Raw genomic sequence first — 57,671 nt, 5'->3', positions numbered from 1 at the left:
CATCGTGGCTGAGCATGGCTGTCTGGTGGGCCCGGCACAAAACCGGTCGCGGCCGATCTGGCTCCGTCATTCCCGAGGAGGCGGGAATCCACCCTAAAGTCTCCAACGCGCAAGGTGGATCCAAACCCCATGCTACGGCCCGGCCCACGGCTCGGGATCGACCTCATGCGGCACGCCGGCGGCTGCGCGCACATCGGCCGCGACCGCCAGGCTGCCCGTGGCCAGCACCGCCTCGCCGGGCCGGCACGCCGCACGCGCCTGCCGCAAAGCATCCTCGACGGTCGCCGGGATTGATGCCGGCTCGCTGAGCCCGTATCGCCGCACCATGCGCTCGGGCGTCCAGCCGCGCGGGTGTTCGGGCTGAACCAGGATCAACGGCGCGGCATACCCGCGCAGCGCCTCCAGCATCGACGGCACCCGCTTGTCCCGCAGTGCGCCGAAGATCACGGGACCGCGATCCACGGCGAAGACTTCTCGCAGTCCCGTCACGATGGCTTCGATGGCCTCAGGGGTGTGAGCGCCATCGACGATGGTCAGCGGGTCGCCGGCCACGACCTCCAGCCGTCCGGGCCACGCCGCGGCGCCGAATCCGGCGCGGATGGCGCCGCGATCGATCGACAGTCCGTGATCCGCCAACTCGCGGCAGATGTGCCACGCAACGGCGGCGTTCTGGCGCTGGTGTGGGCCGACGAGCCCCACCGGGAGCCTGCCGCCGCCGTCGGGTGCGCGAACCATCATCAGCGGTCTTGCGTCGTGCCAGGCTGCCCCCTCCCAATCCAGAGGTTCGACAACGGTTAGCGAAGCAGCTTGGGCCTCGCAAACTGCCTGGAACACTCCCAGCGCCTCGTCGGATTGAGACGCGGTGACCACCGGCACTTCCGGCTTGATGATTCCGGCCTTTTCCCGCGCGATGGCTTCGAGCGAGTCCCCCAGCACGCGGGTGTGCTCCAGCACGATCGTCGTCAGGCCCACGACGGCCGGGTCGATCACGCGCGTCGCGTCCAGCCGTCCCCCAAGCCCGACCTCGATTACGGCCAGCTCAACCTCCTGCTCAGCGAACCACAGCAGCGCGAGCACGGTGGCCAGCTCGAAGGTTGAGTACGGACCGTCGTGGGAATGGGCCGCCGTCAAGGACTCGACGTGGGGCGCGAGCCGTTGGCAGAAGTCGGCGAAGGCCTGCGGCTCGATGGCACGACCATCGATGGCGAAGCGTTCGCGGAATGAATGCAGGTGCGGCTGGGTGTAGGCGCCGGTGCGCAGGCCGGCGGCCTCGGCCGCGCTCGCAACCAGGGCGCAGACGCTGCCTTTTCCCTTGCTGCCGCCGACGTGGACGCAGGTCAGACCGCAGTGCGGATCGCCGAGGGCGCCCAGCAGCCGGCGCGTGCGTGCCGGTCCCGCCGCATAGGCCTCCCGGCCCGCGTGGCCCACTCCGCGCTCCAAGTCGGCGAAGCTGTAAATCCAGCGCAGCGCCTCGTCATAGGTCATGGAGGGAGGTTTTGCATGCGTGAAACGGAACGCAACGTTGCCGTTCGTGTGTGACAGGTGATCCTAGAAGACCTGCACCCAGGATTCGCATCGCCGAGACTTGTGCGCACGCTGTCCTGGCTCTGAGCGGGCTGCGCCACCCCGGCTCGGCTCGCCGCCAAGCGTCCCTCGTGCTAGCTTCGGGGGAAGGCTGCGAACGCCCCGCATTTGAGGAACGACGCACCATGAGCGCAGTGCAGACCGACGGCCGCATCTCGCTGCCGATGGATGGCCCGGCTGACGAACCAATCGGGCTGCCGATGGCTGTCCCGCCGCCGCCCTCGCCCGTGGCGGTGACCGATCGCGCGGCGCGCGCGTTCGGCGAGATCCTCTCGGAGCGTGGTCACACCCAAGGCGCGCTCAAGGTCGCGGTGACCGGCGGCGGCTGCGCGGGCTATGAATACGCCATGGCGCTGGCCCACGAGCCGGAGCCGACCGACATCACGGCCCAGTCGAACGGCGTCGAGGTCTACATCGACGGGCATACGGCGCACCTGATCGCCGGCGCCGAGATCGACTTCATCGACAGCATGATGGGTCGCGGATTCTTGGTGCGGAACCCCAACGCCCAGACGACCTGCGGCTGCGGCAGCTCCTTCAACACCGACGGAGCCGGAGTCACCGCGGGGGCCTGCGGCAAGTAGCGGCGGTCGGGCGCGCGCGTCGGCTGGCTCACCCTCGACATAGCCTGTCACGCGGCCTTTCCGTTTCCATGTAGGGGCGCCCCTTGTGGGCGCCCGCTCCGCCGGTGACCAGGGCAGCCACAAGGGCTGCCCCAACAGTGGCGGACGGTGACGCCGAGATTCCCAAGAGGTAGAGAGATCCGAATCGGCTACGGCGCCCTAGCGAGGAAACGCGCCACGCAGCCCGCCGTCCACCGGGATGACGGCCCCCGTTGTCTTGGCGGATCGATCCGACGCGAGAAAAGACACGGCCTCCGCGACGTCCGGACCCGTCACGCGCCGCCCCAGCAGGTTCCGCTGCGCGTAGAACGCTTCGAGGTCCTCGACGTCCACGCCGTGCGCGGCGGCCCTCCCCGCCCGCAGGTCGGCGTCCCATAGCCCGGAGCCTTCGAACACGGCGTCGGGATTGACCATGTTGACGCGGATGCCGTCCGGGCCGCCCTCCACGGCGAGCACGCGTCCAAGCTGAAGCTGGGCCGCCTTGGCGGCGCTGTAGGCGCCAAACCCGGCGCCCGGGTCGAGCGCGTTCTTGGTGCAAATCAACACGATGCTGCCGCCAAGTCCCTGGGCTCGCATCTGGCGCAGCGCGGCGCGGCAGACCAGGAAATGCCCGGTCGCGTTGACGTCCAGGCTGCGCTGCCAGGTGTCGAGCTCCAGGTCGTCCAGCGGCGCGGCGGCTGCGATCCCGGCATTGGAAATCACGATGTCCATGCCGCCCGCGTGGGTGGCTGCAGCGGCGAAGGCCTGTGCCGTCTCACGCTCGCTCGTGACGTCGAGCGGCAACGCGCGGGCTCGATCGCCTTCGGCGGTGATGGCCTCGGCGACGGCGTTCGCCGCTTCGAGGTCGACGTCGGTGACGAACACATACGCACCGTCCGCCGCCAGCGCCTGCGCGATGGCCCGCCCGATGCCGCTTCCGGCCCCGGTCACCAGCGCCATGCGACGGGCCAGCTCCCGCTCCGCCGGCGCGCGGGTGAGCTTGTACAGCTCGAGCGGCCAATACTCCATGTCGTAGAGATCGTTCGCCGGCAGGGCGTGATAGGTCCCGATGGCGCTGGCGGCCTCGATGACCTCCATGGTGTGGCGGTACATGTCGGCCACCATGCCGGCCTCGTCCCAGGAAGCGCCGGTGGTGAACATTCCGACGCCGGGCACGAGCACCACGCGCGGCGCGGAGTCGTGCTGGAATGCCTCGGCGCCGCCGTGCTCTCGCGCGTAGCGCTCGTAGGCCGCGCGGTAGCCAGTCACCGCGTCGCGCACGCCCTCGGAATCGGTGGCGCGCAGCACCAGCGGCAGCCGCTTGGTGCGCAGCACGTGGTCGGGCGTGACCGGGCCTTGCTGGGAAATCTGCTCGAGATCGGGCCGGTCGACGAAGGCGCGCACGCGGGGCGAGCCGTCGTAGCGCACGATGACTCGTCGTTTGGCTGAGAGCGCGCCGCGCAGCGCTGGCGCCAGCTTTGCCGCGGCGGCCTCGTCGCCGGGCGCGCTGCCGCGCGCCGGCAGGTGCGGCCGCACAGAGTCCTCGGCCAGGGCTACCAGCTCGATGTGGCGCTCGTAAGACTCGCGCGCCGACGCGCCGAACGTCACCAGCCCATGCATGTCAAGCACCAGGCCCTCGACGCCGGGATTCGCGTCGTAGACGTCGGCGGTGAGTTGCGCCAGCTTGAAACCGGGCAGGATGTAGGGCACCACCGCCACCCGGTCGCCGTAAACCTCGCGCACGAGGCGGTGGCCGTCCGGCTGGTTGGTGAGGGCCAGCACGGCGTCGGCGTGCGAGTGGTCGACCCACGCATCGGGCAGGAACGCATGGAGCAGCGTCTCGATCGACGGCCGGGGGGCAGCCGGATCGAGCGAGCTGCGCGCCAGGTAGGCCAGCATCTCGTCGTCCGACATCTCGCACCGCGGGCGCAATGCGTGAAGGTCGTCCAAGTGCAGGCGCGCGAAGTCGCCGGGCTCGATGGTGCGCAAATCGGACCCACTGCCCTTGATCGCCAGGGACCGGCAAGAGCGTCCCCGGTGGTCGTGGTCGTCGAGCTTCACGGACGTGTTGCCGCCGCCGTGCAGCACCAGCGCCGGTTCCGCGCCGATCAGCCGCGAGGTGTAGACCCTGAGACCAATCGGATCGAGGCCTCGCGCGTCGTCGTCGGACCAGCGGGATTGCATGTGAACGCGACCGGGGTTTCGATCAGGCGCGGGCAGTCTACTGCGAGGCGACTACGACGCGGCCGGCGCCTCCAGGGTCACCGTCTTGCCGGAGGCGGCGGCGACGGCGCAGAACTCGTCGTAAGCCTGCTGCAGCAACTCGTTGGGCGCCGCGCCGTCCGTGCTGCGCACGACGATGTCAACCGGCAACCCCTCTGGATTCGACATGCCGACGTAGGCCTTGAGATAGGCGGACGGAATCCGGCGCATGACCGACTGCATGAGCGGCGACGTTTCCGATTCGTGGGCGTCGATGAATACGCGCAACCGCGCCGACTGGCCGGCGAACAGGCGCTCGACGACGGGCTGGATGTGGGCGCTGAAGCAGCCCTGGACCTCGCGCGGCGGTCCCGGCATGCACCAGATGCTGGAGTCTTCGACCTGAACCATGAAGCAGGGCGCCCAACCCACCGGATTGAGATGCACGCGAGCGGCGGCCGGCACGGTGCCCATCTTCAGTCGCGGCGGACTTGAGGCCTCTTCCAAGCTGATGCCGCGTCGCCGGGCGTAGTCCTCCAGCACTTCACGGGGCGTGTGTACGCCGCAGCCGGCCAGCGCTGACACGGCCTCGACCGTCAGGTCGTCGGGCGTGGGACCCAGGCCGCCCGTGGTGATGATGACGCGAGCGCGGCGGTCGACCGCGGCCCGCAGCTCACCCGTGAGCGCGTCAAAGTCGTCGGCCAGCGCGGTGATGCGCCGCACGTCGCCCCCGGCCACGGCCACCTCGCCGGCGATCCAGTGCGAGTTGGTGTCCAGAATCAGCCCGGTCACGAGCTCTGTGCCGATGGCAAAAATCTCAACGTCGTCGTTGCGCACGTGCGGTGATCTGACAAACGGCCCGGTATTGTACGGTCGCGCCAGGGTTGAGCGGTCGGAGGCAGCGACCTTCACCCTCACCCTAACCCTCTCCCATCAAGGGAGAGGGAACCGGATCGGCCACGGGGCGAATGTGCATCGAGTGGTCAGCCGAGGAGGAGACTGTTGCGTAACCCTTGGTCATTCCGGCGGAGGCCGGAATCCAGTCCGGTCCAACCTGGACGCGTGCTGAATGCTCGGCGTCGAGCGGGCTTCAACCCCGCCCCTACCCAATTCTGCAAGGGTCGAAGGAGTGGACTCCGCGCAAAGCGGCTCAAGCTGAGTCACTGTTGGGATTCGCGTGTGGCTGCCGCTTTCGTTACCCGTCGCTGCCGGACCGCGCCCTGATGGCGTCCGACTGGTATGCCTTTCGCGGATTCGACCCCGAGATGGTCCGCGACGCGCGAGCTTGGTATGCCCAATTCCTGCCTTCCGAGGGACGAATCCTCGACATCGGCTGCGGGCGCGGCGAATTTCTGGACGTGGCGGCCGCCGCCGGATTGGAAACGCACGGCGTCGACCTGGACGGAGCCATGCTGGCGCACGCCGCGGCTCACCATGTCGTCGAGGCCGAAGCGCTCGACTTTCTCCAGGCGACGCCAGAGACGTTCGACGTGGTGAGCGCGCTGCATGTCATCGAGCACTTTCCGGTGGAGGAGGGCGCGGCGCTCGTGCGGCTTGGCGGAAGCCGCCTCGTCCCCGGTGGATCGTTGATCGTGGCTACGCCGAATCCCGGCAGCCTGCCGACGATTGCCCACGAGTTCTGGAAGGACCCGACGCACGTGCGGCCTTACGACGTGGAGCTGCTCGAGTTCCTGTGCCGGGACGCGGGACTCGAGGTGCAAGCGTCCGGGGTCAACCCGACGTCCGCGCGGGGCCTGCCGGTGACGCTCGGCGATCTTGACATAACGGAGGATTCTTCACCGGAACGCAAGGCGCAACCCGACGAAGACCGCGTGACGCGTTGGGTGGGCGGGCGCGTGGCGCGGTCGCGCTATGCGGCGGACCTCGAAGCGGCGCTGCATGCGGTGAGCGCCGAGCTGCGACACACGCGCGACGAGTTGACGCGGGTGGCCGCCATTCTGCGCCGGGCGCTCGAGGTGGCCTACGAGCCGTCCGAAATCTATGTCGTGGCTCGCCGGCCCGAGGAGTGAGCCGCTAGGGCTCCAGGTGCTGCCGGTCGGCGAACTCGGGACTGGCGGCAGTGCCTTCCATCGCCGGCAGGGCCTCACCGTTGCGGATCAGCTCGGCGGCGTAGGCCTGGATGAGGGGCACGTTGGGTTCGAGCACGTAGGCGCCGTTTTCGGCGATAACCGTGCGCGACAGCCCGCGATCGAATCCGACCGCGCCCTGAACCACGCGCGAGGAGTCGATCGACAACGCAAGCTTGAGCATGGAGGGCACCAGCTCAAACGGCACGTCGGTCTTGAAGGTGTCGCGCAGTCGCTCCAGGAAGTTGGGCCACTGAAGAATCGTGCGCGGCGTCAATAGCTGATCCCGCAGCGCGAGGAGAATCTGCTGTTGCCGCTGATCGCGGGCGATGGCTCCGTCCTGATGGCGCGATCGCGCGTAGCGCAGCGCCATGTCGCCGTCGAAGTGGTTGACGCCGGCGGGGATGTACAAGGGCTCGAAGCCGGTGTCGGTGGCGTTGGGATAGCTTTCGTCGTAGATCGTGGTGCTCACGTCGACCTCGACGCCGCCAAAGAAGTCGACCAGCCGCCGGAAGCCGTAGAAGTCAAACACCATCACATAGTCCACCTTGATCCCCATGATCTCTCCCACGCGCTGTCGGAGGACATCGGGACCCTCGGCCTGGTAGACGGAGTTGATGCGGTAGGGGTCCGTGCGGCAGTTGGCGATGCACAGATCGCGCGGAATGGAGATCAGGGCCGCGGAGTTGTTCGCAGGTTCGATGCGGGTCAGCACCATGGCGTCGGTGCGACCGCTGGCCTCTCCGGGCCGCTGGTCCAGTCCCAGCAGCAGCAGCGAGAACGGCCGATCGCCGGGCCAGGTCTGGATCAGGTCGAGCGGATTGGGCTGCTCAACCTGTTCGGCGGGCGAGGGCGGCTCGATGTCCACCTTGACCGCCTCGGTCGGCGCGGAAGTTGCCGCCGTGACTGCAGAGGTAGGATCGGGGGCCACTGTCGGTCGCGCCACGACGGTGGGGGTTGATTGAGGCGCGGCCGTGGCAGGCTCGGCACTGTTGCTGCGCCAAACGAACAGCCCGATGACGCCGATGACCACGAAGACCGCCAACGAGGCGCTGAGGCTGATGATCTCGGCGCGGTGGAGCCGCTTGGCGAGCCGCTCGGAACCGTGGGGCATGCGCAATTCAGGCATTATGTCGAATTGTGGCGCCCACTATACGACAGGAATTGGCCGCGGTGGGTGCGCACGACGTGAAATTCGCAAAGCATGGACTGTCTCGCGCGATAGATCGCCATAGACCGGCATGACGTTACGCGCGACTCGCCCGAATTGGTGACGACGGTGGCGGGTCCCTTGCAATTGGCTCTTATTGGGTGTGGCGCAATGGGCGGCCGCCTGGCCCGAGCGGTGGCGCGACGCACCGACTGCCGCCTGGTGTGGTGCGTCGATCGCAATCTCGAGGTCGCCCGGCGGATCGCCGCCGACATTGATGGCGCGCAGGCCGACGACGACATCGACGGGGTGCTTCACCGGACCCAGGTCCAGGCGGTGCTGATTGCTACGCGACCCGACTCGCACGCGCAACTGGTCGCGGCGGCGGCCCGCGCCCGGAATCACGTGTTCGTGGAGGCGCCGCTGGCGACCAAGCTGCCCGACGCGTTGCAAGCGCATGCGGCGGTGCGCGGGGCGGGCGTGGTGGCCGGCGTTGACTTCGCGTTGCGCGCGGCGCCGGGCGTCGAGGTGGTCCGGTCGGCGGTGCCGGGACCGCGGACGGTTGTGATGCACGCCACGGTCGACTCGTTGGCCGAACGCTGGGAAGGCGAGGCCCAGCACGGCGGCGTGCTCGGTACATTCGGCAGCCACGCGTTGGACATGGCTGCCCATCTGTCCGGCTCGCGTCCGCTGCGGGTCTATGGAACCGGTGGTCGCTACGTGCGCCGCTCGGGGCTGCCGGACACCCTGACGGCGACCATCAAGTTTGCCGGCGGCGGCGTGGGGCAGGTGGTGGTTGGCGAATTCGGGTGCTCCGAGCGCGGGGGAACCTATTCGGGCGCGATGGACGACGGGTCGCGCCGCGCCGAGCTTTGGAACGACTTGACGCAAGCTCGCGTGTTCGAAGGCGAGCGAGTAGTGGCTGAGACGCCGGAGCCGGTGGTTGGTAGAGACGGCTCCACCGCGATGCTGGACGCATTCCTTGACGCCGCGCGCGGCGTTGGGCGGCCCCTTGCCGACAGCGCCGACGGCGTGCGCGCCGTCCAGTTGGCCGACGGGCTCTACGAGGCCATGCGCCTGGGCCGCGCGGTGGAACTGGAGCGGGTAGCCTAACGGGCGGCTACCCCGACGGAGCGGCGATGCAACCGATTCCCAGCGTGCACGAGCTCTTCATGCACGTGTGGCGGCTCGAGCACGTCGGTTACACGGCGGTGCCCAACGCCGTCAGCCCCGAACGCCTGGGGCCGATTCGGGAACGCTTCGACGAGTTGATCGCCGATTACGAGAACGTTCCCAGCGCCGTGGTGGACGGCGCGTCGACTTCGGTCAAGGGCGTCGGGTCGATCGACCTGCACCGCTTCTTCGAGCTCGATCCGTTGTTCGAGGACTTCATGGACCTACCGGCCGTGCTGCCGATCGTGCAGGCGGCGCGGAACCACGACGTGGTCCTCTTGTCGAGTGGAATGGGCAACTATCGGGCGCCCAACTCTCCGGCCGCGACGCTGTGGCACCGCGACGGCGGGCCGTACATGCGGCTGACGATCTACTTGGACGACGTGACCGAGGAAGTCGGCCCGACGGCGGTGGTCCCCGGCAGCCACAATGACCCGAATCGCCCGCCCCCTTGGGCCAATCACGACAATCAGCCGCGGGCTCTCCCGGGCATGGTGCCGCTCACCGCGCCCGCGGGCACTTGCCTCATCAACGACACCAACATCTGGCACACGGCCATGCCCAACCGCTCGTCGCGCCCGCGCCGCCTGGTGTGGGTGGTCTACAAGTGGTCCACGCAGGTCTACGAGGTCCGCCCCGAGTGGTATCACTCGCCGGAGTTCATCGCCCGCCAGACCGATCCCGTGCGACGCGCGTTGCTGGGGTGCACGGACTGAGGATTCGGGGTAAGGGCAGGATTCAGACCTCCCCTTGAGGGGCCGCCGGCCCGGCTTTTGGAGTCCGTGTAGGGGCAGCCCTTGTGGCTGCCCTTCGGTGATCGCTGGCCAGCCTGCCGGTCGCGGTCGTCCCACGCGTGGGACGCGCCCGTGTCAGCCGCCACGCTCCCACGGCGTATCCATGCCCAGGTCGTCCGCCAACGCCTCCAACTCCCGCCGATGCTCCTCCCCAACCGGAATGCCCTCAACCGCATACCGCCGCGCGCGCTCGGCCTCTGGCGCTCCGGCAAATTGGGCCTTCGGAAACCCGGGCAGCGGCGCCAACTCCGCAATGCGCTCCGCCAGCACGTCCATCTGCTGCCGGAACTCCGCCGGGTCCAGGAACAGGTCAATGCGGAACATCATGAACGCGGCGGCCTGGTGCGCCGAGGAAAATCGTGGCGGCGCCGCGTCGCGCTCCTGCGGCACGCCGGCCAGAACGCCGCCCCACGCCTGCGCGATGTTGCCCAGGCCGATGCAGCGAAAGATCGTGCCGGGGATCCAGTCCTCGAGCTCCTCGCGGCGCGGCGACGAGCGCAGGTCGTACACGGGCGAGAAGTCCACGACCAGCGGGTCGGCGTCGCCCGCCGGAGCGCTGAAGCACATGGGCGACCCGACCGCCGAGCTGTAGACCGGCATGCCCGGCTCGATGTCAAGCCGCGCGCCGCCGGTGACCAGGCACAGCAGGTCGTGCGGCAGCGTCATGCGGGCGTAGATGCCGGCGGCGCCGATGTGCCCGTGATTGCGGGTGACGGCCACCGCGACGCCGACTTCGCGAGCCTTGGCGATGGCACGCTCGGTCGCCAGGTGAGCGGCGAAATACCCCAGCCCCCCGTCGCCGTCAACGACCAGGCTCACCGGCGTCTCGCGCGTGACGCGCGGCTCGGGCGCCGGATTGAGCCGACCCCTGCGAAGCTCGTCCGCGTAGTGGGCGAGCATCCGCGTCCCATGCGAGTGCACCCCGCGCAGGTCGTTGCCCGTCAGCAACTCGGCCAGTAGACCGGCCTGCGCGTCCGGCAGACCCACGGCCAGCGCCGCCTCGCACACGAAGACCCGCAACCGCTCCGCCGGCACCGAGACGTACCGCACCGGCGGCAGGTTCAGCTTGTAGACGGGCGGGATGGCGGTCATCGGTCGATTCGGCCGACTGGCCAGGGTCTGTGAGTGCCGTCCCTAATGGGTCTCTCGCAACGAGACCTACCGCACGTAGTGCGACGCCCAAAGCGACACGCCACTCTCACGCTCGACGATGACATCACCAGGTCACTCGATGCGCTATCGCTGATTGCATGCTGGCAGGCCGAGGGCGCGGCGATCTCCGAGCCGCCACTCGGGGATCCCCCGTGGAATGCATCCGGTCAACTGGTTGCCGGCCAAGTCGAGGGTCGCGTTGAGGCGACCAAGCGCCTCTGGAACCTCGCCCGTCAAGGCATTGCCGGAAAGCCCCAGCGTCCCCAGATTGGTGAGTTGGCCGAACTCCGCTGGGATCGTTCCCACCAACTGGTTGTTGTCGAGCCTGAGCAGATCCAGGTTCGCCAGCTGGCCTAACTCCGGCGGGATCGGTCCTGTCAACTGGTTGCTGGTGACGGTCAAACTCCTCAGGTTCGCTAGAAGGCCCAACTCCGGCGGAATCGGCCCCGTGATCTGGTTTTTGGTGAGATTCAAGTCGGTGAGGTTTGTCAGCTGGCCTAGTTCTGGTGGAATCGGCCCCGCCAGCTGGTTGCCATAGAGGATCAACTCGCTCAGGCTACCCAGTTGGCCCAACTCCGCTGGGATCGGCCCCGACAACTGGTTATAGAACAGGATCAACCTGGTCAGGTTGCCCAATTGGCCCAATGCTGGCGGAATGGGTCCCGCCAATTGGTTTCTGGCGAGGTCGAGCAGTGTCAAGTTCGCCAGCTGGCCCAGCTCCGACGGAATCGGTCCATTCAACTGGTTGGTGTTGAGGCTCAGGCCGGTGAGGTTGGCCAGTTGGCCCAGTTCCGGCGGGATCGTGCCAGTCAGTTTGCTCGTGTAGAGAAACAGCTCCTGCAGATTTGTCAGCCGGCCCAATTCGGGGGGAATCCCGCCGGTCAGCTCGCTGCGCGAAAGGCTTAATGTGCGTAGGTTGGTGAGCTCAGCAAGTTCCGCCGGGATTCGGCCTCTCAGACCTCCGGCGATCTTGAGGACCCGCAGCTGGGAGAGCTTGCCGAATTCCGGCGGAATTGGGGCTCCAGGCCGCGAGTAGTAGGAGTGATCGTAGGAGAGGTCCAGCACTCGCAACTGCGACATGTCACCCAGCGCACGGGGTAGCGTCGCCGTCGGCACCAGCCCGCCGAGACTAAGCCCCGTTACCCGCCGTGGCGTGCCTGCCACCGTCACGCCCAGCCACTGGGTTATCGGGATCCCTGGCACCCAGTTCACGAGCGCGCTGCCAAACAACGTGTCCCGCAGCTCCAGCAGCACCTCGCAATCGCGCACCAATCCTGAGTTTTCCGCAGGCGCGTCAATCATGAACCCCGTGGCGCATGCCGCCTGACTCGCCTGCACATCCTCATGTCCGGACTGCGCTGGGATCAGACCGCCGATCCCTGCCAATACCAGGACCCGTGCATCGCTGCCGTCGGGTGCCACAGTTTGCACGACTGGGCCGTTCTCGGTGTTAAGGATGGCGATCCGCGAGCCGTCCGGCGACCAGGCCGCCGCGTACCCGAGGAGGGGCGCCTCGTTCACTGGAGCGCCATCCAAGCTGACCACGCAGATCCCACCTCCGCACGAAAACAGGATCTTCGAGCCGTCGGGCGACCAGGCCACAGTCCCGATCCACGCGCGGGAGGGGTCCGGCTCGCCATAGCGGGGCTGCCAGCCCCTGATTGTCGTCACGCGCTGGGCGTCCGAACCGTCCGACGCGATTGTGTAGAGCGCGACCTCGGCGCCGTCAGGCTTCGCAAAGGCCAGGCGTTGCCCATTCGGGGACCACGATGGGTAGCTGTCCGTTTTCGTCAGCCGTCGCGGCGCCCCTCCGTCGACAGTAACCGTGTAGAGCCACACTGCGGATTCAGGGTCTTGTCGGACATACGCGAGACTCTTGCCGTCGGGCGACCACTGGAGAGGCTGAAACAGATTCACAAACCCGTCCCGCACCATCGCCACGTTCGAGCCATCAGGCGCCATGGTGTAGAGGCGAAGAAAACTGGTGGAGTGCGGGTTGGAGGCGGACGCATCGCGATTGTCGTTTGACAGATACGCGATGCGCGTGCCGTCCGGCGACCATGCCGGGTAGTTGTCGAAGCGCGCGTTATTTGTCAGCCGCTGCGGCTCCGAGCCGTCGATTCGGGCACGGACGAGTTCGTGGTCGAAATTGAGCAGCTCGGGATTAGGCTCGACCGACACGATGCGAATGATCGGATTGCCCTCGACATCGGTCTCGTGCCGGGTCGACGGTGTGTAGGTGAATTCTGGATCTGTGGGATAGGCGCAGGTGGAGTAGACAACCTGCGTCCCATCTGGGGACACATCGACTGCGGTCATCGGGCCCGTTACTTCAAGCTGCCTGAGAGCGGATCCATCCGGCGTCACCCAGACGACGTCACCACCGCGGTTGAAGACAATTGCTGACCCGTCTCCGCTCCACCGGACAAAGGCATCGCTTGCTCCTGGTAGTCCGCCGAAACAAGGCGTTCGAACTCCCAAGTGCCGGTCGATCTCTTCTCGAATGATCCGGGGGGTGGGAGTGGGTGACGGTGGCGGCGCAGTCTCCGCAGGCGACGGTGCGAATACCGGCGTACGATTCGCCGCCATCGTGCGCGGCGATGTCGCGGTGCTTGACGCGTCAGGCGCGTCTGGCCCGCAGCCGGCAAGGCCGAGCATAACCACCAGCGCGGCCAGGAGGGCGCAGGCGGCGCGCAGAGCCCTGAGTTGGCTTCTCACGGGTCCGCCTCCCGCATGCGCTGGCGTTGGCTGCCGAGTGCTCCAAGAGATACTACGCGCGGGTTGGTGGAATCGTTCCATGAGCGGCGCGGCGAATACCGCCAGCCGGCTGAGAAGGTTCAGCGGAATCTGGAATCCGGCCCCGGATCGAGCCCGGGGCCGGCTGTGCGCCGGAATGACGGTCACTGGGCGGTGCGTTTGGGTTGTTCACCCACGGCCGATCCCACGCTGCACGCAGCGCGGGCCACCGGCCGTACATCACGTAGGCGGCCGCGAGGCGATCTCCGCCTGACGTGCGGCCATCTCGGCTTGTCGTAAGTCGTCCGCGCTCTGGAGACGGTCCTGCCTATCCTGCACCACCAGCATCCGCACGTCAGATCCGTCGGGAGCCAGGGTTTGCACGAACGGGCCGTCCTCGTTGCTGAGGATTGCGATGCGCGAGCCGTCGGGCGACCAGGCCGCCATGCCCCCGGCCAGCACTGTCGGACGTATCTCTGCCCTGCTGGTCGGCGCAGGGAAGACATCGCCCTCGGCCGACGACGTCTCCTTGGACGGCGGCACCTCTCGCGCCGGAGCGTCGTTGAGGTCGACCACGCATATTCCACCGCACGAATAAAGAATCTTCGAGCCGTCTGGCGACCACGCCACAATTGGGACCCAGGTATGTGAGAGATTCGGAGTCTGATGCGAACTCCACCACGAGCCCCACCCGCCGATCGTCGTCACCCGTTGGAGGTCGGTCGCATCCGCCGCGATGGTGTAAAGCGCCAGTCCGGCGTCATCCAGCCTGGCAAACGCTAGGTGTTGGCCGTCCGGCGACCACGATGCACCGCTTGCGGCGTCCGACAGCCGAAGGAACTCCCGGCCGCTCTGCGTGGGTATGAGGTGTAGCGCCCACCGCCTGTTTCCCGATTGGCTGCGATCCTCCTGCTCGTTCGCGAACCCCGTGACGGCCAGCCAGCGCCCGTCCGGTGACCACGAGGGAGGTTGTGTGATCACGAAGTCGAAGCCGGTACCAAGCCTTTGCGGCTTGGTGCCGTCGGCCCGCATGATGTACAGGCGGGTTGTCCGGTGGCGTGAGGGCACTGGTCTGTCGACCGAGACCCACTCGCTGGAAACATAAGCAATGTGGGAGCCGTCGGGGGACCAGGTTGGGTAGCTCTCGAAAGCCGCGCTGGTGGTGAGCCTTTGACGCTGGGTGCCATCAATGTCCGCAACCACCAGTTCGTGCCGATAGTCCCAGCCGTCCGGCTGCGGTCCCGCCCCCGGCCGCGGGTACTCGCACGTGGCATACACCAGGCGAGTGCCATCCGGGGCGACCTGGAATGGCGTCTCTCGCCCCACCTTGAAGCCTGGGCTCAATTCCCCACACGCCGCGACGAGGCGCCGAAGGCGGCTTCCATCGGCCAGCACCGCGTACACTTCGGCGGCATCGGTGGCGAAGAAAACCTCCTCACCGTCCGGGCTCCATTGCAACGAACTCGCTGGCGGTATTTCTGACTTGTGAGAAGGCGGGTAACAGGGCGATGGCGCCATAGGATGAGCGTCAACGGGTACCTCCTTCACGACTTCGACAACTTTGGTCGGGCTTGGCGTCGCCGTGGGACGCTCGACGGTCGCCGTCTGAGTGGCATTTGGCGTCCCGGTTGGCGAATGAGGGGTCGCTGACTGGTCGATGATCACCTCTTCCGCAGGTGCTGCCGACCAAGCTTCGCAGCCGGCCATACTCAAGCACGCCCCTACAGCAAGAGCGGTTGCTGCGGCCCGAGTCGCACGGACTATCGCCAATCTGGATGCTGATCGAGGGGCTCTCACAGTTTCGCCTTGCCCGCGTTCACGGCGTCGGCTGCCGTGTACTCCATTGGATACTACGCGCGGTGTGGCGAAATCGTTCCCTGTGGTGGGCGGCTAAGAGCGCAGGCGGGTTGCGCGGGCTTAGCGGGGCCTGGATTCCGGCGTTCGCCGGAATGTCGGACGGTTATGGCGCTCCCTGTTGGCGGCCGCCGACCTTCGGTGGCCCGCGCTGCGTGCAGCGTGGGACGGGCCGAGGACGAATCTCCCAGGCGCCACGCCGCCTGGGCCACCGGCCACCGGAGCCCCTCACCCCAGCCCTTTCCCCATGAGAGGGAGCCGGACGGCGGGCGCTTGCGGGGGGGCTACATCACGTAGGCGGCGGCGCCTGCGCGGCGGCCAGCCGGGCGCGGACGACCGGGAGCACCACCAGGCTCAGGCCGAAGAAGATCGCCATCATGGCGAAGACCGCCCGGTAGCCGAACAGGTCCAGCGCGATGCCGGCGGACAGCGTCGCCAGGCCGTCGCCGCCGGCGGTGGCGACGTTTGAGAGGCCCATGTATAAGCCGGGCGCGCGCTGGTCGGGAATCAGGTCGATGGCCACGGCCCAGTCGGCGGCGGTAAAGAGGCCGACGCCGACGCCCAGCACCGCGGCGAAGATCACGACCTGCACGAACGACTGCGAGGTCATGAGCACGGCGGCGGCAATGAGTCCCAGCGCCGCGGCCGTCGCCACCAGCCGCAGCTTGCCGTAGCGGTCGGCCAGCCATCCGGCGGGAACGGTCGTGATGAGCGCCGTCAGCAGCACCGCCGCCAGGACGATGGTGGTCTTGAACTCGGCGTCGCTCTCGGCCAGGCCGCCGTCCACCTGGTCGCCCTTGAGGAATAGCTGGATGAAGTTGTCCATGGCCTGCAGGCCCATGAAGTAGAGCAGCCGCGAGAGCATCAGCCACGCGAAAGCGGAACGCTGGCTCAGCTCGCTCAGCCGCACGCGGACCTCGCGCAAGACGCCTTCGAACGGCGCCTGCTCAGGCGGCCGCTGCTCGCGGACGGCGAACCACGCGGCGATGGAGAACACGGCCAGCACGACCATGATGGTGAGGAGCGCGGGGGCGAAGAAGGGGTTGGGGTCCTGCCCCTCGGCGGCCATGCTGAGCCACGCGCCGGCGACGCCCGCGCCGACCAGCGTGCCCATCAGGTTGGCCAGCCCGAAGAACCCGGACGCGCGACCGCGCGAATCGGTCGGCACCTGGTCGGGGATCACGCCCTGGTAGGGACCGTGGGCGATATTGGCGGCGATCTGCAGCAGCACCATCGCCACGAACAGCAGCCCGTAGTTGGGCGCGTAGGCCACGAACAGCAGACAGGGCATGGCCGCGGCGATTCCCGCCGCCATGATCGGCCGCCGCCGACCCCAGCGCATCCGCACCCGGTCGCTGAAGGCCCCGGCCATGGGCTGGACCAGGATGGCCACGATGAGGCCCACCACCACGATGGCCCCGATGGCGGTGCCCTTGATCTCGTCGTCCACCAGCTCCGGCACCCGCGTCGGCAGCAGCTGGATGTTCATGCCGCCCCACAGGAACGACAGGCCGAACCAGAAGAGGCTGATGCGAACGAGGAAGAACGCGGAGCGGCGGGCAATCTCCGCGCCGCGGCTCATGGCGCTACCGCGGGGCCAAGCGACGGTGACGAGTCGTCACCAAAGCGGAATACAAACAATGTCCGCCCCGAACCATCCACCCACATCACCGCCAGATTAGACGAGTCGCCATCAGCCGTCACGTAGACCAGCGCGTCGCCGTCCGGCGTCCAGACCGGGGCTCGGTCGCCAAGGGTGTATCTGAACTCTGACAGCGGCAGCACGACGACGCCCGTGCCGTCGGCGTTGATGATGGCCACGTGCGGTTGGCGTTCGCGGATGGTGGCGTAGGCCACGCGCGTGCCGTCCGGCGACCAGCGCGGCTCTAGGTCGGCGCCGGCGGCGTCGGTGAGCCGCTGCTCGTCGCTCCCATCGAGCGCGATGGTGAAGAGGTCGAACTGGCCGAAGCGGTCGGCGCTGTACACGATGCGAGTGCCATCGGGCGAGAACGACGGCGAGTTCTCCGCGCGGCCGCTGCCGACGACCAGCGTCTCCTCGCCCGTCTCGACGTCGACGATCCACACGTCCGGGCTGCCGCGGCGCTGGGACTGGAAGGCGATGGTCGAACCGTCGGGCGACCAGGAGGGTCGGGAGTCGCCTGGCCCCTGCGTGAGCGGGCGGATGTTGCGGCCAAGGGAGTCCATCAGCCAGATGCGGAACTCGCCGTCGCGGTTGCTGGCGAAGGCGATAGTCGAGCCGTCCGGCGACCACGCGGGCTGCGCGTCGTCGGCGGGATTGATGGTCAGGCGCCGTTGGCCGGTGCCGTCCGTGGCGATGACGTAAATCTCGAGATTGCGGCCGATGTCGGCCTGGTAGGCGACCCAAAGCAGCGGAAACGGCGTATTCGGAGGGGGCGGCGTCGGGGTTGGGGTGGGCGTCGGCTCGGGTGTCGGCGTTGGCGTGGGGCTCGGTGTGGGCGTTGGCGTTGCAGTCGGCGTGGGAGACGGTGTCGGGCTGGGCGTGGCCGTGGGGGCGGGCGTTGGACTGGGTGTGGGGGTTGCGGTGGCCGTGGGTGTGGGAGGTGGCAGGTTCACCGGAGCCGTCGGCGTGGGACGGGGCCGACCGACCGGCAACTCGGCAGGGAGCGGCGCCGGCGTGGTGGCGACCACCGTGACGCGCTCGATCGGCACGCGAATCACACCCGACGAGCCGCCGTTGCAGGCGCTCAGCAGAATCAGCGCCGCACTCGCCAGGGCTGTGGCCAAGCTCCAGGTCAGGCCGCTGGCCATCCAAGGCGCGGCTCGTGGGAACTGGCAGCGCCGCATTCGCCGGAGTCGGTGCGCCGCCTCAGGGAAATACTGAACAATCCCCCACGCCGCGCCCCGATCCGTTCGTCCCCGTATCAAGTACGGGGCAGGCTCTGAGCTTGTCGAAGGAGCTGTAGAACGGATCGGGGCGCATACACACCTTCTGACCTGCATTCTGCAAAGGTCTCCTAGGCGTTCTGCCCACCTATGCCGCTGCGCCGCGATTGCCTCCACGCGAGCCCCTGCCCAGTCCCACGAGCTGTTTCGGCGTCAGAAACCACCGCACCACGGCGCACTGGCCCAGACCGATGGCGTAGGTCTGGAGCTTGCAGAGTCCGCCCGGCTTCAGGCCGAACGACCCGCCGGGCGCGCCGAATGCCAGAATCGAGATCAACTGGCTGAGCGTCGGTTCATGCCCGACCAGCATGACGCCCTTGTTGCGCTCATGGCCGCGCACGGCATCGACGATGCCGTTGAGATCGCCAGTGGCGAGCGCGTCGGAGTATTCAATATCGGCCGCGACGCCGAGGCCCTCGTGCACGATCTCGGCGGTCTGACGCGCGCGCAGCAGCGGGCTGGAGATGATCGTGTCGACGACCACGTTGGCCGCGGCCATGCCCCTGGCGGACCGTTCGGTACGCCGCATTCCCATCAGGCTGAGCGGTCGAAGATCGTCCCGGGGATAGGTCGGCCCAAATGGCTCAGCCTTGCCGTGGCGCAGGATGTAGAGATTCATGCGACCTCCGGGATGCGCGGGTTCGGCGCGGGGACGAGTTGGGGCTCTCAGGCCTCCGTGGCGGCGGTGAGGGTGATGGGGTCGCCTGCAACGGCCACGCCGCCGGTGCTGACGGTGGCCAGCATCCCCCGGCGTCCTCTGATCTCCTCCTGGAGCCCCGGACGCAGGATGTCCATCTTGTAGCACGGGTCGCAGGGGTGTGAGATCACCACCTCGACTTCCGCCCCGATGCGCAGCCGATCGCCCTCGTTCAACGATGCGAGATCGATACCGGTGGTGGCGACGTTCTCGCGGATATCGCCGGGTCCAAGCTCCAGCACGTCCAGGGTTTCGGTGTCCATGAGCAGCACTTGGTTGCGCGACTCTGGATTGGCGTGGCGGTCGCCTTCGATGCCCAGGTCGGCCACGAAGCTGAGGCTGCTGACACCCACGTTCTGCCCGGAGGTCGGCGAGAGGCGCAGCCATGCGACGTGCGGTGAGCTTGACATAAATTTCCTCTGCGATGGTCTGATTGCGCCCAGCGTACGCCATCCGCGAGCACCAAACGTCCGGTCGGACAGTGACGGGCGTTCACGCCTATAATCGGGCGCCCGGCCGAGGTGGCGGAATTGGTAGACGCGCTAGCTTGAGGGGCTAGTGGCCTCCGGGCTGTGCGGGTTCGAGTCCCGCCCTCGGCACCACTCGAAGTGGCGGACCGGATCCGGTCCCCGCGTCCCTGGGGGGCAAACCAGCCAGGCTAGGGGCGTTCGTGGCACACGTCGCGCCGTGAAATCCGGCTAATTCTAGCTAATTCGGATGGGTCGCGGTTTGTGGGTCCGCCTGTCGCCATCCAGCACGGGTACGAGCTCTCCGAGCACGCGCGCCGCGCCTCGATCCACGAACGACCGCGGTGACGGCACCATCGGCCGGCGGAGAACCCTGGCTGCTCTCGGGCGCCTCGTGCTCCAGTCGCCCGCCAGTGGCGCGCAGTTCGCGCAGCAAATTGGCAACCTCGGCATCGATGGCCGCCAGCACCTGCGGTCGCCAGCGTCGCGAAAGGTGGCTGCGACTCATACCCGTTGACGCGGCGATGCGGGCGATCGACTCGCCGGCCACCCAGCGCTGCAGGAACTCGCCTTTGCGGGGATCGAGGGCGCCGGCCACTCGGGCGCAGGCGAGGCGAAGCACCGCCTGGACCGCCCAGCCCTCGGGGAATGCCCGGTCGGCGAACTGGGTCTGGCCCAGCGCCTGGAGATCCCGGTACTTGGCGAGCGGCGACTGCGAGAGCTCCCAGGCCGAGTTGATCTTGCGGAGAGCCGCCTGCAGCGTCCGCAGACGCGACTCGCGGGAATGGCGGCCGCGGCGGGTGGCCAGCGGCCGGTCACTCTTCGGTTGACGCGAATTCCCGCGGGTCACGACGTTGCAATCGCGGGTCGGCAGTGATCGGGTCATGGTGGTCCATCATGGGGCTCGATTGCGCGGGCGGCTACCCAGGTTTCCGCCAAACCGGCGACGATCCCCTGGTTTGGTTGCCGTTGCCAGCCGGGCTCCCGCACTGGTCGGTGGACGGCAAGTCGGGACTTTGCGATCAGTCGATAGCGTAGACGTGCGTCACGTCCCGGGCGATTCGCCACTCGTAGGCGTTCCGATCCTTCCCCGGTCCGAAGACCGGGTGTAACTTGTTTCGTGGGGGTTGTCCGAGTCGTCGCCCAGCTTGCGCCGGCTGCGCAATGGTGGTGAGAGTCAGCACCCGCCGAGCCCATGCCGATTGGCCGAGTCGCGGCGGAATCTGAGGAGAATGGCTTGAAGCATAGCGGCCCCGGACCCGAACAGACTCTGAGCTTCGACCTAGACGACGGCACGGGCTTGCGTGTGGCCCGCGCCCGGTTCCAGTCCGAGACTAAGTTCTCTTGGTCGATCTTTGACGGCTACGACCGCATCCGCATCCTCACCTACTCGGCAGGGACAAGCGCCATCGTCCGACTCCTGGACGAGCACAGCTTTAGCGACTTCGAGTGCGTCTTCGGGTGCGAGAACATCCTGCACACCCTGAGGGACGTCTTGGCCTTCCAACAGGTCGCCATCGGCGACGCCCGGGCGGCCATCAGAAACCTGCCCAGTGAGCGCCACGCCTCGATCCTGAGGCGGGTCAGGAAGGGACAGGCCCGGTTCCGGGTGCTGCGCAAGCAGATAGCCCACGCCAAGCTGTACCTCTTGGACAACACGGAGTCCGGCAGCACTCGCGTCCTCATCGGATCGGCCAACCTGTCGGAGACCGCCTTCGGCGGGCGACAGTCCGAGACCCTGGTCTGTTTCGATGATGACGAAGCCGCCTGGGGCCACTATGTGGGCATGTACCAGTCCATCAGGGACCAGGCCTCCGACGAGATGCCCCTGCCACCGGAGCGGATTGAGCACGCTGAGATAAGCCTTACTGAAGTCCCCGTTCTGGCCCTTGACGACCATGCCACCCTGGTGATCGACTCAGGCGACGAGGAGGGACCGAACGGCAATGCCGTCCACATGAGCGTCCCCCACCAGATTGAGCGGATAGAGAGGATGAAGGCTGCCGTACCCCCGGTGGTGGCCAACCTCATCCCGGCGCCCCGCAACGGAAGGCAGCAGATACCACGCGATATCAGGCGCCGGATCGTCAAGGAGTACAGCCGCATCCGCGTCGTCCAGACGGAGGAGGAGGCCGACCACCGGGAGCTGTCGATCGACAGAGACGCGAAGACCGTCACATTCTTCCGCGAGCCGTTCTCACTGGAAGCTGACCTCGACTCCGCCAGGAACGACGCGAAGCTGTTGGTGGAATTCTTCGGCAACTACGAGGGCACCTTTGAGGGCGGCATGGGGGTGGAGAGGCTCCAGCGGGACTACTTCATCCTCTGGTCGTGGCTTTACTTCTCACCTTTCATGTGCGACATGCGGACCCTGGCCGGCCACGAGGGCGACATTTTCAGGTACCCGTCCGTTGCCATCGTTTACGGAAAGCCCTCCTGCGGGAAGTCCAGCCTCATAGAGACGCTGATGACCTCCATGTTCGGAAGGGCCTACAACGTGGACAAGCGGGAGTTCACCAAGCGCAGGCTCTGGGACATTCAGCACGCCTACCGGCGGTTCCCCGCCGTCTTCGACGATATCGGCAGGCCCGCCATTCGCAACCACGGCGAGGACGTAATCAAGGACGAGGTGCCACCGCTGGTCTCCGAGTACCCCTGCTTCGTCCTCTCCATGAATCAGGAGTTAAAGGCCTTCACCGACCAGATCGTTAAGCGCAGCCTGATGATCTACACCACCACCGCCCTCCCTTCCTACAAGGAGAGCCTGCGGCACGAGCTGCACCTGAAGATTCAGGAGGTGCGCCGGGGCCTTTCTTCCAACCTGTACCGGGAGTACCTCAGGAGGACGCTGGCCCGGCTCGACGTAACGCCAGTGCCCGACGACTGGCTGGAGTTCTCCTCCACCATCCTCTCAGGTCTCGTTGCCGACCTGCTGGCGGAAAGCCCGCCCAAGTGGTGCGTCCCAATCAGGTGGAACGACTACGCCGAGAAACGGCATGAGCGGGTTAAGGCCCAAGTGGACCACCTGCTCAGGCGGGCCACGAGGATGAAGAAGGAGGGCAATCAGTCCAGCGGCTGGATACTTGAGAAAGACAAAGTCATCGTGATTGAGCAGACCGACACCTTCGGACGTCGCGAGTTCGATTGGGAAAACGTTCCCTCCACTCTGATTGACGACAATGCCAGCGTCGGCGCACGAACTGTTCTTAACCGTCCCGAATTGGAAGAGTTTCTCGGCAGAAACCTCAACAGGCGGCGGAACGGAATGGTGGGCAGGCTACTCGGTCGGCGATGACACCGGATGCCCTATCGGCTAATGGCACATATGCCAAGCCGCGAGGGGCGTTATGAGACTACGCAGAGAAGAATGACTACCTGGTCGTCCGCGTCTTTGTGGACGAAGCCGAGAGCGGACGCATCTCCGACTGCCCGGAATGTCGCAAGGCGATCGACGAGGCTGCCAGCACCGGCGCCGACGGCGTACCACTGTGGGAATTCGAGTGTGCGCCCGGCACCCTCGTGAGCGCGTTCACTTCGCCGACGTTCGCGGAATCACCCAGCCACCTGAGCCCGTCGACGCCGGTCCGTTCCACACGTGCGGCCGGACGGCACGGTCGAGTGCTGGGGTGATGCCACCGAAGGCCAGGCAGTTCTTGCTCGCCTTCCCGAAAGCATCGACATCAACGCACTAGAGCATCCGCATCTGGAAGTAGACGTAGGCCGCAGGTGCACTCCTCAAGACCTGCGTCAGAGGAATCGCGAACCCTGGCCCCCCCCGACCTCGACGGACACTTCCCAGTCCAGCGGTTCGGTGCCACGCACTCAAGTGTGGAATAGAGCGAGATTGATTCTTGGCAATTGCCTTCACATGACGCACGCGTTTCGCGGACTAGAAGGATCCTTTAGGAACACAGAGTGAAATCTGAAGCGTGGAACTATCGCTCTAGTCGTCGTTGGAATGGTCATCACCCTATTGGAGTCCGCGCGCGGTGAGGAGGCTGCGCCGTGGAGTGGGCGGCGCGAAGTCAGCGCCGGGCTCTGGCACACGTGTGGGGTGCGGATTGACGGAACGGTCGAACGCTGAGGCGATGACGGTCAAGACCCAGTCACGCCGCCGACCGCGGAGTTCGACTCCGTCAGTGCCGGCGGAGGCCAGACCTGCGGGGTAAGGCCCGACGGCACGGTCGAATGCCGGGGCGATGACGTTCTTGGCCAAGCTACGCCGCCCTAGACAAGATGACGAGACTGCCCGCAGTCGCAAAGCCGTCGGTTGCGCAGGTTGGGTTAGGCGCCTGTGCCAAGCGACAACGGACGGAGCCGGTGTGCCGGATGAGGCCGATGAGGCATTGCGGGATCTAGTGTGCGCTCCTGCGGTCGCGCGGACCGACCGGCGGCTGCAACGGCTGAGGCAGTTCCTGTTGCGCCTGTCTGGGCGTCCCCCCGCGGGGGTTTGCCCCTGGCGACAGCCGCGCCCAGCGTCCCAGGTCGTGCTGCTGGGATTTCAAGAGAGCCCGGTCGAGACGGAGGAACGGCTGGCGTAGCTGGAGGCGAAATTAGTCCTGGCCGCCGCGGCTAGTCCGCACCAGCCGCTGATCGAGCCACTGTACGAGTGGCGCGAGATCGGCCAGGTGCTGGCGGCCATGCCGATCGCGGAGTTCGGCGAGCTGTAGCACTTCTGCCATCCGCGCGAGGTGATGGCCTACGTGGGTCCGGTCCCCAGCGAGCACTCCAGCGGGACACGCTAGCGTCGCGGGCGGATCAGAACGAGCGGTAACAACGCCCTACGCCACGTTCTAGAGCAAGCCGCGTGGTGCTACCGGCACGCGCCACGGATAGGTCCGAGCCTGCGGCATCAGCAGGCGGCGGCGCGGCCAGCGTTCCAGAAGGCCGCCGTTTCAGTCGCCCGCGGACTCCTGGGCTCTCGATGGGCTATGGTCTGCGCCACCCCGGCGCTAGCTTCACTGCCCGCCGGTGGGCGCGCGCTGCGACCGCTGGTGACTGATCCATCGCGCCGCGGTGGGGCTGGTCAGCGGTCTGGAGTTCCCGCGCCGGACGGCGTGTGCCAAGGGCCCCGCCCCAACATGCAATCGTCGACCGAGGCAGCTCCCGACGATCCTCTGGCATGCGGTCCGGGTTACGGCCCCAACCCGCGAGTATTAGTCTGACTCACAGCCGGCGCTGCCGGTACCGCCGCTGCGCTGCGGGCCGCGCTCTCCTGGCGACATCACCTCAGGGACTTTCCTCGGCCATCACGTTGACTGGTCCTTCCATCTCAGTCTGTCCACTTCCCAAAGAAACTTCACACCAGGGATCCCTTCGGGAGGTGAACACTCTAGGCGCCAATCGACTATGTACCCCGTGTCATGCAGGATTGCCCGAAATTAGTCGCAACCGTCCATCCTGCACGAGATAAGCGGAGATCCGCCAGCATTTGCACGATTAAGTCTCGGATAAGTTCGACTCTTGGGCCACGACTTGCCTGCGACAAGCCGGCTGTGCCACCATTCCGCGATCCAACGCAGGTTGTTCGACGGGAGTCGGGAAACGCATGAAGCTCAAAGAGGTGGTATCGACGAGTGACTGGAAGCAGCGACCGCAGCGGTCACGGCGCATAAGTCCTGAGATTCGCGAGATTATCAGCCGCCTAGACAAGACGTCGCATGGCGAATGGGTAGTCATCGGTCTCACCGAGCAGGAGAAGAAGCGTCAGCCGACGATTCGCGGCCAGATCACGTCGGCGGCCGCACAGTTGGGACTCAAAGTGACGTTTGAGATGCGAGCGGGCGACTTGGGCGTACAGAAGGCGTAGACTTACATCGGCGGCGTTCGGCCGTCGGAGTGAGCCACGGCTGCGGGTCCGTTTGCGCTAGCCGCACGCTCCGCCTTTCCGCTGGCGGGCGTGTTCCAGCCCGCCGCGAGACGGCGGACCGTCCTGGTGCTTGGCCGCGGGCACGAGTGGAAGTGTCGCTGGGGTTCAGGCCGCAGCCTTCGTTGTGCGAACTGACGATACTCCACCGCGTCGTCCACCGTCTGCTTGGTCAGGCTATTCTTCAGCTTGAAGGCGGCGACGGGCAGGCCGTTGATGAACGGGCTCACGTCCAGCGAACGCTCGGGCTCGTCGCGCCTGTAGCGCAGCTGCCGTCGACGCTGAGCCGATTCTTCCGGTTGAGGAGCCTGGCCCGCTCGATTCCGGGCGACGGTCTGCCGCAAACCAGGTCGACCTGGTGCGGCCCGCGCTTGATGTCCCTGCGCAGCACGTCGATCGCGCCCCTCTTGGTGATTTCCCTCTGCAAGCGCGCCAGGAACCGGCGCCGCGTCGGGCCATCCTCGCCCAGGCGCAGCGAGTCCTCGCTGGTGTCGGTGGTCACGCAATCCCATATCTATCTTTAGATCGGGACTTTCCGCACCTCCCCGGGACGGATGCCTTCCAGGGCGGTTTGGATGGCCTCCGTTCGCCGTGAAATGCGCGGCCACGCGGTACTTGTCAGGATGGCCAAGGCCAGTCGCCCGTTCGACATGTTCTACTGGTGGCGGATGCCCTGGTCGATGGAAATCGGGACCTCGACTTCGTGGCCTACAGCGCGCCCGACGCTACGCGAATCAAGTTACAGGCGCTCTAGTGGCTGGTGACATCGGACTGGCGCTGGCCAGCGCTGCTAGCAGTCATCGCGGGTGTGCTGACGCTCATCGCGCTCACCCCGGCGGTGCTCATGAGCCATGCTTTGCGCTGGCCTCTGGGCGGTGGGCACGCCGGGGCTTGGACGGCTGGCGTGCTGGCGGTCTACCGCAGCTGCAACTTGTCCTTGAAATCGGCACCTCCGCGGAGCTGCCGATGGGCGCCGCGTAGTCCTGATCGCGGTTGAAGGGCGGATTCAGATAGATCAGGTCCACGGACTCGCTATTGAGGCCTCGCATGATGTGGAGGCAGTCTCCGGTCCAGACCGCCTTGAGTAGCCGCCTCCGCTCAATCGGTGCGCCTCCCCCTGGCTGGCGAGCCGCATGCGTTCAGTCGTCAATGATTCTGATGTGTCCGTGATCGACGAGCCAATCAAATTCGGCAACGGTGAAGCCATCCGGGCTCGGTCCGAAGATGTGGTGCCAGTCGGTGATATAGAAGTCGCAGTCATCGCGCAATTCGTCACGGATGCGCCTCTGGGAGTATCCGGACTCTGTGCACCGCAACTGACGCAGCAGCCCACGAATCCTTGCAGCACGCTCACGCCTAAAGCTCTTGCTCCCTTTCACGATCTCCCCCCGAGCTATTGGCCCGCTAGCATAGGGCCTTGTCACCGACCTCGACAGATCCCACGTGTCCCCCGAAGCCTGTGCGCTGGCGGACAGCCTTTCGCCAGCCCAGGAAGCGCTGCTCGCCGCCTGGCTGCACCATGAGGATGCCGAGCGCGCCAAAGCGAACCTGTACTAGTTCGTCCGGCAGATGTGGCCCTACGTGGACCCCGCGCCTTTCCGCGACAACTGGCACATCCGCGTCATCTGTGAGCACCTGGAAGCTGTCACTCGGGGCGAGATTCGCCGCCTGCTGACCGGCATCCCGCCGCGCCACAGCAAGAGCGTCACGGTCGCCGTCATGTGGCCCGCGTGGACCTGAATCCAGCAGCGACGCGACGACAGGCCTCTGGCTGGACTGCAGGACAAGTCTAGGAGCGCCAGCTACGCCCAAAGCTTGAGCACCCGCGACTCCGTGAAGTACCGACGCGCCTCATGGACGATCTTCACACAGGCATCAGCCAGGCGTTCGCCGACAAGCCGTTCGATCAGCAGGCGCTCTCGCAGGTGGTGCGGGAGAAGGGCCAGGTGGCGAACTGGAACTTGCGGCGCATCACGCGGGATCAAACCAACAAGGCGATCTCGAACCTGACCCAGGCAAGGCATCTGCAGCTTGGCAACGAGGAGTACGTCTGGCGCACCGTCCAGGACGAGCGCGTGCTTGCCGACCACGCCGACCTCGAGGGCACAACGCAGCGCTGGGACCAGGCGCCAGCCATCGGTCACCCGGGCGAGCCAATCCAGTGCCGCTGCGTCGCCGAGCCGGTGATCCCGAAAGCTGGCGTAACTAAGCCGCCTGCCACAGAAGCAGAGCCAGAGCCACCGCCCCTGCCGGCCAATAGCTTGGCAGCACGCGGGGCGACGCGGCCGGCGTTGCGGGAGGCAAGAGCCAACAATCGGCATCTACTCAATCGGAGGGGCTGACGGCAAAGCGCATCCGATCGGAGCTCCCAGGATCTGGACGAGTACGTCGACGACGAGGCGCTGCTCGGCGATTGGATCGACAACTACTCCGACATCGTCTAGAACCTACGGGCGGGAAAGGCCCTAAGCCCCGAGCAGCAGGCGGACATAGATCGGATGTGGGCCGCCTCACGTAGGCGTAGCGACTACGCGTCACTCTATCGGGGCATGAATTGGGGCGACGAAGCGGACGTCCAAGACTTTGTCGTCGGCAAGACGTCCAGATTGGACGCACCGACCGCAACGTCGGGGGATCCAGAGTGGGCTCTGTTCTTCGCCCCTCCCGAGGCGCGGCATCGCGTCCTGATGGAGATTCACGATGCCTAGGGCCAGCGGGTGATGGCGATCAATCGTGCGGAGTCAGAGTTTACGATGATGCCCGGGGCACGCATGCAGCTGGTGGACGTTCGTGACTTCAACGATCTGCAGATTCGGAGTCGCCGTTGGGGCGAAGACTGGATCGACGAGCTCAGAGACTTGGAAGGCATCGACGCTTACGGCGGTGCCCCCGCTCGTTCGGTGGCTCCTTCCGACTCATGACGGTGCGGATGCTTCCGGCAGGAGGTAACTGATGGCCGCAGACGCCAATGACCCACGTTGGAGCGAGTGGCCGTTCGTCGACCTGGAGACGCTGCCGGAGGATCAGCAGGAGCGCCTACAGGCGGCGCGTGACGCCTGGGACCGCCTGCACGCGACGGGGGATCGGACGGGCTTGGTCGAGCTGGGCATCCTGCCCACAGAGTCGACGACGGCATCCGACGCGTGACCGTCGAGACGCGCCCGGCGCCCATCACCGACAAGAAGCCGCGCTGCTGGCGCTGCCGGCGCGTGCTGGCCGACGAAGTGACGCGCCCGTGGGTGGTGCGCTGCTCCCGCTGCAAGGCGAAGAACGCGAGCGCGGCGTAGGCCGCAGACCGTCGCGGTCAAGTGTTACTTGACGCCCCCCGCTGCGGCATCATTCGGCGCTGCAGGAATCGGGGAGGGTTTTGCGATGAGAACCCGGCACTTCAAGTTGGGCTCGCACGTCATGCACATCTTGCTTACCGTCGTCACGTTTGGATCGTGGGGTGGCATTTACTGGTGGCGCTACCAGATCGACCGATATCGGTGGCAAGAGGAGATGCTCTTGCAACTGGCCGAACGCTCGGAGTGACGCGCGGACGCGTAGCTGGAATACCCCGTCGCTGCTAAGCTGAGATCCGACCTTGCGGGGTGGAGCAGAGGCAGCTCGGGTAGCTCATAACCACCAGGTCGTCGGTTCGAATCCGACCCCCGGAACCAAATGTAGTCTCCGGTCGTTCGCGGAGCGGCGTCGGACCGAATAGCCGCGGGGAGACGTGCAATGTCAACGGCCAACACGATTCCAGATGAGATCGCCTTGAGCGCGCAGGACATCTTATGGCGTGCGCAGGACGCCCAGTTCATATGGCGCGAGGTCGCGAATCTCGCCGGACAAGTGAATGAACTCGATGACCAGTTGGATGCCGGTGACACGAAACACGTCCGCTTGCGCCATCACTTGAGCCAATTGCACAGCCATTTGTGCGAGGCCTGTGTGTGGAAGATCGTGGCGTGTTGGGGCAAGCAAAGGTCGCGGCAGTTTACGAAGATGGTTGCTGGACCGAAACCGACATTCATTGTCGCGGGTGTCGAAGATGAAACAATGCGAGAGCGAATCAAGCGGGTACGCAGGATCCGAAACGACCTGTTGGCGCACCCGCTTATGGCGACGCGCGAGATTCAACGGCTCGCATTCCGACCCACAGGTAGCGACGGTCCGGCTCGGGCTCACCGATTTCTCTCTGCGTTTACACGCGACTATTGGTCCCCGTCATCTGACCAGATCGACGACATCAGCGCTGTCATTGTGTACACGATTGAGGAGGCCGAGCGCATCAAGCGACAAGGCGTTTGACGCACTAACTCGCCGCCATGTACCCATGCCGCCGGTTCTCGCGGCGCAGGCCTGACAGCGTGTAGGTGTTGCTCTTGAGCCGGTTGCAGGGGCCGCAGAGCAGGATGCGGTTGGTGATGTGGTTGAGACAGCTGTCCGAGTGCGGCGTGTTGTGGTCCAGCTCGAGATAGCGCGGGTCATCGAAGGTGCGGTCGCAGCCCTGGCAGCGTGGCCGAACTGCCGCAGCAGGTGGTCGTACATCGCGGCGCGGCTCATGCGCGGGCCTTCGGGCTCGGCGTAGCGCTCGGTGACTTGCAGGAACGGCACGGCTTCGGCTCGGTCGTCGGTGCGCTCCGGCGGCTCGGTGACGTAGTGAATCTGCGGGTCGGCGTCGGTCAGCAGCTGGCGGTTGTCGGCAATGCGCTGGCGCACGATATCGACTGCGCCCACCCAGATGTCCATCGCGACCCACTGGCGGCCCAGGCGTTCGGCGGCGATGGGCGTCGTGGCGCAGCCGGCGAATGGGTCACACACACGATATCGCCGGGGTTGCTGGACGCCTCGATGATTCGCTCGTACAGGGCGAGGGGCTTCTGGGTGGGGTAGCCGGTGCGCTCCTTCGACTGTGGCTGAACCGGTCTAATGTCCTCCCAGATCGTGTCGACTGGGGTGCTTTTCTGTTCGTCCAGGTACCTCTTGAGGAAAGGGACACCGCCGGATTTGGTCTGCACGACAAGGCCCGCATCGTGAGCGGCTTGCATCCGCTCACGAGTCCACCGCCAAACCCGCGTCACACCAAGGAACTCATACTTCAGGTTCGGTCAGTCCTTGTTTGGATTCGCCAGATTGTCAAGCCGATACCGCCTGCCCGTTTTCGCTTCCACATGGCGATACGACCTCTTCACATATTCGGGGTCATGCGGCAGAAAGGGCCGATTCCATGAAAAGCTGTCCGACCCGCTGTAATAGAGCAGATGATCGGCGTTGTTCGGAAATCCCTTGAACGCTAGGCCCTTGGCCAGAGCACGTCTCCGGATGATGTCGCTCCTGAAATTCCGCCACCCAAACACGGCATCCAGCAGCGCCTTGAGGTAGTGGCTCGCGGTCGGGTCGCAGTGCAGGTACAGGCTCCCGTCGTCCCGCAGCACCCGCCGCATCTCGATGAGCCAAATGCCCATGAAGCACAGAAACGCGGCCATGTCGTCGCCCACGCCGCCCGCGCCGCGCCGATGACCTGCCACACCACCGGCCATTAGTCCTGGATCTGGTCGACCCTCTCGCCCTCCACGTCGTCGCCCACGACCAGCGGTCCTGGAAGTTGGCGCCGCTCGCCAGTGAGTCCGGCGTGGCGGTCGGCAAGGGGGCGGCGGTGCTGAATAAAGGAGGCGGGACTGCCCCGCTTGCGCCCGCGGCGGCCGCGTTTGGCCTTGGCGCGCAAGGTGGGGTCGCGGTCGAGGCGGGGCCCGCGCCAGCGGCGGGAGTGGGCCTGCTGGTCGGCATGGCGCGGCTGGTAGCCCTGGGTGCGGGAGGCATTGCGTTTCAACTCCCGAGTAATCGTCGATGGCGCGCGATCCAGAGCTGCCGCGATTTGGCGGCTCGAGGCGCCGGCGGCGTGGCGTCGGGCCACTTCACACCGGTCTTCAATGGTGAGCTGTGCGTAGCACCGTCCCATGGCAGCACCTTTGCAAGGTGTTGCACTTCGTTTGTGAATCTAGGCAGTGCGCCCGCTTAGGCCGGTGCGGCCCGTTCCGCCAGCAGCAGATTGGCGAAGCCGAACAACAGGCACAGCCGGGTCCGGTTCTTGACCAATCCTCGGTACCGTACCCGCCCGTAGCCAAAGTGCCGCTTCACATACAGGAACGGGTGCTCCACCTTCGCCCGGATGGAGGCCTTGCGCTGCTACGCCTGGGCGGCGGCGCTGCCCGGCGGCAAGCGCCGCCGCTGGCCGAGGCGCAACGCCACCTGCCAGTCGATCGCCCGCCCCCGATGCTCTGGGCGTCGCGCCATGCCGACACACCCGGCATCGCCCCACACGCGCGTCTCGGTCCCGTGGAGGAGCTGCGGCACTTGGGTGATATCCGCCACGTTGGCGGCCGTCGTCGCCACGCTGTGCACCAGCCCCGTGTCGGCATCCACCCCGATGTGCGCCTTCATCCCGAAGTACCACTGTCTCCCCTTCCGCACCTGATGCATCTCCGGGTCCCGCGCCTGCGCGCGGTTCTTCGTCGACGCCGGCGCGTCGAGGATCGTCCCCTCCCGCAGCCACAGGCCCTGCGTCGCCAGGTGCTGGGTGATCTCGGCCAGCAGGCCTTCGCCCAGATCGTGCCGTTCCAGCAGGAGCCGGAAATGCAGGATCGTGGTCTCATCGGGCCGCGGATCCCGCGCCGTCAGCCCCACGAACCGCTGCACCGCCACGCTGTCATAGAGCGGGTCTTCCATCGCCGGATCACTGAGGTTGTCGAACAGTTGCACGCCGTGAATCCGCAGCAGCAGCGCCAGCGGGTAGGGCGGTCGACCGCGCTCGCCGGTGGGGTCGACCGGACCGATGCGCGCTTCGAGCCGCGCCCACGGCAGCAGCGCGTCCATACGCTGCAGAAAGCGCTCCCGCCGCGTCTGGCGCGGCTGCCCGTCATACTCCACGTCGGCAAATGAGCGCTGGGGATGCCTTAAGCCCCTCACCGGCGATCGGTCACCCTTGAGCATAGGCCCTGCCAACCGGCCGCGGACCGCGACTAAATCAGAGGTTTCCTAAGGTTATCGCCGTGGTAGAGCGTGCGGTTGGCGAAGTTGGGGGCGGCGTCCACTAGTCCGTCTGATGATACTTCCTGCTATACGCTCTCATGGCCTCTTCTAAAGTCTTCCAAAGTCCGCTATCCCGTGCTCTGTCAACATCCACGCCCATCGGTATGCTGGCATCGGACAAGGGAATAATGTCGCCTGATTCTGCAACATATAGCCTTAGCTTGATTCGGCACGACTGATAGGCGAACGTTCCCTCAAACATGCGATATATTTCGAATTGAGGGTACGCGTCCTCAATCTCGTCGAGTACACAAGCTAATTCCTCAGGCCAGATTGGATCAACAAGGCCGCGAATACCGAGATGCCATGCGGAAGGCAGCACAATCGCGACCTGTAGCCTAGCCATTCTCGTCTCAGCAATCCGCACCAACGGCTACCAGCCGCGTCATTCGACGCCGATGCTACCACCGTCAAGACTCTCTTGACAGGCGCGCACACCCTGCGACGGCTTCAGCTCCTCGAGGCGCTCGAACGTCACCCACCACATCACGTCCGCGGGGATGGCGTGGACCTCTACGACCACCGGCCCCGGCGTGAAGGTCACCAACTCGGGGTGTTGCCAATTGCCCACGTGAATGGCGGCCCACGTGTCGCCCATCCAGCCCATCCCGCCGCAGCATCCGACCGCGTTGACTGTCACGCCTGGAGGTGGTCCGTGGGTCGGCGGCATTTAGTCGTCGAAGCGCACGTCCACGATCCACAGGCCCGCCGTCAATTCGATGTGACCCGCGGACGATGGACCCCAGCCGTGCGCCCAGACGCTGATCTCTTGCGAGACGGGGACGTCAAAGACGTGGCGGGCGTCGGTGCGTGCTTGGTCCAGCATGGTCACCTATGCCGCCGTCATGCCCGTGCGTGAGGCATTGAGCGGCACCTGGCGGCGCGCGCGGATCTCGTGGCCGTGGCCGGAGGCGGCGATGTGCTGCTTCAGGGCAGGAGCAGATGAATGAGCGAGGCCAGGTTCAGGAGGCCGCGTGCTACACCTATGCGGCAGCGGTGCTTGGCGCCGTCAACCCGCGAGCCTATGCGGCGAACCCTCCCGACGAAGCACAGTCATGCGGCTAGGCTTTGGCAACCCGCGGATATCAGAGTGACACATCGCTGCCGCAGCGCTCCCGTTCATTCATCTCCTCTCGCCCTCGAACACGGTTGCCGCGGCCGCCCCCGATGCGAGTGGTGGCATTTGACAGCCGGTCACTTCATTTCAGGTGTGCGTTGACGTCGTGAGGCCAGAATCAGTATCTCCCGATGGCCGGACACTGACGGTCTCAGCCGGCAGCAGCGACTCCTCCCGGTCGGGGGCGAACATTGGTGTCCATACCGCGGCGCTCGGATCCGCCAGGAACGCTGCTTCCAAGGTCACGGCTACCACAAGCCCGGCCATCAGCAAGTCATAGTCGGCCCGGTCGAAGCTCTGCACCGCGTCCTCAAGCTCTGCCACCATCCGCTCTATCCGTGGCCGATGCGCGGTCACGATTCGCACCTCGGGGAACGTCGCGTAACTCCCGCCGCCAGCTGCCCGAAAGATAGAAGCGCGCGTAGCGCCGCAGCTCCAGCCCGTAGCGGCGCAACTCCGCCGTGCCCCGATCGACCTCCAGGCACAGGCAGCGGCGCCAGCCATCCAGGTCAATCTCTGCGATGGCGTCGGGATGCACCGTCCGCGAACTCCGTCCGACCCGATACTGCACCCGCGCGTGCGGGTCGGCCCTCCACTCGCGCAGGGTAGCCCCGGGATCGGCCCGACAGGCCTGCCGGATCGCCAGCATGCAGCGGTTGACGGCCAGTTGGTGATTCACGTAGCGGGGCTCCAGGGCCTCGGGCCCGGCGACCGTCGGGATGTCGGCCAGCGGGATCCCGGCTAACGCCACGAGCACCTCGGCCCCCGCGGCGGGGAGACCATAGACGTAGCCGCTGCGGCCGCCCCCAGCGCCCCCATGGAGGGGCTCGGCCCGCACCACCCACTCTTTCCGATGCAACCGCTGCAGGCAGATCTCGCAGGTGCGCCGCGTGGCGGTCTCAAAGGCCAGGGCCTGGACCTGAGCGGCCGTCAGCAGGCGATGGGTGTAGAGCAAGCGCACGACCTGGAGCTGCCGGGATCCCACGCGGACGCGCATCACGAGATCCGATCCTGCCGAGGGCGTTGGGAATTGCGCAGACGCCGGATTTGCCGGGGCTTAGAACCCGCGGGAGTCGACAACGTGAGGCTTGGGGACGCCAGGGGGCGTGGGCAAGGGGCAGTCGCCGGAGCTGCGAGGGCTTGGACCCTACGGGAATAGGCAACTTCAGGATTGGGGATGCAAGGGGTCGTGGGCGTGGCGCAGTCGCTGGAACTGCGAGGGCTCGGACCCGACGGGAATCGGGAGCTTGAGGCTTGGTGATCCCAGGGGTCGTGGGTATGGGGCAGTCGCCGGAGCTGCGAGGGCTTGGACCCTACGGGAATAGGCAACTTCAGGATTGGGGATGCAAGGGGTCGTGGGCGTGGCGCAGTCGCTGGAACTGCGAGGGCTCGGACCCGACGGGAATCGGGAGCTTGAGGCTTGGTGATCCCAGGGGTCGTGGGTATGGGGCAGCCGCTGGAGCTGCAAGGGCTCGGATCGGGCAAGAACCCGTACCCCCAGGACGAGGATCGAAGAGGACGAGGAGTGGGGGTACGGGTTAACAGTTCCACGAAGCGAAAGGTCACCAATGCATGACGAATGCGAAACGTTCGGCCTCGCCCATCAGGTTTGGCGGGAGGCCGGTGCACGGCCAAGACGTTCGCGTCGAGCGCGTTCGCCTACCGAAACGCCTTTCGAGCACGCTATCGAGCCACTGATCGCAACGTCATCCGATGGGTCATCCGAATGGCTGGCGCCGCGGTCATGCACCCCCTCGCGGGTTGGGATCCAGTCCGTCCAGCGGCTCCGAAGTGCCCACCTTGACGCCGGTCGTGGTGGTCGCTCGGGACGGTTCCTGGGGCGTGGGCGTGGCTTCCCTACTCTCGCGGTTGGAGTCCCCGGGCGGCTCGCCACAGCGCTCCGCCTCCTACCAGACGCCACTTTCGACCCGCTTCTCCCTCTGTGGATCGCGCCATAGGTTCTGGCGGATTGGGACCTCACTGAACGTCGGCTCCCAGACTGGTCCGAGCGGATCGGCCAGGAAGGCCGGCGCCCACGCCACCGCAACCCGCAATGCCTGGCTCACCGCTCGACTATCCAGGTGGTAGAGCCCGCGGATTCCAGCCTCCGCCGCGTGAACGAGCCGAGGCACCCGGGACTGCCGGCTCGTGACGATGCGCAGTTCGGGAAACACCGGGAACTCCGAGCGCCAGGCGCCGGAGTCCCAGAAGCGAGCGTAGCGGCCCACCTTGGTCCGGTAGCGGCGCAGCTCGTTCGTGCCGCGGTCAATCTCGAAGAACAGCCAGTCGTCGCCGATCGGGCTGCGCACTTGCGCCAGGCCGTCGGGATGGATGACCTGGTAGCGCCCAGCCAACTGGTACCGCATCCGTAGATGCGGGTCGGAGTTCCAGCGCACGAGCTCGTGGCCGTCGACGGCCTCCAGGGCGCGCCAGAGGGCAATGAAGCAGCGGTTGACATCCAGCTGATGCCAGACCCGCTCGGGCGTGAACGTCTCGGGATCCTTCACGTAGGGAATCTGTCTGCGTGGTGCGTCGTCGATCGCTTCCAGCACGTCGGCACCCTTTGCCGATAGGCCATAGACGTAGCCGCTGCTGCCGCCACCCAGGCCTCCGCGCGACGGTTGCACCCGAACGAGGAGGCCCTGGTGGTGGAGCAGGGTCAGGCAGCGCTGGCAGGAGCGCAGGCTGACGGGCTCGTAGATCACCCGATGGACCTGGACGGCGTCCATGAAGCGGTGCGCGCGCAGCAGGCGCAGGACCTGGGCCTGGCGGGGGGCCCACGTCATAGGGATGACGAAAGAGGAATCACTATAAGAGGTCCACGACGCGACAACGGTCGTTTTGTCGGGATATGTAGGAGGCTGTCGCAGCTCTCCCCATTCGATAACTTGAGGAATGTCGGTCCAGCGATACGACGGTGTGGGGCGACGAGACGGTAGAGCTCACGACGTAGACGACGACGGTCGAGGAACACCGATCCACTGTCTGGTACCACCGGCCGGGCCTTGCTGATCCGCGGCGTAGGTCCCGTCAGATTTGAGTCAGGGCTCGCGTTCCCTTGAGAATCTCGTCGAGCGTCGCCGGTGGCCACAGACGCCGGGGACATTGAGCAGTCCGTTCGCTCGGTGCAAGGCAATCATGTCTGGAGCCCGGCTTCGCCGAAATCCAGATTTCCGTAAATCGGCACAGCATTCTGAGGGTCAGTTGGCGTCGCAGAGACCGGGTCAGCTTGGAGCTACAGGGAAGAAGGACGGGCCCGCTTTGCCATCCGTCCAAAAGTGGTCCGGTGCCAGATACAGTTCACCATGTGCCATGCGTCGACAAGGAACGATTGGTTGCTGACCGAAGGCACCATGCGAGGCTTCGCAGGCGTCCGTCGCATCCGAATGACACTCAGTAGATTCTCTGCCTGACACCGTGGCCGGACAACTCTTCACCCAGTACTTCCTCACGGACGGCATCAAGTCCACCGAGGATTGGAATGCCACGTTCGCCCATCCGGACGCCTTCAATAGATTCCGGGACGGCGCGCGCTGTCTCTTGGCGAGCTTCATCCACTTCCAGGACCCCAACGAGGCCACGACCGAGCAGGAGCTGATCCGTCCCCTCCTGGACCTGCTCGGCTGGGCCGACTACCTGCCGCAGCAGGGCGCGGCGCGCAACGAGGACATACCCGACCTCTTGCTGTTCAGTGACGCGGAGTCCAAGGCCCGCGCCGCGGCTCGCACACACCCTGACGACCGCTTCCACGACGCCACGGTGGTCGCCGAGAGCAAGCGCTTTGGCCGACCGCTCGATGCTCGTGGCGATCCGGAAAGTCCTGCGGCAGCCGCCAACCAGCCTGCAATGCTCGACGTTCCGGCCGAAAGGCCCGCCAGCCGCCGCCGTGGACTCTCTCCCCATGGGCAGATCCTGCGCTACCTGAGCACGGCAGACAGCGCCACCGACGGTCGGCTGCGCTGGGGCGTTCTCACCGACGGCGGCGTGTGGCGGCTCTACGACCAGCGAGCCCGCCCCCGAGCCACCGGCTACTTCGAGGCCGACCTGGCGGAGCACATCGCCGACGACGGCGACGCTCTGCGCGCCTTCTTCCTGCTGTTCCGGCGGCGGTCGTTTGTGCTCCGGCCCGGCGCCACGGCTACCTTCCTCGAGACCGCGCTGGCCGAGGGACGGCGCTACGAGCAGCAGGTCGCGCAGGACCTGTCGAGCATGGTGTTCGAGCGCGCCTTTCCCGATCTCATCAAGGCGCTGCTGGACGCGGGCGGCGCCGACCTTGCCGAGGTCCGCCAGGCGGCGCTGATCCTGCTCTACCGCTTGCTCTTCGTGCTCTACGCCGAGGACCGCGGCTTGCTGCCAGTCAACGACTCCCGATACGACGACTACGGGCTGCGCAAGCGGGTACGCGACGACATCGCGCGGCGGATGGACGCCGGCGACACCTTCTCGTCCCGTGCCGGGAACTACTACGACCGCGTGACGACACTGGCCGGTCTCATCGACGCCGGCGACGACTCCATCGGCCTGCCGCCCTACAACGGCGGTCTGTTCGCGGCCGACGTCGCGCTGCTGCTGAACTCCGTCCGCCTGCCGGACGCCGCCTTCGCCCCCATCGTCTACGACTTGAGCCACGCCGAGATCGACGGCCGGCGGCAGTTCGTCAACTACCGCGACATGTCGGTGCAGCAGCTGGGCTCGATCTACGAGCGGCTGCTGGAGCGGGAGCCGGTGCGCAACAGCCGGGGCGAAATCGAAACCCGCCTCAATCCCTACGCGCGCAAGGACAGCGGCAGCTTTTACACCCCGCAGGAGCTGGTGGACCTAATCCTGGACCAGACGCTCAAGCCGCTGGCGGAAGAGCGGCTGGCGGCGTTCGAGGACAAGGCGCGCGAGCTTGCCAGCGACCGCCGACCCAAGGCCGATCGCAAAGCGGAATTGGAGCGGCTGGACCCGGCCGAAGCGGTGCTGGAGTTGAAGGTGCTGGACCCGGCCATGGGCAGCGGCCACTTCCTCGTCACCGCCGTCGACTTCCTGGCCGACTACGTCGCCGACCTGATCGAGTACGTCCCGGCGGTGCCGGAGTGGCTGGACGGGGACGACGCCTACGAGTCGCCGCTGCTGGGGCGCGTGGCGGCCATTCGGCGCGACATCCTGCAGCGCGCGCGGGACGCCAACTGGGTCATGGACGCGGCGCAGCTGAGCGACCAGACCATCATCCGGCGCATGGTGCTCAAGCGCTGCATCTACGGGGTGGACAAGAATCCGCTGACCGTCGAGCTGGCCAAGGTGTCGCTGTGGCTGCACAGCTTCACCGTGGGCGCGCCGCTGTCGTTCCTGGATCACCACCTGCGCTGCGGCGACTCGCTGCTGGGCCTGCGGGTGCTGGACGCGCGCCAGGACTTCGACCGGCTCGGCGGCCTCAGCGCCAGCAGCGCCATCGCCGGGGCCGAGGCCGCCACGGCCGGCATGCAGCGTATCGAGCGGCTCTCCGATGCCGACGTGGCCGAGGTGAAGGAATCAGCCGGGCTGTTCGAGGGCGTCGAGCAGGCCACGGCCGACCTGCGCGGCGTGCTGGACTTCCTCGCCGGCCTGCGCTGGCAGACGGCAGGGCTGAAGAAACGCGCGCTGGCCACCGTCGAAGGCTCGGTGGTTGAGGCGCTGGGACGCGAGTCGAGCATCGCCTTCGACCTGCTGGCCCGCGGCCCGGACGCCGCCGACGGCGAAATCGCCCGGGACGACATCTGGCGCGAGTTCACGGACCGCTGGACGCAGTCCCGGGCCATCGCCGACCGCGAGGAGTTCCTGCACTGGGAGGTCGCCTTCCCCGGGGTCTGGCATCACTGGCAGAGCCGCCAGCCCGAGGGCGGCTTCGACGCCGTGATCGGCAATCCGCCCTGGGACCGCATCAAGCTGCAAGAGGTCGAGTGGTTCGCCACCCGCGACCCCGCCATCGCCCGCGCCCCAACCGCCGCCGCCCGCAAAGCCGCCATCCAGCAGCTCCGAGACCAGGCCGGTCCGGCCCCCTCCACCTGGAAGGGGGAGGGCTGGGGAGGGGGTCCTCCGGCTCCCTCTCCTGGGGGAGAGGGCCGGGGTGAGGGGCATCCGCCCGCCACCCTGGTCGCCGCCTACGACGCCGCCAAGGACCGCGCCGACACCCTGGGCAAGTTGATCCGCGCCTCCGGCGAATACCCCTTGCTCGGCGGCGGCGACATCAACCTCTACTCCCTCTTCGTCGAGCGGGCCATGGGCCTCGTCAAGCCCGACGGCTTCGTCGGCCTGCTCACGCCGTCCGGCATCTACGCCGACAAGACCGCCGCCCGGTTCTTCCAAACCGTCTCTACCGGCGGGCGCGTCGGCGGACTGTTCGACTTCGAGAACCGCCGACTGAATACCGACCTGCCGCCCTTCTTCCCCGATATCGACTCCCGTTTCAAGTTCTGCGCCCTCATCTTCGGCGGCGCCAAACGCACGTTCACTGAGTCCGCCTGCGCCTTTTTCCTGCACGACGTGGCGGCCATCGACGACCCCGACCGCTGCTTCGCGCTCGCGCCGGAAGACTTCGCGCGCGTAAACCCGAACACCGGTACCGCGCCCGTCTTCCGCACCCGCCGCGACGCCGAGATCACCCGCCGCATTTACGCCAACCACCCCGTACTGGTGGACCGCTCCAGCGGTGAGGAGCGCCGCGTCTGGCCGGTCAGATACGTCCGCATGTTCGACATGACCAACGACTCGCACCTCTTCCGCACCGCAGCGCAGCTCGAGGACGAGGGGTGCTACCCAATCCAGGGCAATCGCTGGAAGAAGGGCGCGGAGCTTTATCTGCCGCTTTACCAGGGTCGGATGATTCACCAGTTCGACCACCGAGCCAACTCGGTCAGGGTCAACCCCGAGAGCACTCACAACCCCTATCTCAGCGAAGAGGTCACCGAGGCGCAGCACGCCGACCCCGCATTCCTGCCCCAGTCGCAGTACTGGGTTCCGGCAAAGGAAGTTGAGCTAAACCTTCCCGAAACCACCGGCTACACACTGGGATTCCGGGACATCGCGCGCCCGACCGACGTGAGAACGGTGATCGCTTGCATAGTCCCGTGGGCCGGCTACGGGAACAAGGTGCCGTTGATGTTCACGCAGCACGCCTCATCTTCCAAAGGTCATGAGGAATCAGACGCCCAATACGCCTCCGATGCCGCGAGCGCGGCCACGCTCACGGCGAACCTGAATGCCATATGCCTCGACTTCGTCGCCCGGCAGAAGGTTCAAGGGACAACCTTGAACCTATTCATCCTCGAACAGCTCCCCGTGATCGCCCCCGACGCCTACGACCGCCGCTTCGGCGACGTCACTGCCGCCGAGCTGGTGCGGGACCATGTGCTGCGGCTCACCTACACCGCGCACGACATGGAGCCCTTCGCCCGCGACCTCGGCTACGGCGGCGACCCGTTCATCTGGGACGAGGAAGACCGCCGCCACCTCCGCGCCCGCCTAGACGCCCTCTACTTCCACCTCTACGGCCTCGACCGCGCCGACGCCGCCTACGTCCTCGACACCTTCCCCATCGTCCGCCGCGAAAACGAAGCCCACTTTGAAGGCCACTACCGCACCAAAGAACTCATCCTCGCCTACATGAACGCCCTGGGGGCAGGGGATACCGAGACCGTTGTGGCGGTGTAGCATGAGAAATGGCTAGGAGTAACAGCCAAGAGCGCCTACAATTCTCCAGTCTAAGATCGAGATGATTTCCATGAATGAATATGAAATAGCACTGTCATTTGCTGGCGAGCAACGCTGCTATGTCAAGCAAGTTGCCCAATCGATACAGAGTCGAGGGGTCAGCGTATTCTACGATGAGTTCGAGAAGGTTGAACTCTGGGGAAAGCATGCCGCGGAAGAGTTCCAGCAGGTGTATGAACGTAGGGCTAATGTAGTCGTAATGTTCATATCGAGACACTATGTTGATAAAGCTTGGCCTCGACATGAGCGGCGTTCGATTCTCAGCCGTGCGGTCCAAGAATCACGTGAGTTCATATTGCCAGTACAATTCGATGATACGGAAGTTCCAGGTTTGCCTGGAGACATATTCTACTTGCGTGCCGAAGAATTCTTGCCTGCTGAGATCGCAGCGATGGCTCTTGAAAAACTCGGCGTTGGACGGTTCGAGGGCAAAGCCTCTCAGGTGCCGCCTCCGAGAATGACATCTTTGACCGGCGAAGTAGTATTTGACTATAGTAGCCATAATGGCCGATATGTAATTGGCCGTGACACGCTAGAATTCGAAACTGTATGGACTAAAGCAAGTGATACAAGTATTCATGTTTACAATCATTCCCCATCGATCAACGGCATTGCACTTGCACCTCGTAAATTACAATCGATTTCGCAGGTGACTGGTGCCGAGTTGCTGGACTACACGTCCGATTGGCAGACGCCACGCGTCGGGCAGATTGTGCTGTTCCGAAACACCCACGGCTTCTATGCTGCCGTACAGGTTTTGGCAATCAAGGGCGACATCCGGGACGATGACTGCGATGAACTACGCTTTCGATACGTCATCCAGCCTGACGGTTTGGATAGTTTCGGCGGGATTGACGCGGGCGGTTGAACCACGGTCCGGCTTTGGATGTCGGTCCGCGCAGGCACCCGAGGCAGTTTAGGGTCAGGCAGCGGTACGGCGCGCGGCGCGCGGTACTTGAGTAGGGCGACGGTACAAGGGAGCTAAGGATGACCGCGAGCTTCGAAGGCAAATCCCACAGGGCGATGCTCAACATCCATGGGCCCGCTCCCGAGCTCGGGTATCATCCGAACCGTTTCCGGTGAATGGTCCACAAGCATGGCGGAGTCGGAGCGGCGAAGCGGTTGCTGAGGGGGCCCGTGGCACAGTCCAGCTTGACCACGCTGTGGGAGCTTGATTGGCTGGACGTCGCCATGGAGGCGCTGGCGGTGCAAGATCGGTTGAAACCACTCTTCAGCAACGAGCAACGCCAGGTCGCGCAAGATCGACTGAACGCCCATGGCTATGACCCAGCTACCAGCTAGAGACGGCCCTGCTGGAGCGGGGCCTTGATGCCTTCGAATCCTCACTGCGCTCGGAACGACGGAGAGGGGCACTATGGGCTTGGATCTTGGGCGCGGTGGCTTGAAGTGCGCGAGCACATGCCCCTCCGTGTCCGCCTCTCGAACCGGCTACACAGCGAAAGCCCGGAGCACGCGGCCGTGTAGGTTGATGGTGTAGTCGCTCAGCCGTCCGCCGGCGCGGACGTTGTGGTGATGGGCGAAGCGCACGTGCTCGCCCATCAGGTGCGCCAAGTAGCCGTGCACCTGGAGCAGGGTGAAGTCGGCCAAGGTGGGCGACACATCCGTGGTCGTCCAACGCAGGTAGGACGCCGGGACCGAGCGATAGGTTTCGATGGTCGTCCGGGCCGCGCCTTCGACGCGCAGCGCCACCAGGTAGTGGTCGACGGCCATCTGCAGCGGCAGGTCGTGAACGTGGGTCATGCCCAACATCGGGGTGCCTACGCCTGCCAGTAGTCAAGCATCTGTGAAATGCCCGGCGCCGCACCGCAGCGGGCGGATAAAAGCATGCCGGCACAGCCCAACGGTCACCGCCAGGCACGCCATGAGCGCGGCGCTGTCCAAACGCCTTCCAGCAGACCTGCAATATCCCCATTCGTCATTTCCATGGCCGCCTCCGATCGCTACGTGGCACGCGCTGGCGAAGCGATTCCGCTTGTCGCGTGGGCCACCGCGAGCTACGTTGCCGCTAGGTGGGCGGCGAGGCCCACCGGGTGGACGGGGGCGCCGATGCCGCGCACGCCGCGCCCGACGCTGGCCATCAGCATCACAGGGATCTGCACGATTGCCGTGGTCGTGCTCGTCGTCGGGGCGCTCGTCATCGCGCTAGCGGCGTGTGGGAGCGCGGTGCCCGCTGCCGAGGCACCAGCACTCATCGTGCTGGAGGGGACGACGGTCCGCCTCGGGGATGTCGTCCCGGACGACGTGATTGCCTACTACCGGGAAGAAATGTCGACAGCGGAGCGAGAGCGTCTGGAGGTTCCGTCACTCGACGCGCTGTCCGACTTTCAGGTGACGGGACCGGCTGTGATGCCGTACTACACGTCTAATTCGCCCGCCGAGAACTCCGAGGCCGTGCGGATCATCACGGATCCCGTTGAGGTCAAGCGGCGGTTGACCGATGCACGCGCGGCGTACCCGTTGGATGACATGCGTCGGCGGGCCACCGAGGCCGTCATCAACGCGCGCGTACCAGCCCTGCACATTCCGTCGGGTACGACCGTGCGCTTGGGGGATGTCTTCCACGACGAACTCATCGTCTATACCTGGGAACGCTTCTCTCCGGCAGAACGGGAGAGCATGCGGCAGCACAAGGGGTGGGAGTCGATTGATGACTTTCGCGACATCCGCTACACGGGACCGGCCTTGGTACCGGCCGTCGCGGGCGAAATACCCGTAGAGCCCGCGGATACCGACCCCTGCGGCAACATCATAGTCAGCAAGGTGGTGGTTGAGGTCCCGGTCAGCGGCGGTGACGACACGGGCCCCCAGTCCCCACCTCTGCCCGAGACCACCGCGTCCAAGTTCGGCGAGCGCCTGGTCAGCGTGCCAGCTGAAACGGTGGAGCCATGCGAGGTCCCCCGAACGCCATCGGGCGCAGCGGCAATCCGGAGCAAAACACGGTCACCCCCTCCGGCTCCAAATGATCGGTAGGAGACGCCGATGAAACGCCCCACGCGTGCCGGCGGTTGGACTCATCGGTTATGACTCCGCGCCAGGTCTTCGGATGCGATTCCACGGCCTATGCTCGGCGCATGTGGGCCTACGCCAAGTCTTGAGGTACCTGGTAAACGACGCTCGTCGCCCTCGCGAGTGTGAGCATCGGTAGGATTAGCATCGTGACGCCTGAGCAGATCGCAGCCCTTGTCGCGTCCGGCGAGTCTGAGGCTCTGGAGTGCAAAGAGACCACGGGGACGCGCCGCGAAGCGACCCAGACGGTTTGCGCCTTCCTGAACCAGGACGGCGGGCGGGTCCTCTTCGGCGTGACGCAAACAGGCGCCATCGTTGGTCTGCAAGTCGGCGAGAGCACCATCGAGGACTTGAGCGCTGAGCTTCAGCGCATCGACCCTCCCGCGTTTCCGGGGATCGAACGGGTCCACCTGGATTGCGGCCGAGACGTGATCGTGGTCAGCGCGACTCGGGGGACATCGAGACCCTACACCTACCGCGGCGCCGCCTACTGTCGCGTTGGCAGCACCACGGTGGCAATGTCCGCTGACGAGTACAACCGGATGCTCTTCGAGCGAATACACAGCGAGCAGCGCTGGGAGAACCAGCCCGCCGACGGCTGGTCGATTGACGACCTGGACGTGGCGGAGGTTCGTCGGACGGTCGCGGAGGCAGTCGGGCGAGGCCGGATCGCGGAGCCGCCAAGCAGAGAGCCAGCCGACCTCCTGCGCGGACTCGGCCTCCTGCGCGAGGGGGTGCTGTTGCGGGCGGCCTCAGTGCTGTTCGGCAAGGCAGAGCGGCTCGAGGTCGAGATGCCGCAATGCTTGCTACGTGTTGCCCGGTTTCGGGGGCTCGACCGGACGGAGTTCCTTGACAACCGTCAGTTCAACGGCAACGCACTCACGCTCCTGGCGAGCGCCGAACACTTCCTGCGAGACTCGCTACCCATCGCGAGCCGGTTTGAGCGGGACCGCTTCGAGCGCGTCGACGAACCGCTCTACCCGCCGCTTGCCACGCGTGAAGCGGTCGCGAACGCGCTGTGCCATCGCGACTACTCCAGTGGCAGCGGCTCGGTTGGATTGGCGATCTACGACGACCGCCTGGAGGTGACATCCTCCGGCTCGCTTCATTTCGGCTTGACGCCCGAGCAGCTCTTCGCTCCGCACGAGTCCCGGCCATGGAATCCGTTGATCGCCCGCACGTTTTACCGGCGCGGGATCATTGAAGAGTGGGGAAGCGGAACGCTCAAGATGGTGGATCTGGCAACCGGCGCGGGGCTCCCCGTCCCTGAAATCGAGGATAGCGGTGTGGCGGTGACCGTGCGTTTTCGCCATGGCCAGCCCGCGCTGGCACCTATCAATGCCGGCACATCGCCCGCTGAGCGCCGAGATTTGATCCTGACCTTGCTGGACCAGGCCGAGGCCGGCCTGACACTGCGTGTCATCCACTCCAGGCTGGGACCCGCCGTCAGCGAACGGCAAGTACGTCGAGCGCTGGAGGAGTTGAGGGACGAAGGACTGGTTGTGCCTCCGGGTCGTGGGAGATGGGGGCGGTGGAGGCGGGACGCCTGACGGCGACTTGGGGGCGACTTGGGGCGACTAGGAGCGACTTGGGGCCAATAGAGGACTAAGGCGGCCACTTCGCCAACGAAAAGCGAGGAGATCATCTCCCAGCCAATTGCCATCGACCAGCAGTTCGACCTGGACGCAATCCTGAAGGAGACGCAGAACTCCCGTTGGTGACCATGGAAGGATGACGGGCACTCGAGAGATTTGAGCGAGAGCCTAATTCACATTCGGCAAGTCGGCGGCTGCCTGGCGTACCGGGCCTACACCGACCTCGATGACTCTCCGTGATCCACCTTCTGCTTGGACTAAGACATCGCGGCCATCAGCGCCGACCTCTCAGAGCCGGGCGACGAGCTCGCTCGGCTGATCGAGAAGTGCTCGCATCTGTGCGGCTTGCCTGCAGCCGAGAGGATTCGCTGCCGCGGCGAGACGGCGCGACGTGAACCCAAAGGGTTTGCTAGCGTCCGGTGTGGCGTGACTGCGCCCCCAGGCCCTCACAGGTGATCCAGTGGGCTTTGGCGGCGGTGCAGCTGGGTCACGTCCGTGTCCGCGAGGTGCATGTAGTGCTCCACCATCTCGCGGCTGGCGTGCCCCAGGATGCGCTGCAGCACGCTCTCCGAGCCGCCGCTGCGCAGGAACGCCACGCCCGTTGAGTGCCGGAACAGGTGTGGGTGCGCCCGCTCGACGCCGGCCAGCCGCCCCAGACGCTTCACGAACCGGTGCACCGTATTGCGCGTCATGCGCCGGCCGTGGCGGGTCAGGAACACCCGGTCCTCGCCCACGGGGATCGCGGGCGGCCGGTGGCGGAAGGCGTACTGCTGAACCGCGCGCTGGGCGCGCACGCCCATGCCGACGGTGCGCCACTTCACCCGCTGGCGCTGGCTGCCCTTGCCGCGCACCCGCAGGATCCCCGCCTCAAGATCGAGATCGCCCAGCCGAATGTCGGCCAGCTCCGACGCCCGGATGCCGGTGTCAAACAGCAGATAGAGCATCGCCCGTCCGCGCGCCCGCAAACTGGCCGGTCCCGTCAACGCGGCCACCAGCCTCTTGAACTCCTCGGGAGTGAGGGGCTCGATGGGCTTGGTCTTGGGGTGCAGGGGCCTGAACCGCGCCAGCACGTGCTCCTCGGTGTGCTCCTCCCGGTCCAGCCACGCGGCGAAGGCCCGCAGCACGCGGCCGTGCAGGTTGATGGTGTAGTCGCTCAGCTGTCCGCCGGCGCGGACGTTGTGGTGATGGGCGAAGCGCACGTGCTCGCCCAGCAAGTGCGCCACGTAGGCGCGGACCTGGAGCAGGGTGAAGTCGGCCAGGGTGGGCGCCGCGTCCGCGGCCGCCCAGCGCAAGTATGACGCCAGGACCGAGCGATAAGTCTCGATGGTCGTCGGGGCCGCGCCTTCAACGCGCAGCGCCACCAGGTAGTGGTCGACGGCCGTATGCAGCGGCAGGTCGTGGACATCGGTCATGCTCAACATCGGAGGGCCTCCTCTCGCCCGCGGTCAAGCGACCGTGGGCGCGGTGGGCGCTCGGTGTGCCCGCCCGTGACCTGCCTATCGCCTTCAGGGCTAGGGGCCTCCGCCAGGAGCTTTTCCGGTCGTCCCGACCGCCGAACCTGTTAGTTCGGCGGCGCGGAGTCGACCGGCCCAGGCCCCAGACTTGGGCCGTCTACGTTGCCCTTTGGAGGCACCCGTTTGCTGACCAAATGGATTCGGCTGTCGATCAGCAGCTTCCGCACCTGCCTCCGTGCGAGTCCGGCCATCTCCGACGATACAATCTGTCGCGTGTCATCAGAGCAGAATAACGTGGGCGGTCCTCCATCGCACAGGCAAGGTGGATCTCAACTCCCCGGCGCCTCTTGGGCTCACATGACTGGCGGACGTTGGACTTGAGAATGCTCAGCACGGTGTCAATTCGGCTGTGTCGCATCGTCTCGATCACGCCACGCACTTTGGCCAGCGATTCGACACGGAGGTTCCTACCTGGACTGAGGCTATGGCCCGTGGGACGCATGTTGTCGGCGTCGCAATGGAGATGCGGGCCATCAGATTTAGACGAGACTGCACTTTCCGTCAGATTCCCCCAACGGTATGCCACGGATCGAGGCGGCTCAATAGAGTCAAAGTCTAATCGCGTGGCACGCCGAGGTTTATCGGTTAGCTGGGCCTTGGCGCGCGCGTTTGGAGCGCCTACCTTTAGACGCTACCCACCCTTGGCACAGGACGGGACAGCAGGTTGTTCTGGCGCAAGCGGCGCAAGCTAACTGCCTCGAAGGCAAGACTAGAACGTGAGCGAGTCAATCCGCTCGTCTTCAGCGCACGCGCGCCACGACGACCGCCTGCATCCGCACCGCCAACTACGATCCAACCAGGAATGCCAGCACGCTGCGGTCCGCAGCCGGATGTCGTTGCCGCAGCCAATTTTGCACAATTCGAGCCCGAACCTAACCCAAAGGACATTGGAAGTGTCTAGTTTGGTCATGCAAAGATCATGGAGAGGCTAGAGTGAGCAGCAATACGGAAATTACCTATAGCAAATACTTAGACTCTGACCGACCAATTGCGTGTCGCCAGCAAGACCGTCTTGGCAGGCGATTCTTTGCGGAGGCCATAGCTTGTCAAATTCGAACTTTCCCCGGTGAAAGTGGTGTCACGATTGCGGTGGTGGGCGAGTGGGGAACGGGCAAGACTTCAGTACTCAATATGGTCGCAGAGACTCTTCAGGATGATTCCGAAAGCATAGCTCATTTGCACTTTAACCCATGGCTCTTCGGTAGTGCAGAAGATTTGGTAACCCGGTTCTTCCGAGAATTGAGCTCTCAGCTCGGTGAGAACGGTTCTGAGAGGTTGAAGAATGTGGCGAAGGCGCTTGCCAGTCTAGGGCAGTCGTTGGCGCCCTTGAGTCCCGTTGTCGGCACGGCCTCGGCATTCGGTTTACTTGGCAAGCTAACGGATTTTTGTGCCAAGCCTACGAGCCTGCACGATACGCGTGATCGCCTCAAACAGGCGCTGTCCGAATCGGATTGTAGATTACTGGTTGTGATTGATGACATTGATCGGCTCGAAGCCCGGGAGACCCGCGAGCTAATGCGGCTGGTCCGGCTAACATCTGATTTGCCCAGAATCGTCTATTTGCTTGCCTATGACAGACACCGTGTAGCCCTGAGCTTAGGAGAGAGCTTAGGCGAGAACGCAACAGAGGGCGGACGGTACTTGGACAAGATCGTTCAGGTGAACTACGACTTGCCGAACGCCCGAGAAGCATTTGTATATGAGATGTTCTTGCCATGGTTAGACGAGGTGATTCGGGGTCGCGAGCTCGCCGAGCTTGATAGAGAGATGTGGGCGCGTGTCTTTTACGATGTGATAAAGCCACTTCTGGGCAGCCTTCGTGATGTGAAGCGCTATCTCTACTCAGTCACTGTAGCTCTTGACACGATTGGCCAAGAGGTGGCTTTGGCGGATCTTCTCGGGCTAGAAGCGCTGCGTATCTTACGACCTTCGATTTTCTCTGATTTGAAGAGCAACTCGAAACACTTGACACACCCTAGATCGGGATCACTAGAGCTTGTGGCCGAAGATATCCGAAACAGGGAAGCCGAGAAGAATCTTTCGGCGATGCTTGACCATGCAGAGCCCGAACGGTCGGTATTGAGTTCCATCTTTGAACATTTATTCCCGGTAACGCAACAATTCCTTGGGAACACCACGTATGGCTCAGAGTGGAATGGAGTATGGCGGCGGGAAAGACGCGTGGCTTGTGAAGAAGTGCTGCGCATATATCTGCAAGCCGGGCTTGATGAAGGAATGATCCCGTCTCGGGAGGTACAAGATTTGATTGATGCCTTGACGAATGAGACGCGTCTCAACACATTGCTGGACTCTCTCGACGACAAAAGGCTTGAGACTGCACTCGAGCGAATCGAAGACTTCGAGGCAGACTTCCCGGCGACGGCAGCACCAATAGCCATTCCGACCCTTTTGAATCGCATGGGTCGGCTCAGTCCGCACCACAGCGGCGTGTTTGGCATTTCGCCCCGGTTCAAGGTGACTCGGGTAGTCTATAGGCTCCTTAAGAGTATCGGTAACCCAGAGAAACTTATGGCTATAATGCCAGAGATCGTTGAGAAGACTGATTCGTTGTCTGGCTGGTTTGAGGTTGTCGAGATGGTTGGGCATCGCAAGGCGGTAGGGCACAAGCTGGTCCGCGAGGCCCAAGCCGAAGAATTGGAAGGCCAGTTCCTGAACGGATTGAAATCGGCGACAACAAGTCAGCTAGTTGATGAATGGAATCTATTTGGTCTTTCATTCCATATAATACACTGGATCGGTGAGTATGAAAGATCGGTAATTGCTTTCAGGTTGCGTGGGCATCTTGCCGACGACCGATTCGTTATTGCCTTACTGCGCACGGCTGTTAACTATGCGTATTCTAACGGCAAAGCGGTGAAGCAAATATTTTGGGATGAATTGCTAGAAGTGTTCGGTCAAGAGTTTCTCGATGCCGTTGCGCGGCTCGCTCAATCGTCATCGTACCGAGACCTAGCGGAGGGGGACCAAGACACGATCAAGCTTGCTGTGCAATATGCATCAGGGCGGCGGCCGAAAAGCAGGCGTAGGGCTGAACGCGCTGTAGGTTAAGGCGTATTGGATTGGTCTATTGGCGAACCTGAGGCGCGGCGTTCGTGGGTGCTGTGTCAGATTTTCGAGGAGCGACGGGATGGTTTGTGCCGCGCGAGACGCGAGGCAGGGTAGGGGCCGTGTCAGTCCCACCGGTGAACTGGCAAGCTGGATTGGCCGCGTAGGTGTACTGGTTACGCACCTGCGAGACACCTGACAGTAGCGGAACCTCCATCGAGACTGGGCTACCAAACAAACCAGACCTCGACTGAGGTTTCGATGGCTGATGCTACTGGACGGTCCCGACGCATGCGCTACTCGTTCGAAACCCGCTGCCGGGCGGGCACGGCCATGCTGACCGGCCTGAGGCCGGGGGGGCGCGGCCCTGGCGGGCGGTGCCGCCCGCGCGACGAGCTATCGCTGGTGGGCCGCTACCAGGCGGACGGGGCTCCAGGAGCGCCCGTCCACACCGAAGCGACAGCCGCGGCGCCTGAGCCCGGACGCCGAGGCGGAGATACTGGCGGCGCGCCAGCGCAGTGGGGCGGGGCCGGTCACCCTCGGGGTGCTGCTGGGCCGCCCCGCCTCGACGGTGGGCAAGGTGCTGCGGCGGTGGGGGCACTCGCGCCTCCCCTGCCTCCCGCGCCCCCCGCGCCCCCCGGTCGTGCGCTATGGGCGGGCCCAGCCCGGGGAGCTGCTTCACCTGGACACCAAGAAGCTGGCCCGCTGCTGGCACGTCGGCAAGCGCATTCGGCAGGACGGCATCCGGCGCAGTCCCCGCGCCGGCTGGCAGCAGGTGCACGTCGCCAACGACGACCACTCCCGGCTGGCCTACGCCTTCGCCTACCCCACCAGCGCCCACCGCACGCGGGCGCCCCTCGGCTGGCTGCGGTGGTATAACCGGCGCCGGCCCCACGGCGCGTTGGGCGGTCTCCCACCCATCAGCCGTGTCTCACACCTCTGTGGTCAGTACACCTAGGAAGCCTCTGAACAACTGGGATGCCTGAGCACCAGGGCGATTGGGCGGGCGGGATCGCTGCCGACGGCAACGCGTCGGCTCGATCCGCAGTGCAGACCCCGCCCGGGGCCGTGATTGACCCCGCGCCAAGCGCAGATCGACCCCTTACGCCGGTGCGGCGCGTGTCGCCAGCAGCAGATTGGCGAACCCGAACAGCAGGCACAGTCGGATGCGGTTCTTGGCCAGCCCGCGATACCGCACCTGCCCGTAGCTGAAGTGCCGCGCCAAATGCAGGAACGGATGCTCCACCTTCGTCGGGATGCAGGCCTTGTACTGCTCCGCCTGGGCAGCGGCGCTACCCGGCGGCAAGCGCCGCCGCTGCCCCCGGCGTAACGCCACCTGCCAATCGATAGCCCGCCGCCGATGTTCCGGGCGCGGGACCACGCCCGCGGACCCCGCATTGCCACACACGCGCGTCTCGGCGCCGTGCAGGAGCTGGGGTACTTGCGTGATATCCGCCACGTTGGCGGGCGTGGTGGCCACGCTATGCACCAGTCCCGTGACGGCGTCCACCCCGATGTGCGCCTTCATGCCGAAATACCACTACTTGCCCTTCTTCACCTGATGCATCTCGGGGTCCCGCGCCTGGGCGCGGTTCTTCGTCGACGCTGGCGCGTCGAGGATCGTCCCTTCGCGCAGCCGCAGGCCCCGCGTCGCCAGGTGCCGGTTATTCTCGGCCAGCAGGTCCTCCCCGAAGGCATTCAATTCCAGTAGGTACCGAAAGTGGAGGATCATCGTCTCGTCGGGCCGTAGGTCCCACGCGGTCAGCCGGACCAAGCGCTGAACTGCAACGCTGCCATAGAGCCCGTCTTTCTTCACCAGGTCGCCGAGGTTGGAGAACAGCTGTACGCAGTGAATCTGCGTCAGCAGTGCCAGCGAAGAGCGCGGGCGGCCGCACTCGCCGGTAAGGTCGACCGACCGGATGCGTGCTTCGAGCCTCGCCCACGGCATCAGCGCAACCATTCGCCGCAGCAAGCGCTCTCACCGCATCTGGCACGGCCGTCCGTCATACTCCGTGTCGGCAATTCAGCGCTGCGGATGCACCGTGGTTTGCACCCGACCTCGCTCACCTGTGAGCATGGGCCTCGCAGTCACTACCGGTCTTTTTCAAGGCATTCCTAAGTGCCCTCACGTTCAGCCCGCCAACAAGTGGGATGCGACGCTTGCTTGCATGACAGCGCAACCCTTGCCGGTTGCCTCGAACGCCAGTGCACGGTCAGGGAATGAGACTTTCACCAGGCAATGCAGCTTCGGCCTGGAATCGTTCGCCATCCTCCATATCGCTCTCGATCTCGCAGCGTGGGATTCGTCACAGGTATCCTCGGAGTTGAGCCCTAAGCCTCGGGCCGGAATGCTGGCGTTAGCCTCGTAGGCTACGGAAGGCTAGTGAGCCCAAATGGTCACTGAGTATCAGATCCGAAAGACTCTCAGAACACTGGCTGGCGACCTACGTTTACGAGAGCCCGCCGATCCCGAATCGTCATTCATGGACAAGATGATTCCGACCCACTTGCACAGCATGGTCCCGGACGATCTTCGTAACTGCGATTCTCTCTCGCTGAGTCTTTCTGGACAAACCTATTGGAGCTATCGGAAAGCACTTGAGCTTCTGTTGACTCACAGACGAAATAGGTATCTTTCGAACCTAAAGGATGACCGAGAGCTTGAGGATCAATTCTGGTCACTTTGCTGCGAGCTAGCCCTAGACGACAGCTACAGGTCAACCGCAACCCAAAACTCCAGAATCAAGGCCTTCATGGATTCTGTGCGTCTTCCGGACAGGGAATACGAAGCCATCGTTCAGTTACAGGGGATATCGATACCACGCCGAACCCTATTGGGAGATGTCGAATTGGTACGAGGTTCACCGACCCTCTTGCGAGAATGGGATCGCTGGTGCGGACCATTGCGTCCACCTTGGCGTGGCCAGACTGTTGCTCGAGTGACCGTGTCCGCGGGAACCATTGACGCTGCAAGGTGCTACGCGCTTGATCGTATTTCAATGATTTGCGACGAGCTGCGAATCTCCTTTCCCGCAATCATTCGCGCGCGAATTGCAGACGAAGACGTGGCCTTCAAGACTGGATGGAACGCTCTTCGCGGTAATGGTTCAACGCTGTATCAGCCGAGTCTGCGTCACGGGAAGCCTGTTCGCTGGGATCAGACCTTTGATTCTGCAATCGAATTCCTATTACCTGTGTACGACCTGCGAGCCACGGTGCGTACCAGCATTCAGCAGCGAGTCGACTTGGCTATCCGTTGGTTCGGCATGTCCTGGAATGCGGGGACGCCGTGGGCAATGAGGGTTGTCGCCCTGTTTTCCGGTCTAGAGTCGTTGCTGATAAAGGGAGAGTCCGAGCCGAGGAAGGGAGCCCTCCTAGCTGTTAGGAACGCATTGCTATCTATTGCAGTTGAAGGGCATTTCATCAACCCTGAGATTGCTTTTTCGCTTTACTATCTTCGATCGCAATTGGTTCACGGAGCCCGTACTACTGCGGAGGAGACGCACTTTCACCAAACGTTCTCGCTCGCTACCGAGGCACTAAAGAACTATGTTTACGTTGCAAACGGAGATGCAAACATACGCAAGCACAGCAGATTATTGGATGGGATCGAGGATACTCAGGTGCTTCATAGGCTCAAGGAATGGGTCGAATACCATCGTCCCTGGGAATATGAGGAATTGCTCAAAGAGATCGATAAGATGCTGGAACGAGGCTCTCGATGATCGGTACATCGGAGCGGGATAGGGCGTTGAACAGTCACTAAATCATGCGTACGAGCACGCCACGGGCAATCTTGGGTCGCGGGTCTAGAGCGAGACTGTGTAGTCAGGTCTTACTAGAGGTGATCCAGTGGGCTATGCCGCCGGTGCAACTGGGTCACGTCCGTGTCCGCGAGGTGCATGTAGTGCTCCACCATCTCGCGGCTGGCGTGCGGCCCAAGCGCACGCGGCCCTACCGGCCCCAGACCAACGGGAAAGCCGAGGCGTTCATCCGCACCTTGCTGCACGAATGGGCCTAGGTGCGGTCCTACTTCAGCAACGCGGATCGGATCACCACCCTTCCCGCGTGGCTCGCGGCCTACAATCACTCGCGTCCCCCCACCGGGCTCAAAGGACGTATCCGAACTCAGCGGCTCGCTGTCAATAACCTAAGTGGGAAGAACACCTAGGGCGGTGTGAACAGCCGTGCTTGGTGGCGTCGCAGGCTCGCGAAATCCTGCCGGCCGGCAGATCGACGCAGCTTGGAGCCGCGGTCGTAGCCATGAATGTGCGGGCCGCGTGCCGTGATCGAGCGCGATCGCCGTTGACACCGGCCACTAGTGTGCCGATACTCCCCGCCGTCCACCGCCGTCCACCGCCGTCCACCGCCGTCCACCGCCGTCCACCGCCGTAGGCGGTGAACTGGCGGGGTCTTGTCACCACTGAGCCATGGCCGATCGAGTCACGCTATTTGTCGACGGGCAAAACGCATACAACTGCGCACGGATGGCGTTCTTTCAATTGGTCTAGGCGCGCCACTTCACCGACGGCCAATTCGACTCCATGGCGCTTGGTCGGTTGCTGGCGTCACGCAAGGCGCAAGGCTTCGTCCGCAATCTGTACGAGGTCCGCATCTACACCGGCTGCCCGGACTCGGCGAAAGACTCCAAGTCCTAGGCGGCCCATATGAAGCGGTGCGCGAGCTGGACGGCCAATGGCTGCACAGTCATACAGCGGCCGTTGCGATACCCGCTGAACTATCTGCACCTCCTGGCCCAAGAGAAGGGCATCGATGTTGAACTGAGCATCGACGTGGTGGCCGGCGCCATTGATCGAACCTATGACGTTGGCATCGTGTTCTCCAGGGACTCCGACATTCGACCGGCGATCGAGCTCGTGGTCAACCGCTTCGTGCAGCTTCCTCGCCTTGAACTCGCGTCATGGAGCAGTCCAACCAGCACCCGGCCGATCCCGGTGCGGGCCCAGCGCAACGTGTGGTGCCACTCTCCGGATCAACTCGACAACGTGGCAGTTGCCGATCCGACCGACTACGCCAAATGAGTGTGGTTCGAGGCTGCGAACCCATTCGAAAGGGATTCTAGAGCCGGCCGCTTCGGTAGCCGCCGCCCGCACCTGCGTTGCTGGAGTTGGTGGCTCTGGTGCCCTGACAGCTAGGACGAGTGTCGAATCTCGCCATCCCAAACAGGCAAGTTGAGACCAGCCTCATCGTGACGACGTTGACTGGTTGAGGGCTGGGGATTCCGCCGTTCCCGTAGCTTGGCGAAGCAGCACGCGAAGTTTGATTGTTGGCATCGCTACCTCCTTTTGCCATTTGCAAAGACCTTGCTATATTTGTGGTATGTCAATCGTCCGCAGTCGTCGGTCAACTCGTCTTTCATACAGCGATGACCTACACTTACAACTGTCCTTTGGTCGACGCTTACATTTGCTAAGTCTCCAGCTGGCATCGTTGACAGAATGAACCAAGTCGAGGATTCTTAGTCTTGCAGAAACACCAATTCCTTGTCGAAGACAATAATGTCCTTTCCTGATCAGAAATATATGAACCATGTCCGCGATGCGTTGTGGTCACGCGCGGGGCATGCATCTGTAATGATCGGCAGCGGATTCAGCAAGTACGCGCAGCCGGCTCGACCCGATGCCGGGGAACTCCCCCTGTGGAATGAGTTGGCCAGCGCAATGTTCCGCAAGATCCATCCTCAAACCTCGAGCGGCTGCCAGCAGAGCGCGCCGATCAACTCGTCGGATCCCCGTGGCGCTCTAGGGTTAGCTCAAGAGTACAAGGATTGCTTTGGACGTAGGAGCTTGCACTTATTCCTTCAGCAACAGATTCGGGATGGAGACTTCAACCCGGGAGAGTTCCACAGGCGAATGTTGAAGCTTCCTTGGCGTGACGTGTTTACCACAAATTGGGACACATTGCTAGAACGCACTTGTCTTTCAGTCCCGGAACGTCCCTACAGTGTTGTGCACAACAAAGATGAGATCCCACTTTCAGCGCAACCGCGAATAATCAAGCTACACGGTTCTCTCGACGGCCACTATCCGCTGATCGTTGCTGAAGAAGACTATTGCACGTATCCGCAGCGTCATGCTCCATTCGTCAACACGGTTCAGCAGGCGATGATGGAGACAGTGTTCTGTTTGATCGGGTTCTCAGGGAACGACCCGAACTTTCTTGAGTGGTCCACATGGGTGCAGAACAATCTTGGCGAATCTGCTCCGAGGATATACGTCGCCGGTTGGCTCAACTTCACCGCCAATGAGCGAGATCGCTTTCAAACCCGTAACGTGATCGCCATTGATCTTGCACATCATCCGGAAGCTGGTCGCTGGCCAGACCATCTGGGTCATCAGTACGCCACGGATTGGATTCTACGTTCGTTGGAGGGAGGCCAACCCTACGACGTTGCGGATTGGCCAGCGCCCGCTACCCAAAGCCATCGAGATCCCCCACCCCATCTCAAACCGGTGGAGGTGGTCACGTCAGATAGTCCCCTAGAAGAGCCATGGTCCCCTCACACTTCGGTTGGCTCTCAGGGCGACGAGGACCCGACCCACGAACTACTGACGACCATTTGGCCAACGAATCGAAGCCTATACCCAGGTTGGCTTGTGGCGCCGCTTGAAGTGAGAGGTTCACTGATCAGCAGGACTCGCGCGTGGGAGTCCAGCATCCTCCGAGCCCTAGACAATCTGTCTTTGGCCGAGCGGGTTTACGCAATCCGAGAACTGGCGTGGCGACATGAAATCACGCTAGAGCCAATATCCTCAGAGCTAGAGTCAGCCGCGCAGGATGCTATGGCGCACATGATCGATGTTCAGACGAACGATACCTCGGTTGAATTGCATCAGGTGTCGCCGGATATCAGAGAGGCTTGTCGCGAGATCCTGCTGACACTTGTGACAGTCGCACGACTCCGATTTGACGAAGATACGTTTACTAGGCGGATCGAGACTGCGATGCACTTTCTCGATGACAACGCCGATGTGAGTCATCGCATTCACCACGAGCGATGCTTGTGGTCAGCCTGGTCCCTGGACTTTGAGGCTCTGGCTGAGCTACTTGCAGACTGGAAGACAGAGAATTGCGATCCGATGTGGACGCTGCGTAAGGCGGCATTACTCGACGAAGCTGGTCGTGATGAAGAAGCCACAAAACTGACCGAGCAAGCAGTCGCAGACATCCGGCGTTTTCCAATCGATGATCGCAGTGTCGCAGGGCCATCAAGAGAAGGCTGGGCGATGTGGTC

General features: G+C 64.8%; 47 protein-coding genes, 2 tRNA genes and 3 pseudogenes. 24 read left to right on the top strand and 28 right to left on the bottom strand.

Annotated elements, in window-relative coordinates:
- Nucleotides 1-132: 132 nt before the first annotated feature.
- Nucleotides 133-1,485 (bottom strand): bifunctional folylpolyglutamate synthase/dihydrofolate synthase, encoded by a 1,353-nt coding sequence (locus OXG33_11385; protein ID MCY4114520.1) that lies wholly within the window; start codon nucleotides 1,483-1,485, stop codon nucleotides 133-135.
- 224 nt (nucleotides 1,486-1,709) lie between these two features.
- Here OXG33_11385 and OXG33_11380 point away from each other — a divergent pair, with 224 nt between their 5' ends.
- On the top strand, nucleotides 1,710-2,168 hold the full coding sequence (locus OXG33_11380; GenBank protein ID MCY4114519.1) for an iron-sulfur cluster assembly accessory protein: 459 nt from the start codon (nucleotides 1,710-1,712) through the stop codon (nucleotides 2,166-2,168).
- 198 nt (nucleotides 2,169-2,366) lie between these two features.
- On the opposite strand, the gene rhaD is transcribed toward OXG33_11380, so the two are convergent.
- Nucleotides 2,367-4,370 carry a bifunctional rhamnulose-1-phosphate aldolase/short-chain dehydrogenase gene (gene rhaD, locus OXG33_11375; protein ID MCY4114518.1) on the bottom strand — a complete coding sequence of 668 codons (2,004 nt, stop codon included), beginning with the start codon at nucleotides 4,368-4,370 and terminating at the stop codon, nucleotides 2,367-2,369.
- Between the two features lie 51 nt (nucleotides 4,371-4,421).
- Nucleotides 4,422-5,225, bottom strand: coding sequence for a competence/damage-inducible protein A (locus OXG33_11370; protein ID MCY4114517.1), 804 nt, complete (start codon nucleotides 5,223-5,225; stop codon nucleotides 4,422-4,424).
- A 386-nt stretch (nucleotides 5,226-5,611) separates the two neighbouring features.
- Between OXG33_11370 and OXG33_11365 the strand changes: the two genes are divergently transcribed.
- On the top strand, nucleotides 5,612-6,418 hold the full coding sequence (locus tag OXG33_11365) for a class I SAM-dependent methyltransferase (GenBank protein ID MCY4114516.1): 807 nt from the start codon (nucleotides 5,612-5,614) through the stop codon (nucleotides 6,416-6,418).
- A 4-nt stretch (nucleotides 6,419-6,422) separates the two neighbouring features.
- Here the strand turns inward: OXG33_11365 and OXG33_11360 are convergent, their stop codons facing one another.
- Nucleotides 6,423-7,589, bottom strand: coding sequence for an LCP family protein (locus OXG33_11360; protein ID MCY4114515.1), 1,167 nt, complete (start codon nucleotides 7,587-7,589; stop codon nucleotides 6,423-6,425).
- A gap of 165 nt (nucleotides 7,590-7,754) precedes the next feature.
- Between OXG33_11360 and OXG33_11355 the strand changes: the two genes are divergently transcribed.
- Together OXG33_11355 and OXG33_11350 are read left to right on the top strand one after the other, a co-directional pair.
- Nucleotides 7,755-8,738 (top strand): Gfo/Idh/MocA family oxidoreductase, encoded by a 984-nt coding sequence (locus tag OXG33_11355; GenBank protein ID MCY4114514.1) that lies wholly within the window; start codon nucleotides 7,755-7,757, stop codon nucleotides 8,736-8,738.
- A gap of 26 nt (nucleotides 8,739-8,764) precedes the next feature.
- Nucleotides 8,765-9,514, top strand: coding sequence for a phytanoyl-CoA dioxygenase family protein (locus OXG33_11350; GenBank protein MCY4114513.1), 750 nt, complete (start codon nucleotides 8,765-8,767; stop codon nucleotides 9,512-9,514).
- Nucleotides 9,515-9,667: 153 nt separating this feature from the next.
- On the opposite strand, the gene OXG33_11345 is transcribed toward OXG33_11350, so the two are convergent.
- The 7 genes from OXG33_11345 to OXG33_11315 all read right to left on the bottom strand — a co-directional run bounded on the left by OXG33_11345 (nucleotide 9,668) and on the right by OXG33_11315 (nucleotide 19,366).
- Entirely contained in the window at nucleotides 9,668-10,684 is a 1,017-nt protein-coding gene (locus tag OXG33_11345; protein MCY4114512.1) for an Ldh family oxidoreductase, read from the bottom strand.
- A 144-nt stretch (nucleotides 10,685-10,828) separates the two neighbouring features.
- On the bottom strand, nucleotides 10,829-13,063 hold the full coding sequence (locus OXG33_11340) for a hypothetical protein (protein ID MCY4114511.1): 2,235 nt from the start codon (nucleotides 13,061-13,063) through the stop codon (nucleotides 10,829-10,831).
- A gap of 657 nt (nucleotides 13,064-13,720) precedes the next feature.
- Nucleotides 13,721-14,938, bottom strand: coding sequence for a hypothetical protein (locus OXG33_11335; protein MCY4114510.1), 1,218 nt, complete (start codon nucleotides 14,936-14,938; stop codon nucleotides 13,721-13,723).
- Between the two features lie 685 nt (nucleotides 14,939-15,623).
- A complete protein-coding gene (locus tag OXG33_11330) occupies nucleotides 15,624-16,916 on the bottom strand; it encodes an MFS transporter (GenBank protein MCY4114509.1) in 1,293 nt (430 codons plus the stop codon).
- Complete coding sequence (locus OXG33_11325) at nucleotides 16,913-18,124, bottom strand: hypothetical protein (GenBank protein ID MCY4114508.1); 1,212 nt, start codon at nucleotides 18,122-18,124, stop codon at nucleotides 16,913-16,915. Before OXG33_11325 ends, OXG33_11330 begins: the two co-directional genes overlap by 4 nt.
- A 223-nt stretch (nucleotides 18,125-18,347) precedes the next feature.
- On the bottom strand, nucleotides 18,348-18,878 hold the full coding sequence (sixA, locus tag OXG33_11320) for a phosphohistidine phosphatase SixA (protein MCY4114507.1): 531 nt from the start codon (nucleotides 18,876-18,878) through the stop codon (nucleotides 18,348-18,350).
- 47 nt (nucleotides 18,879-18,925) lie between these two features.
- Nucleotides 18,926-19,366, bottom strand: a complete 441-nt coding sequence (locus OXG33_11315) for an MOSC domain-containing protein (protein ID MCY4114506.1) — start codon at nucleotides 19,364-19,366, stop codon at nucleotides 18,926-18,928.
- 105 nt (nucleotides 19,367-19,471) lie between these two features.
- Here OXG33_11315 and OXG33_11310 point away from each other — a divergent pair.
- Nucleotides 19,472-19,558, top strand: a tRNA-Leu gene (locus tag OXG33_11310).
- Between the two features lie 106 nt (nucleotides 19,559-19,664).
- Here the strand turns inward: OXG33_11310 and OXG33_11305 are convergent.
- On the bottom strand, nucleotides 19,665-20,309 hold the full coding sequence (locus OXG33_11305; GenBank protein MCY4114505.1) for a hypothetical protein: 645 nt from the start codon (nucleotides 20,307-20,309) through the stop codon (nucleotides 19,665-19,667).
- A gap of 351 nt (nucleotides 20,310-20,660) precedes the next feature.
- On the opposite strand from OXG33_11305, the gene OXG33_11300 reads away from it, so the two are divergent.
- Complete coding sequence (locus tag OXG33_11300) at nucleotides 20,661-22,718, top strand: phospholipase D family protein (protein MCY4114504.1); 2,058 nt, start codon at nucleotides 20,661-20,663, stop codon at nucleotides 22,716-22,718.
- Between the two features lie 2,253 nt (nucleotides 22,719-24,971).
- Nucleotides 24,972-25,232, top strand: a complete 261-nt coding sequence (locus OXG33_11295) for a hypothetical protein (GenBank protein ID MCY4114503.1) — start codon at nucleotides 24,972-24,974, stop codon at nucleotides 25,230-25,232.
- A 283-nt stretch (nucleotides 25,233-25,515) separates the two neighbouring features.
- Here OXG33_11295 and OXG33_11290 read toward each other — a convergent pair whose 3' ends face one another.
- Complete coding sequence (locus tag OXG33_11290; GenBank protein ID MCY4114502.1) at nucleotides 25,516-25,791, bottom strand: hypothetical protein; 276 nt, start codon at nucleotides 25,789-25,791, stop codon at nucleotides 25,516-25,518.
- A 1,079-nt stretch (nucleotides 25,792-26,870) separates the two neighbouring features.
- Here OXG33_11290 and OXG33_11285 point away from each other — a divergent pair.
- The 6 genes from OXG33_11285 to OXG33_11260 all read left to right on the top strand — a co-directional run bounded on the left by OXG33_11285 (nucleotide 26,871) and on the right by OXG33_11260 (nucleotide 28,951).
- Nucleotides 26,871-27,029, top strand: coding sequence for a hypothetical protein (locus OXG33_11285; GenBank protein ID MCY4114501.1), 159 nt, complete (start codon nucleotides 26,871-26,873; stop codon nucleotides 27,027-27,029).
- 113 nt (nucleotides 27,030-27,142) lie between these two features.
- Nucleotides 27,143-27,631 carry a minor capsid protein gene (locus OXG33_11280; protein ID MCY4114500.1) on the top strand — a complete coding sequence of 163 codons (489 nt, stop codon included), beginning with the start codon at nucleotides 27,143-27,145 and terminating at the stop codon, nucleotides 27,629-27,631.
- Between the two features lie 610 nt (nucleotides 27,632-28,241).
- Nucleotides 28,242-28,436: a hypothetical protein gene (locus OXG33_11275; protein MCY4114499.1), complete on the top strand. Its 195-nt coding sequence runs from the start codon at nucleotides 28,242-28,244 to the stop codon at nucleotides 28,434-28,436.
- The gene (locus OXG33_11270; GenBank protein ID MCY4114498.1) at nucleotides 28,433-28,576 is read left to right on the top strand and encodes a hypothetical protein; all 144 of its coding nucleotides are present in this window, start codon (nucleotides 28,433-28,435) and stop codon (nucleotides 28,574-28,576) included. Before OXG33_11275 ends, OXG33_11270 begins: the two co-directional genes overlap by 4 nt.
- Nucleotides 28,577-28,661: 85 nt before the next feature.
- Nucleotides 28,662-28,823 carry a hypothetical protein gene (locus tag OXG33_11265; GenBank protein ID MCY4114497.1) on the top strand — a complete coding sequence of 54 codons (162 nt, stop codon included), beginning with the start codon at nucleotides 28,662-28,664 and terminating at the stop codon, nucleotides 28,821-28,823.
- Between the two features lie 53 nt (nucleotides 28,824-28,876).
- Nucleotides 28,877-28,951 (top strand) — tRNA-Met (locus tag OXG33_11260).
- Nucleotides 28,952-29,066: 115 nt separating this feature from the next.
- Here the strand turns inward: OXG33_11260 and OXG33_11255 are convergent.
- From OXG33_11255 to OXG33_11205, 11 genes and pseudogenes are all read right to left on the bottom strand, one after another.
- A complete protein-coding gene (locus tag OXG33_11255) occupies nucleotides 29,067-29,210 on the bottom strand; it encodes a hypothetical protein (protein MCY4114496.1) in 144 nt (47 codons plus the stop codon).
- 291 nt (nucleotides 29,211-29,501) lie between these two features.
- Entirely contained in the window at nucleotides 29,502-30,098 is a 597-nt protein-coding gene (locus OXG33_11250) for a hypothetical protein (protein ID MCY4114495.1), read from the bottom strand.
- A 287-nt stretch (nucleotides 30,099-30,385) separates the two neighbouring features.
- Nucleotides 30,386-30,817 (bottom strand): DNA methyltransferase, encoded by a 432-nt coding sequence (locus tag OXG33_11245; protein ID MCY4114494.1) that lies wholly within the window; start codon nucleotides 30,815-30,817, stop codon nucleotides 30,386-30,388.
- A complete protein-coding gene (locus OXG33_11240; GenBank protein ID MCY4114493.1) occupies nucleotides 30,817-31,107 on the bottom strand; it encodes a hypothetical protein in 291 nt (96 codons plus the stop codon). Before OXG33_11240 ends, OXG33_11245 begins: the two co-directional genes overlap by 1 nt.
- A pseudogene (locus tag OXG33_11235) lies at nucleotides 31,108-31,236 on the bottom strand (helix-turn-helix domain-containing protein).
- Nucleotides 31,237-31,292: 56 nt separating this feature from the next.
- Nucleotides 31,293-32,267: pseudogene (locus tag OXG33_11230) on the bottom strand (IS5 family transposase).
- A gap of 484 nt (nucleotides 32,268-32,751) precedes the next feature.
- The gene (locus tag OXG33_11225; protein MCY4114492.1) at nucleotides 32,752-33,006 is read right to left on the bottom strand and encodes a hypothetical protein; all 255 of its coding nucleotides are present in this window, start codon (nucleotides 33,004-33,006) and stop codon (nucleotides 32,752-32,754) included.
- 30 nt (nucleotides 33,007-33,036) lie between these two features.
- The gene (locus tag OXG33_11220) at nucleotides 33,037-33,198 is read right to left on the bottom strand and encodes a hypothetical protein (protein MCY4114491.1); all 162 of its coding nucleotides are present in this window, start codon (nucleotides 33,196-33,198) and stop codon (nucleotides 33,037-33,039) included.
- Nucleotides 33,199-33,570: 372 nt separating this feature from the next.
- A complete protein-coding gene (locus OXG33_11215) occupies nucleotides 33,571-33,807 on the bottom strand; it encodes a hypothetical protein (GenBank protein MCY4114490.1) in 237 nt (78 codons plus the stop codon).
- Nucleotides 33,794-34,480, bottom strand: a complete 687-nt coding sequence (locus tag OXG33_11210) for a replication-relaxation family protein (GenBank protein ID MCY4114489.1) — start codon at nucleotides 34,478-34,480, stop codon at nucleotides 33,794-33,796. The genes OXG33_11215 and OXG33_11210 overlap by 14 nt, the downstream gene beginning before the upstream one ends.
- 910 nt (nucleotides 34,481-35,390) lie before the next feature.
- Complete coding sequence (locus OXG33_11205; protein MCY4114488.1) at nucleotides 35,391-36,269, bottom strand: replication-relaxation family protein; 879 nt, start codon at nucleotides 36,267-36,269, stop codon at nucleotides 35,391-35,393.
- A gap of 631 nt (nucleotides 36,270-36,900) precedes the next feature.
- On the opposite strand from OXG33_11205, the gene OXG33_11200 reads away from it, so the two are divergent.
- From OXG33_11200 to OXG33_11190, 3 genes are all read left to right on the top strand, one after another.
- A complete protein-coding gene (locus OXG33_11200; protein MCY4114487.1) occupies nucleotides 36,901-41,154 on the top strand; it encodes a restriction endonuclease in 4,254 nt (1,417 codons plus the stop codon).
- A gap of 70 nt (nucleotides 41,155-41,224) precedes the next feature.
- Nucleotides 41,225-42,082: a TIR domain-containing protein gene (locus OXG33_11195; protein MCY4114486.1), complete on the top strand. Its 858-nt coding sequence runs from the start codon at nucleotides 41,225-41,227 to the stop codon at nucleotides 42,080-42,082.
- Nucleotides 42,083-42,351: 269 nt separating this feature from the next.
- Nucleotides 42,352-42,516 (top strand): hypothetical protein, encoded by a 165-nt coding sequence (locus OXG33_11190; GenBank protein ID MCY4114485.1) that lies wholly within the window; start codon nucleotides 42,352-42,354, stop codon nucleotides 42,514-42,516.
- A 147-nt stretch (nucleotides 42,517-42,663) separates the two neighbouring features.
- Here OXG33_11190 and OXG33_11185 read toward each other — a convergent pair whose 3' ends face one another.
- A complete protein-coding gene (locus tag OXG33_11185) occupies nucleotides 42,664-42,975 on the bottom strand; it encodes a hypothetical protein (protein MCY4114484.1) in 312 nt (103 codons plus the stop codon).
- 306 nt (nucleotides 42,976-43,281) lie between these two features.
- On the opposite strand from OXG33_11185, the gene OXG33_11180 reads away from it, so the two are divergent.
- Complete coding sequence (locus OXG33_11180) at nucleotides 43,282-44,205, top strand: hypothetical protein (protein ID MCY4114483.1); 924 nt, start codon at nucleotides 43,282-43,284, stop codon at nucleotides 44,203-44,205.
- A 185-nt stretch (nucleotides 44,206-44,390) separates the two neighbouring features.
- Complete coding sequence (locus OXG33_11175; GenBank protein ID MCY4114482.1) at nucleotides 44,391-45,791, top strand: putative DNA binding domain-containing protein; 1,401 nt, start codon at nucleotides 44,391-44,393, stop codon at nucleotides 45,789-45,791.
- A gap of 491 nt (nucleotides 45,792-46,282) precedes the next feature.
- Here OXG33_11175 and OXG33_11170 read toward each other — a convergent pair whose 3' ends face one another.
- Complete coding sequence (locus OXG33_11170) at nucleotides 46,283-47,257, bottom strand: DUF3435 domain-containing protein (protein ID MCY4114481.1); 975 nt, start codon at nucleotides 47,255-47,257, stop codon at nucleotides 46,283-46,285.
- Between the two features lie 1,026 nt (nucleotides 47,258-48,283).
- Here OXG33_11170 and OXG33_11165 point away from each other — a divergent pair.
- Together OXG33_11165 and OXG33_11160 are read left to right on the top strand one after the other, a co-directional pair.
- A complete protein-coding gene (locus OXG33_11165) occupies nucleotides 48,284-50,419 on the top strand; it encodes a P-loop NTPase fold protein (GenBank protein MCY4114480.1) in 2,136 nt (711 codons plus the stop codon).
- Between the two features lie 541 nt (nucleotides 50,420-50,960).
- On the top strand, nucleotides 50,961-51,374 hold the full coding sequence (locus OXG33_11160) for an integrase core domain-containing protein (protein ID MCY4114479.1): 414 nt from the start codon (nucleotides 50,961-50,963) through the stop codon (nucleotides 51,372-51,374).
- Nucleotides 51,375-51,518: 144 nt separating this feature from the next.
- On the opposite strand, the gene OXG33_11155 is transcribed toward OXG33_11160, so the two are convergent.
- Both OXG33_11155 and OXG33_11150 read right to left on the bottom strand, forming a co-directional pair.
- Nucleotides 51,519-51,944, bottom strand: coding sequence for a transposase (locus OXG33_11155; protein ID MCY4114478.1), 426 nt, complete (start codon nucleotides 51,942-51,944; stop codon nucleotides 51,519-51,521).
- A gap of 12 nt (nucleotides 51,945-51,956) precedes the next feature.
- Nucleotides 51,957-52,376, bottom strand: a complete 420-nt coding sequence (locus tag OXG33_11150; GenBank protein MCY4114477.1) for a hypothetical protein — start codon at nucleotides 52,374-52,376, stop codon at nucleotides 51,957-51,959.
- A gap of 985 nt (nucleotides 52,377-53,361) precedes the next feature.
- On the opposite strand from OXG33_11150, the gene OXG33_11145 reads away from it, so the two are divergent.
- The 4 genes and pseudogenes from OXG33_11145 to OXG33_11130 form a co-directional block, all read left to right on the top strand.
- Nucleotides 53,362-54,141 carry a hypothetical protein gene (locus tag OXG33_11145; protein ID MCY4114476.1) on the top strand — a complete coding sequence of 260 codons (780 nt, stop codon included), beginning with the start codon at nucleotides 53,362-53,364 and terminating at the stop codon, nucleotides 54,139-54,141.
- 203 nt (nucleotides 54,142-54,344) lie between these two features.
- Nucleotides 54,345-54,434 (top strand): annotated as a pseudogene (locus OXG33_11140) (integrase core domain-containing protein).
- Nucleotides 54,435-55,137: 703 nt separating this feature from the next.
- Nucleotides 55,138-55,458 (top strand): NYN domain-containing protein, encoded by a 321-nt coding sequence (locus OXG33_11135; GenBank protein MCY4114475.1) that lies wholly within the window; start codon nucleotides 55,138-55,140, stop codon nucleotides 55,456-55,458.
- Nucleotides 55,459-55,935: 477 nt separating this feature from the next.
- Nucleotides 55,936-57,671: SIR2 family protein (locus tag OXG33_11130; protein MCY4114474.1), on the top strand; the 1,736-nt coding region annotated here is incomplete at its 3' end.

Source organism: Chloroflexota bacterium (genome assembly GCA_026708035.1).
Lineage (GTDB): Bacteria > Chloroflexota > UBA11872 > UBA11872 > UBA11872 > JAJECS01.
This window is presented reverse-complemented; position numbering and strand designations above follow the sequence as displayed.

Coding starts and splice junctions, on each gene's coding strand:
- OXG33_11195 (MCY4114486.1), top strand. CDS start 41,225: ATGAATGAATATGAAATAGCACTGTCATTTGCTGGCGAGCAACGCTGC.
- rhaD (MCY4114518.1), bottom strand. CDS start 4,370: ATGCAATCCCGCTGGTCCGACGACGACGCGCGAGGCCTCGATCCGATT.
- OXG33_11210 (MCY4114489.1), bottom strand. CDS start 34,480: ATGCGCGTCCGCGTGGGATCCCGGCAGCTCCAGGTCGTGCGCTTGCTC.
- OXG33_11340 (MCY4114511.1), bottom strand. CDS start 13,063: ATGACCGCAGTCGATGTGTCCCCAGATGGGACGCAGGTTGTCTACTCC.
- OXG33_11180 (MCY4114483.1), top strand. CDS start 43,282: ATGCCGCGCACGCCGCGCCCGACGCTGGCCATCAGCATCACAGGGATC.
- OXG33_11245 (MCY4114494.1), bottom strand. CDS start 30,817: ATGGCCGGTGGTGTGGCAGGTCATCGGCGCGGCGCGGGCGGCGTGGGC.
- OXG33_11280 (MCY4114500.1), top strand. CDS start 27,143: ATGGACGATCTTCACACAGGCATCAGCCAGGCGTTCGCCGACAAGCCG.
- OXG33_11205 (MCY4114488.1), bottom strand. CDS start 36,269: ATGACGTGGGCCCCCCGCCAGGCCCAGGTCCTGCGCCTGCTGCGCGCG.
- OXG33_11315 (MCY4114506.1), bottom strand. CDS start 19,366: ATGTCAAGCTCACCGCACGTCGCATGGCTGCGCCTCTCGCCGACCTCC.
- OXG33_11155 (MCY4114478.1), bottom strand. CDS start 51,944: ATGAAGGCGCACATCGGGGTGGACGCCGTCACGGGACTGGTGCATAGC.
- OXG33_11360 (MCY4114515.1), bottom strand. CDS start 7,589: ATGCCCCACGGTTCCGAGCGGCTCGCCAAGCGGCTCCACCGCGCCGAG.
- OXG33_11330 (MCY4114509.1), bottom strand. CDS start 16,916: ATGAGCCGCGGCGCGGAGATTGCCCGCCGCTCCGCGTTCTTCCTCGTT.
- OXG33_11305 (MCY4114505.1), bottom strand. CDS start 20,309: ATGACCCGATCACTGCCGACCCGCGATTGCAACGTCGTGACCCGCGGG.
- OXG33_11255 (MCY4114496.1), bottom strand. CDS start 29,210: ATGGCTGTGCAATTGGCTCAAGTGATGGCGCAAGCGGACGTGTTTCGT.
- OXG33_11325 (MCY4114508.1), bottom strand. CDS start 18,124: ATGGCCAGCGGCCTGACCTGGAGCTTGGCCACAGCCCTGGCGAGTGCG.
- OXG33_11385 (MCY4114520.1), bottom strand. CDS start 1,485: ATGACCTATGACGAGGCGCTGCGCTGGATTTACAGCTTCGCCGACTTG.
- OXG33_11295 (MCY4114503.1), top strand. CDS start 24,972: ATGAAGCTCAAAGAGGTGGTATCGACGAGTGACTGGAAGCAGCGACCG.
- OXG33_11345 (MCY4114512.1), bottom strand. CDS start 10,684: ATGACCGCCATCCCGCCCGTCTACAAGCTGAACCTGCCGCCGGTGCGG.
- OXG33_11150 (MCY4114477.1), bottom strand. CDS start 52,376: ATGGTTGCGCTGATGCCGTGGGCGAGGCTCGAAGCACGCATCCGGTCG.
- sixA (MCY4114507.1), bottom strand. CDS start 18,878: ATGAATCTCTACATCCTGCGCCACGGCAAGGCTGAGCCATTTGGGCCG.
- OXG33_11265 (MCY4114497.1), top strand. CDS start 28,662: ATGAGAACCCGGCACTTCAAGTTGGGCTCGCACGTCATGCACATCTTG.
- OXG33_11350 (MCY4114513.1), top strand. CDS start 8,765: ATGCAACCGATTCCCAGCGTGCACGAGCTCTTCATGCACGTGTGGCGG.
- OXG33_11170 (MCY4114481.1), bottom strand. CDS start 47,257: ATGTTGAGCATGACCGATGTCCACGACCTGCCGCTGCATACGGCCGTC.
- OXG33_11185 (MCY4114484.1), bottom strand. CDS start 42,975: ATGACCCACGTTCACGACCTGCCGCTGCAGATGGCCGTCGACCACTAC.
- OXG33_11380 (MCY4114519.1), top strand. CDS start 1,710: ATGAGCGCAGTGCAGACCGACGGCCGCATCTCGCTGCCGATGGATGGC.
- OXG33_11275 (MCY4114499.1), top strand. CDS start 28,242: ATGGCCGCAGACGCCAATGACCCACGTTGGAGCGAGTGGCCGTTCGTC.
- OXG33_11365 (MCY4114516.1), top strand. CDS start 5,612: ATGGCGTCCGACTGGTATGCCTTTCGCGGATTCGACCCCGAGATGGTC.